The organism is Ruegeria sp. HKCCA4633 (genome assembly GCF_013034605.1).
GTDB lineage: Bacteria > Pseudomonadota > Alphaproteobacteria > Rhodobacterales > Rhodobacteraceae > Ruegeria.
The window spans coordinates 1,020,490-1,078,160 of the sequence record NZ_WQGJ01000001.1 but is presented as its reverse complement, the minus strand read 5'-3'; the positions used below and the strand labels follow the sequence as shown (position 1 = coordinate 1,078,160).

49 protein-coding genes and 1 tRNA gene (2 of these 50 only partly in view) are annotated in these 57,671 nt (G+C 51.1%); 32 read left to right on the top strand and 18 right to left on the bottom strand.

Features of this window, described 5'->3' with window-relative positions:
• The 3 genes in view from GOV85_RS05320 to GOV85_RS05310 are tightly spaced (each overlapping or abutting the next) and all read right to left on the bottom strand, a layout consistent with a single transcriptional unit that may run on beyond the window.
• On the bottom strand, positions 1-131 hold the beginning of the coding sequence (locus tag GOV85_RS05320) for an aspartate aminotransferase family protein (protein WP_171175722.1). The gene continues 1,183 nt to the left of window position 1, outside the view; the window shows 131 of its 1,314 coding nt (coding positions 1-131); it begins with the start codon at positions 129-131; its stop codon lies beyond the left edge, outside the window.
• Positions 128-2,506, bottom strand: coding sequence for an FAD-dependent oxidoreductase (locus GOV85_RS05315; protein WP_216601862.1), 2,379 nt, complete (start codon positions 2,504-2,506; stop codon positions 128-130). Before GOV85_RS05315 ends, GOV85_RS05320 begins: the two co-directional genes overlap by 4 nt.
• Complete coding sequence (locus tag GOV85_RS05310; protein WP_171175721.1) at positions 2,503-4,881, bottom strand: FAD-dependent oxidoreductase; 2,379 nt, start codon at positions 4,879-4,881, stop codon at positions 2,503-2,505. The genes GOV85_RS05315 and GOV85_RS05310 overlap by 4 nt, the downstream gene beginning before the upstream one ends.
• 50 nt (positions 4,882-4,931) lie before the next feature.
• Between GOV85_RS05310 and GOV85_RS05305 the strand changes: the two genes are divergently transcribed.
• The gene (locus GOV85_RS05305) at positions 4,932-5,675 is read left to right on the top strand and encodes a hypothetical protein (protein WP_171175718.1); all 744 of its coding nucleotides are present in this window, start codon (positions 4,932-4,934) and stop codon (positions 5,673-5,675) included.
• On the opposite strand, the gene GOV85_RS05300 is transcribed toward GOV85_RS05305, so the two are convergent.
• Positions 5,666-7,195 (bottom strand): trimethylamine methyltransferase family protein, encoded by a 1,530-nt coding sequence (locus GOV85_RS05300; protein ID WP_171175716.1) that lies wholly within the window; start codon positions 7,193-7,195, stop codon positions 5,666-5,668. The genes GOV85_RS05305 and GOV85_RS05300 overlap by 10 nt on opposite strands.
• 79 nt (positions 7,196-7,274) lie before the next feature.
• Here GOV85_RS05300 and GOV85_RS05295 point away from each other — a divergent pair, with 79 nt between their 5' ends.
• The 7 genes from GOV85_RS05295 (at position 7,275) to GOV85_RS05265 (ending at position 14,220) form a co-directional block, all read left to right on the top strand.
• The gene (locus GOV85_RS05295) at positions 7,275-8,261 is read left to right on the top strand and encodes a LysR family transcriptional regulator (protein WP_171175715.1); all 987 of its coding nucleotides are present in this window, start codon (positions 7,275-7,277) and stop codon (positions 8,259-8,261) included.
• Positions 8,262-8,520: 259 nt separating this feature from the next.
• A complete protein-coding gene (locus tag GOV85_RS05290) occupies positions 8,521-9,210 on the top strand; it encodes an ankyrin repeat domain-containing protein (RefSeq protein ID WP_245223340.1) in 690 nt (229 codons plus the stop codon).
• A 161-nt stretch (positions 9,211-9,371) separates the two neighbouring features.
• Positions 9,372-9,785, top strand: coding sequence for a hypothetical protein (locus GOV85_RS05285; RefSeq protein ID WP_171175713.1), 414 nt, complete (start codon positions 9,372-9,374; stop codon positions 9,783-9,785).
• Positions 9,786-9,814: 29 nt separating this feature from the next.
• Positions 9,815-9,964, top strand: a complete 150-nt coding sequence (locus tag GOV85_RS05280) for an amidohydrolase family protein (protein ID WP_171176255.1) — start codon at positions 9,815-9,817, stop codon at positions 9,962-9,964.
• 350 nt (positions 9,965-10,314) lie between these two features.
• Entirely contained in the window at positions 10,315-11,262 is a 948-nt protein-coding gene (locus tag GOV85_RS05275; RefSeq protein WP_171175710.1) for an autotransporter domain-containing protein, read from the top strand.
• A 378-nt stretch (positions 11,263-11,640) separates the two neighbouring features.
• The gene (locus GOV85_RS05270) at positions 11,641-13,188 is read left to right on the top strand and encodes a hypothetical protein (RefSeq protein WP_171175701.1); all 1,548 of its coding nucleotides are present in this window, start codon (positions 11,641-11,643) and stop codon (positions 13,186-13,188) included.
• 84 nt (positions 13,189-13,272) lie between these two features.
• Positions 13,273-14,220 carry a cation transporter gene (locus tag GOV85_RS05265; protein WP_171175699.1) on the top strand — a complete coding sequence of 316 codons (948 nt, stop codon included), beginning with the start codon at positions 13,273-13,275 and terminating at the stop codon, positions 14,218-14,220.
• Positions 14,221-14,245: 25 nt separating this feature from the next.
• On the opposite strand, the gene GOV85_RS05260 is transcribed toward GOV85_RS05265, so the two are convergent.
• Positions 14,246-15,628 carry a phospholipase D family protein gene (locus GOV85_RS05260; RefSeq protein ID WP_171175697.1) on the bottom strand — a complete coding sequence of 461 codons (1,383 nt, stop codon included), beginning with the start codon at positions 15,626-15,628 and terminating at the stop codon, positions 14,246-14,248.
• Positions 15,629-16,269: 641 nt separating this feature from the next.
• Here GOV85_RS05260 and GOV85_RS05255 point away from each other — a divergent pair.
• The 3 genes from GOV85_RS05255 to GOV85_RS21755 all read left to right on the top strand — a co-directional run bounded on the left by GOV85_RS05255 (position 16,270) and on the right by GOV85_RS21755 (position 19,550).
• Complete coding sequence (locus GOV85_RS05255; protein ID WP_217358269.1) at positions 16,270-17,148, top strand: hypothetical protein; 879 nt, start codon at positions 16,270-16,272, stop codon at positions 17,146-17,148.
• On the top strand, positions 17,145-17,909 hold the full coding sequence (locus tag GOV85_RS05250; RefSeq protein WP_171126987.1) for a hypothetical protein: 765 nt from the start codon (positions 17,145-17,147) through the stop codon (positions 17,907-17,909). Before GOV85_RS05255 ends, GOV85_RS05250 begins: the two co-directional genes overlap by 4 nt.
• A gap of 288 nt (positions 17,910-18,197) precedes the next feature.
• Positions 18,198-19,550: a mechanosensitive ion channel family protein gene (locus GOV85_RS21755; RefSeq protein WP_171175694.1), complete on the top strand. Its 1,353-nt coding sequence runs from the start codon at positions 18,198-18,200 to the stop codon at positions 19,548-19,550.
• Between the two features lie 33 nt (positions 19,551-19,583).
• Here GOV85_RS21755 and GOV85_RS05240 read toward each other — a convergent pair whose 3' ends face one another.
• Positions 19,584-20,282, bottom strand: coding sequence for a hypothetical protein (locus tag GOV85_RS05240; RefSeq protein WP_171175692.1), 699 nt, complete (start codon positions 20,280-20,282; stop codon positions 19,584-19,586).
• A gap of 97 nt (positions 20,283-20,379) precedes the next feature.
• Positions 20,380-20,877, bottom strand: coding sequence for a hypothetical protein (locus tag GOV85_RS05235; RefSeq protein WP_171175690.1), 498 nt, complete (start codon positions 20,875-20,877; stop codon positions 20,380-20,382).
• Between the two features lie 327 nt (positions 20,878-21,204).
• On the opposite strand from GOV85_RS05235, the gene GOV85_RS05230 reads away from it, so the two are divergent.
• From GOV85_RS05230 to GOV85_RS05220, 3 genes are all read left to right on the top strand, one after another.
• Positions 21,205-22,176, top strand: a complete 972-nt coding sequence (locus tag GOV85_RS05230; RefSeq protein ID WP_171175688.1) for a transporter — start codon at positions 21,205-21,207, stop codon at positions 22,174-22,176.
• Positions 22,177-22,481: 305 nt separating this feature from the next.
• Complete coding sequence (locus GOV85_RS05225; RefSeq protein WP_348540164.1) at positions 22,482-23,153, top strand: hypothetical protein; 672 nt, start codon at positions 22,482-22,484, stop codon at positions 23,151-23,153.
• 227 nt (positions 23,154-23,380) lie between these two features.
• Positions 23,381-23,893 carry a hypothetical protein gene (locus tag GOV85_RS05220; protein WP_171126981.1) on the top strand — a complete coding sequence of 171 codons (513 nt, stop codon included), beginning with the start codon at positions 23,381-23,383 and terminating at the stop codon, positions 23,891-23,893.
• Positions 23,894-23,955: 62 nt separating this feature from the next.
• Here the strand turns inward: GOV85_RS05220 and GOV85_RS05215 are convergent, their stop codons facing one another.
• The 4 genes from GOV85_RS05215 to GOV85_RS05200 all read right to left on the bottom strand — a co-directional run bounded on the left by GOV85_RS05215 (position 23,956) and on the right by GOV85_RS05200 (position 27,194).
• The gene (locus GOV85_RS05215) at positions 23,956-24,960 is read right to left on the bottom strand and encodes an AraC family transcriptional regulator (protein ID WP_171175676.1); all 1,005 of its coding nucleotides are present in this window, start codon (positions 24,958-24,960) and stop codon (positions 23,956-23,958) included.
• Between the two features lie 160 nt (positions 24,961-25,120).
• On the bottom strand, positions 25,121-25,651 hold the full coding sequence (locus GOV85_RS05210) for an outer membrane protein (RefSeq protein ID WP_171126979.1): 531 nt from the start codon (positions 25,649-25,651) through the stop codon (positions 25,121-25,123).
• A 9-nt stretch (positions 25,652-25,660) separates the two neighbouring features.
• Entirely contained in the window at positions 25,661-26,143 is a 483-nt protein-coding gene (locus GOV85_RS05205) for a hypothetical protein (protein WP_171126978.1), read from the bottom strand.
• Between the two features lie 136 nt (positions 26,144-26,279).
• Complete coding sequence (locus tag GOV85_RS05200; RefSeq protein WP_171175674.1) at positions 26,280-27,194, bottom strand: helix-turn-helix domain-containing protein; 915 nt, start codon at positions 27,192-27,194, stop codon at positions 26,280-26,282.
• A gap of 146 nt (positions 27,195-27,340) precedes the next feature.
• Between GOV85_RS05200 and GOV85_RS05195 the strand changes: the two genes are divergently transcribed.
• From GOV85_RS05195 to GOV85_RS05165, 7 genes are all read left to right on the top strand, one after another.
• Positions 27,341-29,083 (top strand): amidohydrolase, encoded by a 1,743-nt coding sequence (locus GOV85_RS05195; RefSeq protein WP_171175672.1) that lies wholly within the window; start codon positions 27,341-27,343, stop codon positions 29,081-29,083.
• 150 nt (positions 29,084-29,233) lie between these two features.
• Positions 29,234-29,677, top strand: a complete 444-nt coding sequence (locus tag GOV85_RS05190; RefSeq protein WP_171175670.1) for a putative quinol monooxygenase — start codon at positions 29,234-29,236, stop codon at positions 29,675-29,677.
• Between the two features lie 52 nt (positions 29,678-29,729).
• Complete coding sequence (locus GOV85_RS05185; protein ID WP_171175668.1) at positions 29,730-30,557, top strand: hypothetical protein; 828 nt, start codon at positions 29,730-29,732, stop codon at positions 30,555-30,557.
• A gap of 152 nt (positions 30,558-30,709) precedes the next feature.
• Complete coding sequence (locus GOV85_RS05180) at positions 30,710-31,501, top strand: DUF3299 domain-containing protein (protein ID WP_171175666.1); 792 nt, start codon at positions 30,710-30,712, stop codon at positions 31,499-31,501.
• Positions 31,502-31,881: 380 nt separating this feature from the next.
• Positions 31,882-32,136: a DUF3489 domain-containing protein gene (locus GOV85_RS21750; protein ID WP_171175664.1), complete on the top strand. Its 255-nt coding sequence runs from the start codon at positions 31,882-31,884 to the stop codon at positions 32,134-32,136.
• 5 nt (positions 32,137-32,141) lie between these two features.
• Entirely contained in the window at positions 32,142-32,558 is a 417-nt protein-coding gene (locus GOV85_RS05170; protein WP_171175662.1) for a DUF2924 domain-containing protein, read from the top strand.
• The gene (locus GOV85_RS05165) at positions 32,558-34,186 is read left to right on the top strand and encodes a recombinase family protein (protein WP_171175660.1); all 1,629 of its coding nucleotides are present in this window, start codon (positions 32,558-32,560) and stop codon (positions 34,184-34,186) included. The genes GOV85_RS05170 and GOV85_RS05165 overlap by 1 nt, the downstream gene beginning before the upstream one ends.
• A 720-nt stretch (positions 34,187-34,906) precedes the next feature.
• On the opposite strand, the gene GOV85_RS05160 is transcribed toward GOV85_RS05165, so the two are convergent.
• Positions 34,907-36,784 (bottom strand): triacylglycerol lipase, encoded by a 1,878-nt coding sequence (locus tag GOV85_RS05160; protein WP_171175658.1) that lies wholly within the window; start codon positions 36,782-36,784, stop codon positions 34,907-34,909.
• A gap of 213 nt (positions 36,785-36,997) precedes the next feature.
• On the opposite strand from GOV85_RS05160, the gene GOV85_RS05155 reads away from it, so the two are divergent.
• Both GOV85_RS05155 and GOV85_RS05150 read left to right on the top strand, forming a co-directional pair.
• Positions 36,998-39,055: an AarF/UbiB family protein gene (locus GOV85_RS05155; protein WP_171175656.1), complete on the top strand. Its 2,058-nt coding sequence runs from the start codon at positions 36,998-37,000 to the stop codon at positions 39,053-39,055.
• 15 nt (positions 39,056-39,070) lie between these two features.
• Positions 39,071-40,015, top strand: a complete 945-nt coding sequence (locus tag GOV85_RS05150; RefSeq protein ID WP_171175653.1) for a patatin-like phospholipase family protein — start codon at positions 39,071-39,073, stop codon at positions 40,013-40,015.
• Positions 40,016-40,095: 80 nt separating this feature from the next.
• On the opposite strand, the gene GOV85_RS05145 is transcribed toward GOV85_RS05150, so the two are convergent.
• The 5 genes from GOV85_RS05145 to GOV85_RS05125 all read right to left on the bottom strand — a co-directional run bounded on the left by GOV85_RS05145 (position 40,096) and on the right by GOV85_RS05125 (position 46,441).
• The gene (locus tag GOV85_RS05145; protein ID WP_171175651.1) at positions 40,096-41,463 is read right to left on the bottom strand and encodes a type IV secretory system conjugative DNA transfer family protein; all 1,368 of its coding nucleotides are present in this window, start codon (positions 41,461-41,463) and stop codon (positions 40,096-40,098) included.
• A 63-nt stretch (positions 41,464-41,526) separates the two neighbouring features.
• Positions 41,527-42,000 (bottom strand): phage regulatory CII family protein, encoded by a 474-nt coding sequence (locus GOV85_RS05140; RefSeq protein WP_171175649.1) that lies wholly within the window; start codon positions 41,998-42,000, stop codon positions 41,527-41,529.
• Positions 42,001-42,453: 453 nt separating this feature from the next.
• On the bottom strand, positions 42,454-43,395 hold the full coding sequence (locus GOV85_RS05135) for a TniB family NTP-binding protein (protein WP_171175647.1): 942 nt from the start codon (positions 43,393-43,395) through the stop codon (positions 42,454-42,456).
• The gene (locus GOV85_RS05130; protein ID WP_171175646.1) at positions 43,392-45,596 is read right to left on the bottom strand and encodes a DDE-type integrase/transposase/recombinase; all 2,205 of its coding nucleotides are present in this window, start codon (positions 45,594-45,596) and stop codon (positions 43,392-43,394) included. The genes GOV85_RS05135 and GOV85_RS05130 overlap by 4 nt, the downstream gene beginning before the upstream one ends.
• A gap of 98 nt (positions 45,597-45,694) precedes the next feature.
• The gene (locus GOV85_RS05125; protein WP_171175644.1) at positions 45,695-46,441 is read right to left on the bottom strand and encodes a TnsA endonuclease N-terminal domain-containing protein; all 747 of its coding nucleotides are present in this window, start codon (positions 46,439-46,441) and stop codon (positions 45,695-45,697) included.
• Positions 46,442-47,914: 1,473 nt separating this feature from the next.
• Here GOV85_RS05125 and GOV85_RS05120 point away from each other — a divergent pair.
• Positions 47,915-50,824 carry a UvrD-helicase domain-containing protein gene (locus GOV85_RS05120; protein ID WP_254442952.1) on the top strand — a complete coding sequence of 970 codons (2,910 nt, stop codon included), beginning with the start codon at positions 47,915-47,917 and terminating at the stop codon, positions 50,822-50,824.
• 844 nt (positions 50,825-51,668) lie between these two features.
• Positions 51,669-52,970 carry a hypothetical protein gene (locus GOV85_RS05115; RefSeq protein WP_171175641.1) on the top strand — a complete coding sequence of 434 codons (1,302 nt, stop codon included), beginning with the start codon at positions 51,669-51,671 and terminating at the stop codon, positions 52,968-52,970.
• Here the strand turns inward: GOV85_RS05115 and GOV85_RS05110 are convergent.
• Complete coding sequence (locus GOV85_RS05110; RefSeq protein ID WP_171175639.1) at positions 52,967-54,019, bottom strand: hypothetical protein; 1,053 nt, start codon at positions 54,017-54,019, stop codon at positions 52,967-52,969. The two genes, GOV85_RS05115 and GOV85_RS05110, sit on opposite strands and share 4 nt — an antisense overlap.
• Before the next feature lie 345 nt (positions 54,020-54,364).
• On the opposite strand from GOV85_RS05110, the gene GOV85_RS05105 reads away from it, so the two are divergent.
• The 7 genes from GOV85_RS05105 to GOV85_RS05075 all read left to right on the top strand — a co-directional run.
• Positions 54,365-54,458: transfer RNA gene (locus GOV85_RS05105), tRNA-OTHER, on the top strand.
• A gap of 19 nt (positions 54,459-54,477) precedes the next feature.
• Entirely contained in the window at positions 54,478-54,984 is a 507-nt protein-coding gene (locus tag GOV85_RS05100) for a hypothetical protein (RefSeq protein WP_171175637.1), read from the top strand.
• 3 nt (positions 54,985-54,987) lie between these two features.
• Positions 54,988-55,722 (top strand): hypothetical protein, encoded by a 735-nt coding sequence (locus GOV85_RS05095; RefSeq protein WP_171175635.1) that lies wholly within the window; start codon positions 54,988-54,990, stop codon positions 55,720-55,722.
• Positions 55,706-55,912, top strand: coding sequence for a hypothetical protein (locus GOV85_RS05090; RefSeq protein ID WP_171175633.1), 207 nt, complete (start codon positions 55,706-55,708; stop codon positions 55,910-55,912). The genes GOV85_RS05095 and GOV85_RS05090 overlap by 17 nt, the downstream gene beginning before the upstream one ends.
• Positions 55,912-56,652 carry a hypothetical protein gene (locus GOV85_RS05085; protein WP_171175631.1) on the top strand — a complete coding sequence of 247 codons (741 nt, stop codon included), beginning with the start codon at positions 55,912-55,914 and terminating at the stop codon, positions 56,650-56,652. Before GOV85_RS05090 ends, GOV85_RS05085 begins: the two co-directional genes overlap by 1 nt.
• Positions 56,645-57,289, top strand: a complete 645-nt coding sequence (locus tag GOV85_RS05080) for a hypothetical protein (protein ID WP_171175629.1) — start codon at positions 56,645-56,647, stop codon at positions 57,287-57,289. The genes GOV85_RS05085 and GOV85_RS05080 overlap by 8 nt, the downstream gene beginning before the upstream one ends.
• Before the next feature lie 6 nt (positions 57,290-57,295).
• Positions 57,296-57,671, top strand: the start of a protein-coding gene (locus GOV85_RS05075) for a TniQ family protein (protein ID WP_217358268.1). Its footprint extends 1,715 nt past the window's final position; 376 of the gene's 2,091 nt are visible here — the first part of the coding sequence; it begins with the start codon at positions 57,296-57,298; its stop codon lies beyond the right edge, outside the window.

Genomic DNA, 57,671 nt, shown 5'->3' with positions numbered 1-57,671 from the left:
CCACGTCCCTTTTGGAAAACGATGGGTTCGCGGAAAGGTGTGAAACGGGTCAACGATGCGGCGTAGTACTGGTCGCGCCGCGCGGCGGTGCTGTCAAAGTTCCAATCAGTGTGAAGGGGATGTTCGGTCATTTGGCGACTCCGGCTTTCATACGGGTGTTGTCAGGGTCATACGGTGGGCGAGGCAGAATGGTGGCCTGCCTGCGTTGGCCAAGGATAGAAACGGTCAAGTTCTCGCGCGCATTTGAGTCACGCAAATACGCCAGAGCGAGCACCTTACCGGTGCGGTGGCCGTGGGCGCCGGATGTGACAATCCCGACCGGGGTCGCTTCCTGCCAAAGAGTGTGGGCATAGAACGGATCGACTTCGCCCGCCTCAATCTCCAGCAGAACCATGTCCCATTCCTCAGGCAGGGCGTCGCGCAGATCTTTGCGGACGAAGGGCGCAAGACCTACCTCCAGCGGGCTGCGTTCCGTCGTCAGGTCGCTGCCCCAGCTGCGATAGCCCTTTTCCAGTCGCATTGCGTTTGCGGCATAGGCGCCATAGAACCCGAGCCCATAAGGTTTGGCGCGTTCCTCCATGGTCGCAAACAAACGGACCGCTTGATCGCGCGGGACGTGCAATTCCCACCCGCATTCACCGATATAGGACACGCGAAGAGCGCGCAGCGGGGTGCCTTGGATCTCGGTCTGAGCCACAGACAGCCAAGGCAAATCCGCAAGCTCTGGCAAAGCGTCCGGCGATCTTGGCCCCATGAGGCCAATAACGGCAATTTCTTCGGTGCAATTCTGAATGGTGACGTCAAAGCCGGACGCCACCTGCCTGAGCAGGTCGAAATCAATCTCTTCTGCAGCGGCGGCGGAAGTGAGATAGGCATGGGTTTCGCTTAGCCGCGAGACTGTGAATTCCGAAAGTACCCCACCCGACGGGGTCAGCGCATGAGTCAGTCCAATGCGACCAGTTTTGGGGGTACGATTGCCACCGAGTTTCTCCAGAAATTCCGTTACGTTTTGGCCAGTTACGTCGAACTTCGAAAAGACCGATAAATCAGCCAAGGCGATCCGCGTTGAGGCTGCATCGACCTCGCGCGCAACGGGTTCGAACCAATTGGCACGACGGAACGTCTCGCCGGCTTCAGCGCCGGGCGTATCAGCAAACCAGTTCGGACGCTCCCAGCCATGTGCTGCGCCCATCACAGCGCCGCGATCTACCATCAGGTTATGCAAAGGCGACAGGCGCAGGCCGCGCCCCGCAGGGCGCTCCTCGTGCGGGTAATGCACCCCAAATTGCAGGCCGAAGCATTCGATGGCTTTGGCAACGCGGTAATCGCGATCTGCCCAGGACCCGAAGCGACGGCTGTCTACCGCCAGCGCATCCATGGGTGGGGCACCATGTGTCATCCAATGGGCCAGGAACCAGCCTGCGCCACCGCCCTCCATCACGCCCATGGACGAGCCGGTCAGCAACCAGGCATTCTGCAGCCCATGAGCAGGGCCAATCAGAGGATTGGCATCCGGCGTAAAAGTGATCGGTCCGTTGATCACGGATTTGACGCCGCCCGTTTCCAACGCCGGGATACGCGCCATAGCGGCCTCGATGATATGCTCTACCCGGTCAATATCAGGCGGCATCAGGTCCGCGCCAAACTCGGGCGGGACGCCGTCCACGGACCAGACCTGCGCCTCTTTCTCGTAGGGGCCAAGGATCAGCCCATCGCGTTCTTGCCGGACATACCAGCTTTCCTCTGGGTCGCGGATGATTGGCAATTCGGGAAGGCCTGCTGCCATGCGCTCCGCCACGGCGCCCACGGTGTCGGTGACCAGGTATTGATGCAAAACGGGAACCGACGGAATGTTAAGCCCCATCATCGCCCCGATCTCCCAGCCCCATGTGCCAGCCGCATTAACGACATGCACCGCCTCAACCGTGCCTTTGGGCGTGTCGATCAACCATACGCCTTCGTGCCGGATCGACAGGACAGGGCAGTTGCGCCATATCTGCGCGCCACCTCTGCGGGCGACCTCGGCCATGGCCTGGGTCGCCAGCGACGGGTCCACGTGGCCATCATCTGGCTCGTAGATCCCGCCGATCAAACCATCGAGCCGCGCAAGCGGGTGAAGCTCGGCGATGCGCTCCGGCGTCAGAACCTCAAGAGGGTAGCCAGTGAAATCCGACAGGCCCGCGACGTGACGGAACTCGTCCATCCGATCTGGGTTCCGAGTGATCCGCATTGCGCCGGAGGTATGAAACCCACAATCTCGGCCCGTTTCTTGTGGCAGAATTTCGCGATAGAGCCGCACGGACGTGGCGCGCAGTTCCTGAATTGTCGGATTGTGGGCGAAATGGGTGCAAAGCCCCGCCGCGTGCCAAGTCGAGCCATGGGTCAGGTCGTTTTTCTCTAAGAGCAGCACATCTGACCAACCCTCCTTGACCAGATGATACATCAGCGAGACGCCCATCGCGCCGCCGCCGATAATGACAACCTGGGCCTTGGTCACAGCGCTCATTTTCCACGCATCCTTTCGTTTTTTGGGTCAAAGGGCGGACGCTGCAACGGCGTGGCAGCGTAGTCTTTGCCTGCGACCTTCACCGCAAAGCATCGTGCGCAGCTCTGAGCTTTCGTCTCACCCGGGTCTGTGGACACCAATGCAAAGCACAGGTTCAGCCCGGTGCGCGGTCCACGCGCGCCGGAGGTTGTGAACCCGACATGATGACCACCTTCAAAGACGGGCTCGTCATGCAGCATCAACGCGTCGCCTTCGACCTGCATCAGGATCAGACGTTTGCGGACGCCCTGTTCTTTCTGCTCGAGCAAAGCGTCTTTGCCCACGAAGTCCTTGCTCCAGTCAATGGTAAAGCCGAGTCCTGCTTCCAAGGGTGTGACCGTCGGACCAATGTCATGGCCCCAGTGTTTGAAGCCCTTTTCGATCCGGCACCCATCGAGCGCATAATGACCCAGAGGCGCTGCGCCTGCGGCGATGAGCGCGTCGAAAACCGGTGAAGTCACGCCGTTGGGAAGCGTTAATTCCCAGCCATATTCGCCGACAAAGCTGACGCGTGTGGCGCGCGCGCGCTGGCCTTCGATCATCAATTCGCGCACCTGTCCAATCGGCGCGTTTGCCCATGGGAAACCGGCGTCCAGCTGCTGAAGCACCGCGACACTGCCCGCGCCCATGACACCAAGTGTGCAAAAATCCTCGGTCACATCCGTTAATATCACCTCATCGGGTAAACTGCGGCGCAGGAAGGCGAGGTCGCGCGCGCGGGTCGCGGCACCAGAGGTGATGTGAAAATGGGTGTCTCTGAGACGCGAGACCGTCACGTCCATCTCGATCCCGCCACGGTCGTTCAAGATTTGGGTGTAAACAGCCCGGCCAGCCTCGACGTCCATATCCGCCGTACAAAGCTGGTTCAAAGCCTCAAGAGCACCGGTCCCGTTGATGTCGATCTCGGTAAAGGGGCTGAGGTCGATCAGGGCCGTGCCATTGGCCATAACCGCGGCTTCGTCCTGGGCAATTGGCCACCACCCCTGCGTTCCAACCGAGTAGGGTTGCGCCTCACCATACCAAAACCCACGCTCCCAACCAGCGGTTTGCCCAAACTGAGCTCCAAGTGCGGCCCATCGGTTGTGTAGCGCCGACTGGCGCATCCCGCGCCCCGCCTTTGGTTGTTTGTAGGGCCAGTGCAGTGCGAAAAGGTCCGCAACCGCCTCCTCCATCCTTAACTCCATGTGGTCGGGCGCAGCCGTAAGTGGATCAACCCGAGCGACATCGACCTCCCACATGTTCATCGGTGGGTGGCCATCGACCATCCAATCGGCCAAGGCACGGCCAATCCCAGCGGACGACATGACCCCCACTGAGTTCATTCCAGCGGCGACGAACAGCCCATCGACAACTGTTTTCCCGACAAGCGGTTTCGTATCGGCGGTAAAGCTCTCAGGGCCGTTCATGAAATGCTGAATGCCCACGTGCTCCAGCGCCGGACACAGATCCAACGCGGCCTCCATGAAAGGGGCAAACTGATCCCAGTCTTCAGCCATTTCAAGGAAAGGCCGGTTGCCTTCCGGACCGTAAGGGTTCCAGCATTTGGCGTGCGGTTCGAAACCGCCAATCACGAGTTTTCCCGCATCGCCCTTGATGTAGATGCCACGATCCAGATCGCGGATTACGGGGAATGGGTCTGGTAGATCGGGGATGGGTTCTGTCACGACATACATGTGCTCAACCGCTTGAAGCGGCAGGGCAACCCCGGCTGTTGCAGCCAGCTCTCGCGACCAGGCTCCAGTGGCGATTACCACCTTTTCGGCATTCAGGGTGGTGCCGTCTGCAAGCGCCACGCCCTTTGCTGTCCCGTTTTTTGTCATCAGACTTTTCACCTCTGCGCCTTCGCGGATGGTCACGCCGAAGGCCTTTGCGGCACGGGCATAGGCCATACAGAGGTCCACGGGGTTCACATTGGCGTCTTCGGGCACGTGCAAAGCTCCGACATGCTCTGAAAGATCGAGCAGGGGCATGGGTATGTCGCCTGCAGCAATTACTGCTGGCGTCAGCCCTTGCGTCGCGCCGAGGTCAGCAATCCGGTGAAGTTCGTCCATGCGCGCCGCTTCGCGCGCCAGCCAATATCCCCCGGTGCGTCGATATCCGGTGGACATGCCGGTTTCAGCTTCCAGCGCGGGAAAGACCTCCAGCGCCGCCGAGGCGAGCGTGGTCATATTGGGCGTTGCGCGCAGGGGCCCTACAATCCCGGCCGCATGCCAAGAGGTGCCCGACGTAAGCTGGTTGCGTTCCAGCAGAGTCACGTCCTGAGCGCCGCGTTTTGCAAGATGATAAGCCACGCTGAGACCGATCGCTCCGCCGCCGATGATCAGAATGCGGCTCATACAAGCCTCCGTTGACGCAAGCTTACAGTCGTCATTAGGCTAAACGGGTGATGATACATGCTTTGCGGTGCCACCCGCGCTCGGTTTCGACGGCGTTTGAACGGATCATGCGCGAGCGTGGCGATCTGTCGGTCCTGCACGAACCGTTCATGTATCACCATTACCTGACCACAACAGATAGGCTTTTTCCGGGCTTTTCGCCGGAGCCGGGACATCCTGTTACCTATGATGATATCCGGGCGATGATCCGCGAGGCGGCAGAGAGCGCCCCGGTTTTTTTTAAGGATATGGCTTATTACGTAGCGGACCGGTTGCCGCGCGACGCAGGGTTTGCGGGCGAAATGACCCATGCTTTTCTGGTACGTGACCCTATCGAAGCAGCGCTGTCTTATGCCAAACGCGACCCGAAATTTACGCGATTGGAGTTGGGGCATGAGGCGCAATACCGACTTTACAACGCATTGACCGAGTTGGGACAAAACCCGTTGGTGATCACTGCAGATCAGTTGCGGACGAAACCGCAGACAACGTTGCGCCGCTACTGGGCGTATGCCGGGCTTGCGTTCCTGGACCACGCGTTCACCTGGAACGACGTTGTGCCTGATGGATGGGGCTCGGTTCAAAGCTGGCACACCGAAGTGCTCCAAAGCGGTGCGATCAAAGCGCCTGAAGCCATCGACTTCCAAGGGGAACTTGACCGGCTGGGTGAGCCTTATACCGACGCTGCTGCGCATCACGTGCCGTTCTATGAGCGGATGCGCGATATTGCAGAAAGTCAGGCACATCAGAAATAGTCCTGGTCTAGTTTCTCGGCCTTACGGGCTGCGATGTAGTCTTTCAGGGCCGCGTCTATATCGGGTTCAAGACCGGGGTCTTCATACCCCGCTAATCGTTCTTTCCAGATAACGTTGGCCCGCGCGGCGGCATCCTGTTCACCAGCTGCGTGCCATTGTTCGAACGAATTGTCATCAGGTGTCCACGGCCGAAAAAGCGCGGTCATGAAATTGGCTTGCGTATGTTTCGACCCAAGGAAGTGCTGCCCTGGTCCAGTGCTTGCTATCGCCTCCATCGCCTGAGCATTCTCGCTCATGTCGATCCCATCAAAAAAGCGCCCGATCTTGCCGCAAAGATCATGATCAATCACGGTTTTCTCAAACGAAGTTACCAATCCCCCTTCGAGCCAGCCAGTTGCATGGTTGATCAGATTGGCACCGGCAAACATCGACATCATCAGGCCCCAGGCAGCCTCTTGCTGGCTTTGTGCGTCGGGAAGTTTGGACGAGCTGAGAGTGCCCACCGTGTGCAGGGGCACCCCCAACCTGCGTGCAAGTTGTCCGGCGGCCAAAACCATCAACCCTGCCTCTGGCGTTCCAAAGGTCGGCGCGCCGGACTTCATCGACATGGTCGATGCAAAGCTGCCCATCAGACAGGGCGCCCCAGGGTTCACTAATTGGGTCAGCGTCATCGTCGCCATGGTTTCGGCCAGCACTTGCGCGAGTGTCCCGGCGACCGTCGCGGGCGACATCGCCCCTGTCAGCACCCAGGGTGTGCAGGCAACGGGCTGGCCTGCGCGCGCATAGGTTTTCAGGGCGCCGGACATATGGCTGTCCATCACCAAAGGCGCGTTTGTGTTAGAAACGCAATAGAGCACCGGGTTCTCGGCCACGAATTCGTCGCCAAAAACGATCCGCGCCATGTCGATGGCGTGGCCCGCACGCTCGGCCCCGATAAAGGCGCCCATGAACGCGCGGTCAGAGTTCCTGATGTGGGCGTAGAGCATATCCAGATGACGCTTGTTCGCGGGCAGATCGACGGGTTCACAAACTACGCCGCCCGAATGATGCAGCCATGGCAGAGTGTGGTGCAACTTAACCAAATCGGTGAAGTCTTTGTAATTCGCATAGCGCCGACCGCGATCCAGATCATGTACGAAAGGCGGCCCCCAGGACGGGCACAGAACCGTTGCATCCCCGCCAAGCTGCACATTGTTCTTGGGGTTGCGGGCGTGCTGCGTGAACCGGCCCGGCGCGGTGGCGGTAATCGTCCTGCGGCAGAAACCCGAAGGAAACCGAATTCGGGTGCCATCCACATCACAACCTGCATTCGCGAAAATCTGGAGGATTTCGGGGTCGTCCTGAAACTCCATCCCGGTTTCGGCAAGGATGGTATCCGCATTTGACTCGATCTGTTCCAGCCCGGCGTCGCTGAGTACATTGAAAGTCGAAAGCTTGCGAAGAATGAAAGGCGCACGAACCGCATCTTGCGTGCGTTTGGCAGCAGCTTTGCGGCGACGAGATGTACGAGGGTGTGACATATACCCAGGGTGCCGCAGCGATTGACGGAACCCAAGAAAAACCAAATAGTATCAGAAATTCTTATACTAAGGATGAGTCATGCTCGATCGCCACAAGATTTCGCCGAGCCTCATGCGCTCGTTAGAGGTTTTCGTTGCCGTGGCAGAAACAGGTCAAATGCGAGCCGGTGCGAAACTGCTCGGTCTCTCACAGCCCGCAGCATCCCAACACATTACCGCGTTGGAGCGAGCGTTTGGCACGGCTCTGCTCGATCGCAGTACGCGACCTGCTCAGCTAACATATGCTGGTGCGCGACTGCATGGCAAAGCGCAGAAGATACTGGATGCACTGTCCGATATGGAGACCGAATTGCGGCATGTTGGCGAACAATCACTGACGCTGCTGAGGGTGGGTATCCAAGCCTCCATTGCGACAACCCTGACGCCATCATTGATCGAACTTGCACAACGGGTGTTCAACGTCGAAGACATCACTCTGCATGCCGGGCAAAGCGGTAATCATGAGCATCTGCTGCGCACCAAACAGGCGGATTTGGCGATTACGTCGAACCCATTTTTAGACATGGACGGATTGGAGCGTCATCATCTTCTGACTGAGAGATACCTTTTGGTCCTCCCTGAAAAATACGACGGCCCGACCGAAAGCCTGGAAGCTATCCAGACAAGGCTTCCGTTGGTCCGTTTTGGGGATACGACAAATGCGGGACGGCAGATTGCCCAGCATCTGCGTCGACTGCGGTTTGAGCCCGACACAGTCATACAAGCAGATCGCTCCAGTATGGTGACCTCCTGTGTTTCGACAGGACAGGGATTTAGCCTTTTGACACCGACACTATTGATCGATGGTCTCGTGGAAAACATGAGCCTGCAACTGCAAGAACTGCCAGTTTCAGGGTTGTCACGAACATTGACGGTTGTTGCTAGGAAAGAGGAGTTGCGGGGCCTGCCAGCGGCCGTTGCGGAACTGAGCAAACAGATACTGGCTCAGAAAATTGCGCGTCATATGGGGAAAATCGGGATCCGTAGTGTGGAGCTGGAGCAATCCAAAGATCTGACCTCTGGCTAAAGAGTGTCCGCTCATATTCTTTGGTTATCTTTACTATCGAAAACAAAAAGCAGACGTCTCCGCATTGCTGTTCGTAGTTTGGTTTGTGGAGTTGTTGCGCAGCGCTTAAGCCGGCACTTCTGATCTGCAAAGGTGAAGCTGAATCGCCTCCGCATTGCTTTTTCGGTATCTTCCTGACGTACCGAGCAACATTCGGCTGGCCGTTTTATCGGTCGCTCGAGCCAAGACCAGACGTTGCTTTGATCCAGGAGGAGGCGAGATGAAGATCCAAAGTATGCACCACCTCGTCGCCATCGCTTGTCTGATTGGACTCGTCCAGTCGGCAATAGCACAAACGCCCCCGGACGCTCGTGAAGTCTCCGGATACGATGGGCTCTTCAGAGCAGCGCATGACGGCGATGTCGCTGAGATCCGGCGGCTGGCGTCGAGCGGGGCTGACGTCAACGCTCGCGACCCAAAGGGGCGAACACCGGTGCACGTGGCAGCTTTTGCGTCTGAAGATGAAGCTCTGATCGCCTTGGCTGAAGCAGGCGCAGACATGAATGCACTGGAGGGACGCGCCTATGACGTGGTTACCATCGCGGCAGTCGCTAATGATCCTGAGCTTTTGTTGCTCGCGATTAAATTGGGAAATGATCCAGGACTGGTAACCAGCCCTTATGACGGTACAGCGCTTATTGCGGCAGCGCACCTCGGTCATGTGGAAATTGTTCGCCGACTGATAGCGGCAGGGGCACCGCTCGATCACATAAATAATCTGCACTGGACGGCTGTAATGGAAAGCGTGGTTCTGGGCGATGGAGGAGCAAACCATCAAGATGTGCTCGATGCACTACTCCAGGCCGGGGCCGATCGGACACTTGCCGATCGCGATGGCGTGACACCGCTGCAACACGCGGAGAGGCGGGGCTTCTCGGAAATGGCAGCCCGGCTAAGGCAAATGGATTGACGGACCCCAAGGTTTTACTAGCCTGATTATTCGCTTGTCAGCGAGGTGCAACAAGGCTTGGGCACAGTGCATCTTATTCGACTCCTACGACGCGCTTGGACTAGTTGTCGCTTACCGCCATAGTAGGACCGAGTTTATCAGTTCTTCGGAAAGGCGGATTTATGCGGGCACTGGTTGTCACTCTATTCCCGATCCTTCTGGGCGTATTCCCAGCATACGCAGTGTCTCCAGACTCTCAGAGACTTATCGATCGGGCGGCTGCCGACTGCCAGTCACTCGAAAATGGAGAATTTGACGCGGGCGATGCTGTAACTAAAATAGAGCTCCGTTCGCAGTTCGACACCGTCCAGGCCGAGCTTGTCGACGAATCTGATTACGCGTGTTCGTCGGCAGCTTCACTCTACTGCGGCACCGGTGGCTGCATGCTTTATCTGATCGTGGAAGGTACCGTTCACGCATGGCAAGCGACCGGGTGGCGGCTGATCGAATGGGGTCCTGACCGCATGTTGCTTATCGGTCGGGATGGTGGCTGGTGTGGCGGTGCCGGTGCTGATGGCAGACAGCTTACACACTAGATTCAGCGGCCGGAATCGGCATCGACGATATGGTCGGATCTCTCGAGGAAGGAAAGTTGGCCGATCTGATCGTACTGGACCAGAATCCATTCGATGTTGCTCCCGAGGATATTAGTAAGATCAATGTGCTCTACACAGTGATGAACGGGCGTCTCGTCTATGAGGCTGGAGGCGAGTAGATCGACTTACTGACTGGTTATGAAGCTCACTAGCTGATCGCCAGCCTTGGGGTTTGTGTTTATCTTTCATAGTAGCCGTTTCCTGAAAAATGGGGTGAGCCAGTCCCCTAGGCGAAGCTCAGTGCGTCCGACCGACGCTAGGGTTCAAGGTCTGGACTTTGCTCGTTTTCGCTAATTCGCGGAATTGACCGCTTGATATTTAAGCATGGCGTGAATTATTCGGCCGAGGGGAACTTTCGCAACACCTCTAACCAAAGGAGCCTCCGGAGACTTTCAGCGCATTATTAATGTCGCGATTATTAAATAGTGCATATAGCGTCTGGGTTGCTAAGTGTTGGGGGCAAGATTGCATGGCAAAAGCTAGGTTATCGGAACTAATTTTTGTTTGCAGCATCGCAGCCAGCTCTTCGACTGCTCAATCACTCGATGACGGAAGCGGATATGATGTGCGCGACAACATCAAGGGAGCTCTTGCAATTCTGGGAATATCGGCTGCACCAAATGAGTCAGCCAGGGTCCTTTTATTGGATAAAAATGTTCAAAACGGCGATGACTATGACCTTCGAGGCGGCCAATTCGGGGGCGGTTTCAGGGTTTCAGAAGACATTCCGGTTTACCTGGAAGGATATATTGGGTTCACCAATTACGACCCGGAGTTTTTGTTGTCCGGGGTCAGCACCAGCACAAGCATATTGTCCCATTGGACAAGTGTAGCCGCAACCGGTGGGATCGGTTGGCAATTTGACATTAACGAGAACTGGAAAATTCGTCCGATGGTCAATTTTTCAATTGGCCGGGTTCAGAGTGACAGTTCCATTGCAGCCCAGGTTATCAGCAGTCTCCTGGATGACGATTTGGATTTTCTTAGTGACGGGGGCATTACCGCGCTGGGATACGGGGGATCGTTAGTTGCTGAATTTAATCGTCGTTGGGCGAATGACTATGAACTCGATCTGCGATTTAGACATACGCACATCATTCTGGAACCGCTGGACACCGATCTTGTTGGTCAGGCCGAAGCGATATCAACTGTTGCCTGGTCCCGTGTCAGAGTGCCAACGGGTGTTCGGGTGTTCTCGCAGCCTACGCGTTGGGTTGGCGAAGTTTCGGCCTCTTATATCCCGGGTGATCAGGGAATCGTTTTGGACAGTGAGTGGCTTGCCCAGTTGGGCGCCGGGATTGAGCTGGACCTGTCCAAAAACGACTCCGCCTGGGTCGAAGAGCTGCGCCTTATGGCTCGTATTGCGAAAGGCGACAATATTGAAGGTTACTCAGTCGGTGTAGCCATAAAATTCTGAAATCAGGCACCTGGCACTCGGACGTTTTCTGAAAATCCGCTGAATGAAGTCTGGACTTCACTGAAGTAGTGCCACTTGCGGGTGGGGAATGATTGGTGCGCTCGGATTGGATTGGTCTTCCATAGTGTGTTTGAACCGGATTGTCTTGCCACATGTCTGTGGAGTGTGCGCTTGAAACAGCCGTTACCAACACCGCAAGGGTGACTATCCCCGGAATTGTCCATCTGTGCGTCATCAAAAGCCTCCTTCGGTCTTACCCGTTTTCCAAAGATGGCTTTCAGTTAGGAATGTGATGGGATTAGCGGGAGGAAATTACATGTTGCTATACAGTAATTTACATTGGCAAACTTGATGACGTGACGATGCAGGAGAAATGCCGTGCCAGAAAAATTTGACAAAGCGGATATCCTGAAACAGCTGGATCGCATTGTAACATCCAAAGATTTTGAAGGCAGCGCGAGGACAAAATCGTTTCTTGAGCACCTTGTTCACCGTGAACTTGAAGGGCGCGGCGATGAATTAAGGGGAACCGCGCTAGCTATGGATGTTTTTGGACGAGGTGCTGACTTTGATCCCAATGTGGATCCGATTGTCCGTATCGAGGCTGTCAAACTACGCAAAGCTCTGGACTATTATTATCTGACCTCGGGGGCTAATGACCCGGTGTCTATAGCTATCCCCAAGGGGCAATATCGCCCACAGTTTGAAGCAAGTTCCGTTAAAGAAGAGCCGCAAGAGCACTCGTTGGTACCCAGTGCTGGGTGGCCAGTTTTGAGCATCTGTGCCTTTTCCGGATCAGATACGATACGTGCCCAGTTTTTTCGCGAGGGATTTCCCGAGGAACTGGGGCTTGAGCTTGCACGATTTGCCCATATCCGTGTTCTAACGGAGTACGATGACACGCATTCGAACGAAACCTCAGCGCAATTCATACCACGTTGTGATTATGTTCTGGATGGTACAGTGAGGGACGCCCAATCCAGCCTGCGTCTGATTGTGCAACTCAAAAGGGCTAAGGACGGCTCTATTTTGTGGTCCGAACGGCGCGATTTCGATCCGGACAACGCCGACAGCTTCAAATTCCAGGAACAGGTAGCAAAGAAATGCGCGGTAAAAATTGCCGACGCTTACGGAGTTGTCGCCACGGACGCGGCAGATCGTTTCACAAGTCGCGCAACATCCGGACAAAGTGCGTATCAGGCTTTGCTAGCCTTTCATGCTCACCTGCGCACATCCAGATCAGGCAGTTTACAGCAAATGATGAATCTTGCTCGGAATGCCACCGAAAACAATGACTCCGGAGGATTGGCCCACGCCTTGATTGCACTAGGGCATGTAGAAGAAGTTGCGCTCGGCCAAAAACGCCTGAGTGCGGTATTGGAACAAGGGCAGGCCCATGCAGAAAAGGCTGTTGCGCTTGAACCACAATGTCAGGAAGCGTTGTTTGCTGCGGCTATTTACGCGCAGATGGCTGGGGACAGTCCACGGTTTGAGCGCTTGATCGACGCCGCGATACAGGCCAATCCCAACGGTGCCTTGTTGATCGCATTAGCAGGAGCATGGTTGGCACTTGTGAGCGACACAAAGTTGGGCGGCCAAATGGTACGGCAGGCTTTGGACATTAATCCACTGTTGCCAATCTGGACGAATATCACCTTGTGCCTCGAGGATGTCGAAAATGGAGATTACGCATCGGCCTCAGAAAAAGTGCGCCTGATTGATGCCCGTGAACATGCAGGTGATTGGCTGTTGATTGCTGCTATTCACGGACTGGCAGGCGAGGCTGAGTTGGCAGACGATGCGCTGTCGAACTTTCCAACCGATCAATTTACGCTCGACGAATATCTCAGCGATCTCCCTTATGCGTCCGGCGTTGTCGATTTGTTACGAAGAGGCACAAAGCACTTGGCTTTGGATGAGCGGTGATACTGGCGGAATCGGCACAAGAAGCGGACATTCAACGTTCGAACGTCGTTCGTTGTCAAGGGTTTGGGAATGTAGGAACGGGTTATGAATTCTTCGACTGTTGAAGGCCGGCACGGATTGGAAAGCCGCGCCATGAATGTGGGAATGGCCGGAAATTTGTTCATGGCTGCGGCCGGGATTGTAGCCGCGTACTATTCCCATTCTCAGGCCATTCTGGTGGACGGCCTGTTTTCACTTATCGGCTTTACTTCTGCTGTGTTTGGAAAACGGGTGGCACGTAATGCGCAAAAGAAACCGGACAAATTTCGCCCCTATGGTTATGCTGGCGATGAAGCGCTGTTTACCACCTTCAGATCGCTGTCTTTGTTAGGATTGGTGGTCTTCGCGATTTCCAACGCCGCCCTGAGCATTGCGGGATACCTGAACGGAGAAGCCCAAACGGAGTTGGTGTTTGCTCCGATGGTTGGGTACTTTGTTGTTGTCGGTCTCACCTGCCTGCTGCTTTGGGGGTTTCACACCCGTTCGTGGCTGAAGACCGGAAAGCAAAGTGACGTTCTGCGGCTGGAAAAGAAAGCGGCCGCATTTGACGGCATCATCACCTTTGCTGCTGCAGTTGGACTTTTGGGCATTCATTTCTTCAAAGATGGTTTTCTGGCACCAATTGTGCCTGTCGGGGACTCAATCATAGTGCTTGTTCTATGTGCGACCGTCATCGTGCAATATTTCAGGGACTTTATGTCAGGCGTGCAAGAATTGGCAGGGGCAACTGCGGCACCTCAGCACATTGCTGCGGCACGCAGGGCCGTGCGTGACACATTGCGCTCAGACGGGGGCACACTAATTGATCTGTCCGTATCGAAGCTGGGGCGTGGTTATACTATTATGGTTTACTATGATCCGCAGCTTCCTTGCCTGGCCGCGCGGATTGACCAGCTTACGTTGCAACTCCAAACGGAACTTTCGGCTATTTTCGAATCGCTGGATGTTATCGTGGTCGTGTCTCAGCAGGGAAGGGTTTTGGAACCTGCTTGAGCTGGAAGTTTACTGAAAACCGGCATCAAAGCTGGCTTTCAATCGGAAGCCAGCCGGAAACTTTCGCAATCAATTTGCGCCAGATCCCTGCTGATGGTTCTTGGGGCAATAGCTTGTTGCTCTTTGACGCAGTTTCTTCCCACTGTAGTTTTCCGGCTTCACTTATCGACACCTTGTAGGTGTAGACCGGTAGAGCCGCATCCAGCTGTTTCTGGATTTCTTCGGCAAGGCCAGGGCTGCGGATCAACATTCCGATTTCCGAGTTCTGCCGAACGGACCTTGGATCAACATTTGCAGATCCCACGAAAACATAAGCCCTATCTATCAAAGCAATTTTTGTATGAAGGGTCAACGGTATCTCCACACCCTCTTTCGAACGCGAAGTACTGGCACGAACCTCAAAGAAGTTTACTCCGGCCAATAACAGGCGTTTACGATACCTTGCATAATGGCCATGGGTGTAGGGATGATTGGTTGAGGCAAGAGAATTTGTCACTATCGTAACATCAATGCCGTTTCTGACCAGTTTCTCCAGATACTCCGTGCCGTACTCCTCGGGTATAAAGTAAGGGGTCACTACCGTGATACCACTTTTCGCACGTCCCAGGCTGTTATAAAAGGCATCCCCTACCGCAAAAGGCCCGATGCCAGAAGGCGTGCGAAGTTTCTTAGGATCATCGGCCACGATACGCGCGCGACCAAAGTGGACAGGCACCTGACCATTCTCGAGCTTTCTAATATACTCAGAACCCAGAGCCCGTTCATAAATAGAAACTTCTTGGTCCAGAGCGCGTGCTTGAAACTGTTCATATGCTTCGCTCAGAGGCGCAACGTCACCATCGTGTACGATGGCAAATGGCAAGGACCAGGCGTCGTTCCAATATGTGTCAAAAGTCTCGGACAATTTTTGAACAGGATAGCCAGCGACAAAGAGATCGAAATCCGCAAAGTCGTATCGCGTTCCTATGCTGAAATATTCGTCTGCAATGTTTCTGCCGCCGATGATCGCAAAACTGCCGTCCGTGATCGTCACCTTGTTGTGCATTCGGCGGTTTACTCGGGCGAAATCCAACAGGAAATTAACAGCCGCGGTACTGTTCCGGGACAGTGGATTGAAAACGCGAATTTCCACATTTGGATGTGCGTTCAAGGATGCGATCTGATCATCACGTGCTGTCGTGAAAACATCGTCGAACAGCAGCCTGATTTTCACTCCACGTTCTGCCGCGGAATACAGGGCAAGCCACATCAGCGAACCGGCCAAATCGGGCTTGATCAGAAAAGTTTGCAAGTCAATTGAGCTTTCCGCCGTTTCGATCATTCGCAATCGCGCTCCGAGCGCATCATTGCCATCGAACAAAGGTGCCATTGCCATCGACTGTCTGTCGGGACCAGTCAGATCAGACACGATTTGCTGAGCGCGGGTTCCGTCTGCTGGGATGGCACGGGAACTCAACTTCGGTGTATCGAACGGAACATAGGTACAGCTGCCAAAAATTAGCAGCAGACAACATCCAAGGAGAAGTTTTAGTGTAACCCTCATACGTAATACCTGCTAGGCAGTAGCAGCTGCGGCATGAACTTGACGGTGCTTAACCAACTTTTTTGACCCGGAGAAATCAGGCCCGAATGGTTGGAGGAATGCAAGTCTGGTCGCAAACTCAAGGTGTTTTCCGCGATCATCAAACAGCACCCCAAATTAATGTTCAGCACCCACCAGTTTGACCCTTTGAATTGGGTCGGGTCGCGAGGATAGGCTAGGACATCACCATGTCAATTGTTGCGGTTTCGGTTGTGGTTTGGGTTACGGCAGAATGTGAGAAAATGTGGACGGTGGACACAGATGCCTCCGCAACACGGTAGTACCTGAACCAACAGATCATCTTTTCACGTGTGGATTCGGGTTTTGGGAATTGTTTTGATTTGAGGGCAGTTACTTTGTTGAAGCAAACTCAAGGTCAGGCGGATCGCCGATTTTTCTCGACTAGCCAATTGGTCTCAACTATTTCATGTAGAATGGTTTTCACCTTCAGGACAGGATTACGACGTTTGTCTAACTTGGTCATATTCGACAAAGTGAAACGGGCAGCACCAGTCATGATTTTAGTCTTTGTTCTATTCACCATACTTGGAGCTTGTGAACGTGAAAGACCTAAACCGTCAGGCGATCTGAATCCTCAGAGATTGTTGGCCGCCGTAAAAAATGGGGAGGGAATTGACCCGTCGAAATACAAAGGCGACATCGAATTTCTACTGCCCAGTGAAGTCCCTGTCGGCAATGAGGTGTTTAATGTTGCATTTTTCATAGGGTTGAGCCCTGCGACCGAAACCCGCCTACGTGTGACTGCCATGGCTGACCTGAGGGCAATTCAGGCACGGTTCCCGGAACTGGCATCAGGGGTCTATGACGATAGTTGCTCGCGAGAAGTGTCGGTTAAGATCCATGAGACGGAGGCGATCGAAGATCACTTCGAATTGCGCGGATCGATGTTTGTTCGATTTTTTTCCTGTAGCCAGAATGCTTCGGGCGAAGAACGTGGAGGTCTTTGGCTGACGCAAGAAATCGACACCAAAGCCAAGGTCGAGGCTTTCGTCGAAGCACAATGTGTACGCTTTTCTGTCGTTGAGCTTGAATTGGATCCTAGGGGATTTACAGGCTTTATCGCAAAAATGTTTGGAGTAATTGAAGAGGCACGTACAGAAATTCTCGAACAAGCCGAGAACTATTTTGATGCCAACCCAATTTGCCTGACGGTTCCCAAGGAACTGAAGCCGGTGTCACCGAAAGCCACACTCGTCCGAGCGCTTGAAATTGGTGAAGGTGGCATTGGTGCTGAAATTCAGGGGTCGATCGACACGGACGCAACCACACTTGTCAACCTGCTCAGCGTAATGGAGCTGAGCGATATTATTGAGGGACAGCAATGAGGTACACACATTTTGCGGTGTTTCTCTTTGGCAGCATCGGCCTTGTTTCCCATTCCGCCGCACAGCAAGCAGAATTTGACATAGAGGACACTCTGGTCGTCGGCGCAACAGAGATTGATTACGGTCTCAACCTGATTATGACGGCGGTTTCACCAACTCGTGTTGGTGTCGAAGCCGTGCTTGACTTTAGCGATCTGCAGACCCGATTGCCTGACCTGCTAGCTGAAGAGCCGATCCTGGACTCTTGCGGCAGCCGAACCGACCTCAGTGAGTTTGTGGTTGAGGCACAAGGCGAAATTGTCTCTCTCAGTGGGAAACTTGATACTCAGTTCTTTGAATGCACCAAAACAAGGGAGAACGTCTTTGCGCGTGGCGATCCGACAGATAGGTGGATTTTTGGTTTCTCGGCTTCAGCTACAGCTCGGTTTAGCGACAAGTGTGTCACATACGAGCTTGTAGACGCAGTTGTTCAACCCCTTGAGCAATTGCGGGATATTGAGGGGTTCGTCGAAGATGTCGAGGCACTGCGAGCTATTTTGTTGGAAGTCGCCGGGCGCTTTTTAAGCGAACGACCTTTTTGCCCGGCTTTTCCCGAGGAGTTCGAGCCTTTGGATCCGGTGTATGAATCCGGCGGTCCACGTGAAATAGGAGATGGCGGTTTAGGAGCCTATCTTAAGGGATCCATTGATACCAGCACTGCTACAATCATAGGAATACTGCACGTGCTACAAGAGGAAGGCGTTATTCCAGGCCCTCCGTAACTCATATCGTGTTCGCTAAGAATATGTATTGTCTTCAAACCACTAACGATAACCGCAGTTAGCCACTATCGCTCATTCAGCCCTATCCAACGGGGATACATCACGAACACTCAATCAAAGAAAATCGCTGGTTCGAGCTATCTCTCTACAACAGAATTGTGGAAAAATTCTTTCATAGTAAGGTATTGATAAGTTGATGCACTTCGCCCCTAATCTGAAGGACCAGTCAACGCGATAGGAATTCCTGCAGTAGGCGTGCCATTGATTGCGAAGATGGACTGAACCCGTGTGAGCGAATACATGACGCAATTCAATCTCTGGAATGTGGCCAGAACAACGGCTTCAATAGTAGCTTCCGTTTTGTCTTTTGCGTTGCTTTCGTCTTTGTTTATTGAGGAGGCACGAGCACAACAATTGGATCATTTGGATCCGTATCAGCACTCAATTTCTATTTCGAGTGATCCAAGTGTACACGAAAAAGTACTCGCTCGGCATTTGGTTGCGTTGGGCGTAGAAGATCTTACAGAAATTGCCGACATTTGGCAGCGCCGCGTCCAAACTAATCTGGCTAGAATAGCCCAGGGTGTAACACGATTGGAAACCGTGGCAGATGATCAAGTCCCTGAACTTGTTGCAGAAATCAAAGCGGTAAACCAAGAGAATATAGGTTACTTTCAAAATTACATGATCGTGGTTTACGCTTTGGCCCGTAAAGGTGGGCCGGAAGAGGAAGTGAAAAAGCACGAGGACTTCATCAGAGGCTTCATAGGCGAGCTTATGCTGTCGTACCAATGGGCCACAATCGCACATCTATCGTGGGACTGGGTGCGATCTGGTAAGGGGGGGCTCAGGGCGCTAAGCGGTCTATTTCAAGCGATTGCAGTTCTTATCGCAGCTTTCATTCTCGGGAGCATTCTAAAAAGAGTGTCTGGCAGATGGCTCCGAAATCGAGATGAAGAAAATGAAATTGCGGCAGTCGTCGTGCCGAATGTTGTGCGCTGGGGCATTCTACTACTTGGATTTCTCTTAGCCCTGTGGGGGCTCGGCGTAAATATCGGTGTCACAACTGCCGTTATCGGTGGATTTGGATTTCTGATAGCCTTCATGATGCAGAATCTTTTTCAAAGTGTGATTGGTGGTTTTCTGCTTCAAGCGACTAATCCCTATTCAAAAGGCGACGTTATTTCGATCAATCAGATCGTGGGAACAGTTATCGACGTGAATGTGATTTCGACAAAGCTCAGAACTTTTGACAATCGCCTTGTTCAGATCCCAAATCAGTCCATCTGGCAGGGGTCTATGGAAAACCTTACCAAGTACCGTGTGCGGCGCGTCGATCTTGTATTTGGGATTGGATACAAAGATGACATCGAAAGCGCGAAGGCGACCCTTTACGAAATGGTGGAAGAAGACAAGCGTTGTCTGAAAAGCCCAGAAACGCGGGTGTTTGTCGGTGAACTGGGGCCTTCATCCGTGAACGTTTTTTGCAGACCGTGGGTGCGAACTGATGATTACTGGGATGTTCTTTGGGATCTGACAGAGATTGGAAAAACACGCTTACAAAACAAAGGAATCTTTATCGCTTATCCGCAGATGGACGTGCATGTACACACCGGAGATGAGACTTCGTCTGCTGATTGAGCGAAACCAATTATGAGTTTCTCGTGCCCGATTTTACACCAGCCCGGAACCGGTCAAAAAATACTTAATTGCATCAACGATATAAGCACAACCTAAAACTCCAAACAAAAGGGGTATAAGCCAAGACGCGGTAGTGCTGATGAATCGGTTGAATGACTTTAGACTATCAACGATTGAGACCCCCATTAGTTTGTAAGCCAGCGGAACCAACAGAAATGGTATGGCGAAGGCGATATTGTAGATCAGCAATCCTACTATCTTGGACTGAACGTTAAAACGATACATTTCATTGATGAAACCAAAGTAAGTAACCGCGAACGGTATCCCAACCAAGCAGATGCTTGCGCCCATGACGAATGACGGCAGAACTCCATCTTTCTGCCGGATGGCTTCAGACTTGCCCGATTGCTTCTTCATTGAAGCATTTATGCTTAACGTAAATGCAAGTGTAAGAAAGACTATTCCCAGTAGAAACCCAATTACAAAGTAAATTGGTATCGGATTCACGAATGTATCAATGACAAAGTCTACCACCGGAGCAATGAACTCTGCCAACCCGTAAACTATCAAAACTCCAACTAAAAAATATGCAGCCGTATGCCCTAGTATCAGTGCAAGACTGCTTGCAATCGGCTTCGCGCCGGTTAACGCGATAGCAGTCGCTGCCAAAAGGACTGGGCTGACCACGTCAACAAGCAGTATAGGTATTGCAATGATCCATATATCATTCATCTAATAGCGCCTTTTGGTTTTATCGTAGCAGCGCCGCAATCGTCATTTATTGGTTATGGTCCTGACCTTAGTGTTGAGCTTTCAGGGCCAACAAGCATCATTGGTACACCGTGTTCTTTCTGCGCTCGAAGAGGGAAAGAACATGTGCCGCAATCACCATTACCAGCCAAATCAAAGACGAGCTGATATTTTCGGCAGCGGCAAGTGGCAAAACCGCAAACCCAAATAATTTTGAAACGAGGTCACTTGCCTGCCAGCCATCGGAAAGGAGGTCAGGCAACAATCCAAAAAAGCTGCCGAACGCGCCTGCAATGAATGTTGACAAAAGTCCGCCAACCAATGCTGTGACCCATCCTCCAACGCCTGAACGACCAAACATTGGAGCGAGCAGAAACCCCATGAAGGCCCCACCTATGGTCATTGCGATAACATAGCGTATCACAAGCCCGAAGTTCTGTTTTGCCCAATCGTCACCCAACCCGCCGGGAAGGTCGCGAGAAAGGAAGAGCAGGAATAAACTGGCCCCAATCACGGCCATTACCAATGTTGCTGCTCGTCGTGGTGCTTTTTTGGGGATTTTGCGACTGTCATTCAATCGGTCCAATTCGAGTGGGATTTTGAAGGGCGCGAAGGGAAGCGGCTCTGTAGTACGGTATTTTCGCAGATACTGGTCAAGCGTATCAATGTACTTGTTAGATCATACGATAAAACGTGAGCGCGAGGCTATTGGACGGGCAGGGGAAATGTATCCTTGCATAACAACCTGGAACTGTAGCGCACATATGTCGCTGTGAAATGCTCAGGCGCTGCTCAATCGTTTCAAACGGAAACAGTTGACGACCGTGGCGAGCAAGTCACCGCCTATTAACAAATAAACAAATTTGACTATGATCGCCTTACATAGGCGGCGGGGTGCTCAATTATGAAGTGGTTTTGGAATGTTCTCACATCTACAAAATCAGCATGTGCATTTTTTCGTGTTTCGACACATGTTTCGGCAGTCCTCGGCACTCTGACATTCATTGCAGTTTCGATTATCGGCGGCACGGCAGCGGCTCAATTTCCAGTTGCAGGAAATTACGGGCTGGGTGCCGGACTGGGACAAACCTCTGCTGTTTTGCCACCCCAGGGAACCAGGGTGATCGAAAACGGGTGGATCAACTACGACATCCAACGATATGTCGATGATGACGGAAATGACATCGGTGCATCGACGCCAACAGTCAACGCGGCCCGGTTGACTTTCAGATATGTTTTTCGGGAAGTCAGGATACTGGGTGCCGATTATGGGGCAGGCGTCGTCCTGACATACAGGGATCAGGTATTACGGCCTGAACCTGGATCAGGGACAGATTATCACCTGGGAGACACAGTTATCACACCGATCGCGCTGGGGTGGCATCACAATAACTGGCACTTTCAAACGTCCTACACCTTTTGGGCCCCAACCGGAGAATTTGAAGCGGGTGGAAGCACCAACACCGGCAAGGGTCTGTGGAGCCACATGCTGTTCGTAGGATCAACATGGAAGCAGGATGCAAGCCTGCCTTGGGCGGCAACGTTTCAGGCACGTTACGAAACGTTCGGACGCCAGAAAACTACCGATATTCGCCCAGGTGACGTACTGTCATTGGAGTTTGCTTTCGGAAAAGAAGTCGCCCGGGGCTTCAATCTGGGGCTTTTAGCAGCAAGGTCATTCCAGGTTTCAAGGCAAAGCGGGACGCCCGGAGGTAATCCCTCAAAATATGAGATCAATCTGGTCGGAGCCGAAGGTGTCTGGAAACCCAAAGCCTTCCCAGGTGCTCAATTCGCTTTGCGTATAGGGAAGGAATTTGACAACCGAAACACGACGGAAGGCTTCGCGACCCTGCTGTCGCTTGCCTACGCATTTTAACCGGTGTGATGGGGTCATTTGGTAATACGTTTACCTTCATGGGCAAAATGAGATTAGATCGTGCCTGCGCGGTGACTTTGGCTATGGGTGTAGGCTCTGCAGCGACAACGCAAAGCACTGATCCAGATGCCTCAGAAGCCGCGGCACGCGCAGCATTGTCAGTTTTGAGTATTGCTGCCACGCCAAACGAAACAATGTCCTCTTTTTCTTTTCTGAGGGCGACTGGCGATACAAAAAGCCTTAGATCAACCCAGCTCCGAGGCGGGTATCACCCACTCGAAAATGGCCTATATCTTGAAGGGCTTGTGGCTTATCAGAAATACAACCCGGTGCTTTTCTTTCCAGAAATTGCACCTGGTGTCGATGTAGATGTAACCTGGGCAAGCGTGGCGGCAACCTTCGGTGTAGGCTGGGAATTTCCGTTAAAAAATGACTGGCGCATTCGTCCGGTCGGGCATGTATCACTCGGCCACGTTACGGCTGATGCTTCAATTATCGACTTCCCGTTGCTTCCAGTCAATTCGGGGTCTGCGGATTCAGTTGACGGAAACCTGAATGCACTGGGACTAGGGGCATCTGTCGCCGTATTCAAGGAAGCACAAATTGGCCTTTGGCAGGCAGAATACCGATTGCGCCAAACGTTTCTAGAGTTTCACCCAATTGACGAACCACAGGCCGGTGGGGCCAAGGCCAGCTCCAACCAAACGACGCTATTTTCTCGCCATCGCTATCCTTTGAAGGATGTCAGGTTCTTCAACTTGGCCACTCTCCTCGTTCTGGACGCTGGGCTGGTATATTATCATGGGGATGCCGCAAAGGTTCTGGACACTGATTGGTTGGCAACTGCCGGCGTCGGCATCGAGATTGACACAAGCCGAGTTGGTATTCCATCGGTGCAAGCCGGGCGGATCATGCTGAATGGTGTAATCGCCGAGGATTTTGACGGATTTTCCATAGGCTTGGGCCTCAGGTTTTAGCGTCGCGCTCAACTTCGAGCTAAAGATAATGTTCGGACGTAAGATTCCCTGATGGAATCCAAATCTATAAATCTTGTAAATTTTTTGCGATTTACCTCAGCTTGGCAGATAAAACGAAAATTTTGGCTCATTTTCGAATGAGGAACCGGATCGCCACCTCCAATATTGGATCACAGTACCTTTTAAGGTGCGTTGCCAATTGCAGATACAAAGTCGGAGCGTCAGTCATGAAGACCGAAGCGATCAGTGCCGTTGAAGTAATCAGCATGCATTTGAACAGACATTATGAAGCCGACCAACGCGCAGATGCCGTGGTCGAAATGCTTCTTGAAAATGAAATCTCCAACTGGGACTTTTGGCCCTTGTTGCAAATCTTGTGGGGTGGGTTTGAAAAAATCGACCACACTATGTTTGTTCACGCTATGGGAGCAGAAAAACGTAAGTCAAGTTGGACACCTACCGCTGAGTGGCGCCTGCTTCCCATGGAAATTTCGATATTTCGCGGGCAAAGTCTTGGTAAAGAAGTTGGACTATCTTGGACAACCAGCTTTGACGCTGCATTGGATTATGCGACCAGGTTTGGTTGTCTTACAAACAAAACTCCGGTCATTCTCGAAACCAAAATTTCAAAACATGCAGTGGCTCTGGTCATCGATGATTGCGACCAGAACGAATTTGTTTTGTGGAAAGCGCCGCAGATTTCAGACTGCGCGATCACCCCGGTTCCGTCGATTCACTAACCTGTAAGGGGTGCGCCCCAATCGTGCCCCGAAAACTAATGTAGACGGCAATACAGGGCCTTTCAGGTTTTTTGCAGTTGAAACTGCCGCGGTGTTAAACCTGTCCAGCGCTTGAAGGCAGTTGAGAATGCCGCCTGTCCCGCAAAGTCCAGATAAAACGCAATCTCACCTATTGTGAAGCCGTCTTTCAGATATGTTTGGGCAAGATCGCACCGGATGTCATCGACAATTTGGCGAAATTTCAAACCTTGCTCGCTTAGACGCCGCGATAGTGATCGCGAGCTGAGCCCCAGATCGGTTGCTACCTGTTGTAGATTTGGAATCCGCCCCGGCAGTTCGTTCAGCAATAGGGCTTCGACCCTATTGCGGATGCCCGACTTTCGGCCCACCCTCTCTTTCAACAGGTTGTCCCCGTAATCAGTTAGATGCTTTTTAAGAGCCGGGTCGTAGCTTGGAATTGGCAGATCAAGAGATGAAAGCGGTAAGATAACTTCTGTTCTTTCGGAGCCAAAGGAAATGGCGCAGCCAGCGGCTTTTTGTATTTCGGGCCCTGCGGATTTGACTACATGCTGAATCCGAACCTCTAATGGGTAGAGTTGGGTTTTTGTGATAATGCGCACCAGAGAGATCGCCGAGAAGATAAGAAACTCGGTCCTCCTGTGAAATTTAGTGAGACCTCCGTCAACGATTTGCAGCTGAAGGGAGGCATGATTTCCCGATACAACAAGGGAATAGCCAATTGTGTCATCAATCAAAGCGCCATAATATGATGCATTTTCAATCGCTTCTCTTAGATTTTGTGAATACTTTAAGATGTACCAAACGATGTCTCGCGGTGAATTGAAATCCAATCCGGCGATCGTAGCAAAGGCTGGCATCTTTAGGTGATCGCAAGCCAGGCGGACAAACTGACCTTCTTTGTAAGGGTCAATGAGTTTCGAAGGCTCACTCAGATCGCTGCGCGTCAAACCGGAGTCCTGTAAAGCGTTTTTAAAGGCACGGGCATCTGACAGCCGTTCCTCGAACATCCTGGCAAAATGCCGTAGCCATGCGTTATCGACGCCCATGAGCATTTCCCTTTAAGTGCGCAGCGGTCCTGATGCGGGATAATACTCGATTGTTTGTGGGCGGCAATTCGTGTGCCACTTGACGACGCTCTTACATTGCTAAACCCCGGCTAATACATTTCTTGCGATTTGCCGGGGTCAGGTTGTGCTGGGCTGAGCGTCAGAAGCGGTAGTTGACCCCAAACGTAGCAGTTGTCGATTCCAGGTCGAACTCACCATCGGAATTGTCAAACCTTTCTTGTGTGATCTCACCAAATATCGAAACGCCGTCAGATAATCGGTGTTCCAGTCCGGCACCAATTGAAGAACCCCAACGGTCATTAACGTCTCCGCCCCAGACGTATGCGGGCCCGGCGGTCACGTAGGCCAAGGTGTTGCCAAAGGCATATCCTCCACGCAGCCTGATACGCGTGAGTGTGTCTGGATCGCCGCAATCACAGGCGAAGTTTAGATGGTTGGCGTCGATTGCGATGCCCCCCACCCAGTTTGAGGCTTCCCAATCTCGCCCGAGTTGAAATCCGATAAGACCATTGTCATGGCTTAAGCCATTTTCAAGCTCTCCATAGCCGAACTTGATGCCGATGTAGCTGTTGTTCCAATCGGCGGCCATGGCCGGCGCGGTGAATGCTGCAAGAATAATTGTCAGAATTGCAGCTGGTATGCGGTGTTTATGATTGTATTTTGCGGACATCGGTTTGCCTCACTGAACAGCATGGTTGAAAGGGGAAGAAGGCGAGTTTGCGTACAAAGGAAAGACAAGATGCTGATCCTTCGATGCTTCCAACTTCCGCTTTTTCGACGAATGTTCTCTTTTTACCTGCTCCACCGCGTCATCAAGTTTCGAGGATTCTGAACTGGTGAGGTCCAGTAGATAATCCGATATTTCCGGGAGCACCTTGTACCAGCTGGGGTATTCCAACGAGAATTGTGCGAAAATACTCATCGTGAACTTGAACAGTCGCTCAGAGCTGAGTTCGCGGGATTCACGCGCAGCCCAAAGCAGGGTTTCCTTCATTGCGTTTTCGAAGGCGACTTGCGCAGTAAAAGTACCGTTAAGTTCGATACGGATTTGATATTCGCGCGCCCGCTTCAATTCTGCGGCCCGCATAACCAGATTTTGAGCTGCTGCGGTTGTTGAGGGATAGAGAGCCCGCAGCGTAACAAGTTTCTTGTAGTTGGACATCTGATTGCTCCACTCTTCGTTTCTGCAATTCAGATATCGGTACAGAGTGGAGCAATTAGCAGGTAATTTACGGTATTATAACAGTTTGAAGAGGCGCTAATAGTTTGATAACTAAGATCTTTCTTTTTTCTGCGAGTCAGGATCGCTTAACTGTGTCAATCGGCGACTCTCCAAAGAACCGACGATAGGCAACAGATGTTCGACCAAAGTGATTGAAGCCTGCTTCCCCAACAAGTTTAGACACGACACCTTTCTCATATGGCGTATTTAGAAGCAGCGATCTGAGGCGATGCAATCGAATAAGTGTCTGAAATTTACCCGGACCAAGCCCTATCTGTTTTTCGAACGCAGCGTATAGCGACCGCCTGGGCACCCCAAGCAAGCGACAAAGTTCCTGAATAGTTATTCCGGCATTGTTATCGTCCATCAGAAGCGCTTCCGCGGCAGTGACGATTTTCCAATGGCCATGATCCGATTTGCTGAAAACCTCTTCACGACCCGAACAGAAAAGGGCATCGCCCATCAGGCGTTCAAGCTCTTGGGCAAGTGCATTGAACACAGGATTTGGATTGGTTGCGGATTTCGACTGACCCAGGATCAAGCAAGTTTCCAAAGAGCGTATATAGCTGTTCAGGGCGTCAGATTTTGTCAGCCGAATGGGCGCACCAAATTCTGTCCACCCTCGGTGTTCGGCAACTGCCCGAGGTACCTCCAACACATAGATTTGCGTCCCAGCCTCGACCACGTAATCAAATTCTGTTGGCCTCAGTCCCTGCCAGCAAACAATAAATGGGGTTTGGTACAAAAGCCCCTGAAAACGGACTGGATCACCGTGCGGGAGAACAAGACCATAGTAGATTGTGCCGCGGTACTGAATTTCTTGGTACCGCATGCGTGTGAAAATAGTCTCAATATGTATGCCCACTTCTGCAAACATTGCGCTTTGCCAGGTCATTCGTGGTCCCGCGGGGCAAAGCGCGGTCGCGTTGAACTCCACGTCATTATAGTCAGGCAACTCTTCAATCGAGCGGATCTCGGCGCTTTGGTACATGACACCTCTGACTGTTCACCCCATTCCTGCGAGAGGAATTCTAATATTCATAATAGTTTGCACAAATCGGATAGCCAACTTTAAACTCTGACTGCACTGTTGATCGCAAATATCTGAATACCCGTTTCAATTTTTCGGAGTTACTCATGAATAAGCTATCGTGTTCGATTGCCGCGCTACTGGTTTCAACAACAGCTCTCTATGCGCAGGCCGCCGATCTGGTCTTTACCAATGCCTCTGTTCTTACCATGAACGACGATGCGCCGACCGCGCAGGCCGTTGCGGTCACGGGGAACCAGATAAGCTACGTTGGCGATGCCGCAGGGGCGGAGGCGCTGATTGGTGATAACACCGAAGTTCTCGACTTGGGCGGGGATACCCTGTTGCCGGGGTTTGTGTCGGGACACGATCACATCGTTGCGTCAGGATGGACATCGCGCGGTGTCAGTCTGTTTGGAATTGAAACGCTTGAAGAGGCCTTGGCGGCCATCAAGGAGTATGCCGATGCAAACCCCGACGAAGAGTTGATCCTTGGCTATGGGTTCAATCAAGTGGCTTATGGCGGGTGGCCCACGAAAGAAGATCTGGATTCGGTGGTTTCTGACCGTCCGGCCTTTATCCTCGACTTCACAATCCACGACGTTTGGATGAACTCCAAAGCTTTCGAAGCGGGTCAGGTCAGCCCCGACGAAGAGGATCAGGTGCCGGGCGTAATGTTCTGGCAGCGCAACGCCGAAGGCAACCAGACGGGAATCGGCATTGAGTTCCAGTGGGCTGCGGCATTTAGAAATGCAGGCGCTTGGGACCCGGCAGGTGAAATTCCTGACATCCAGAAAAACCTCTACGATCAGGCCGTCAAAACCGGGATTACAGCCGTTCACGTGCCTCTGATGGCTATGCCGACAGTTACCGATCTGTCTCTTGTGAAAGATGACGAGAAACTCGCGCTGGCCCACCTACACGAACTGGAAAAGAACGGTGAGCTTACGATCCGCACCTTTGTTGCGACGGGGTTCAAGGACCCAACCGCCACTGCTGACGAAATCGTAGAACACACTCTCGAGTTACGAGAGCAATACGACAGCGACATGCTGCGCATTTGGGGAATTAAGATCCATCCAGAAGGGAACTGGAGTTCAAAGACGGCCTGGATGCTGGACGATTACGCCGATGGGTCTGCAACGCGTGGAGCGGCTGCCATTGAAGGCCCAATGATAACTTCGGTCTACCTGCAGGCCAATCAGAACGGACTTCCGGTGGGCACTCACGTCGATGGATCACAAACAGTGCGCAACACGGTGGACGCGATCATGACCGCGCGCGGCGCAGGTTATGACGTTCCGAACAACCTTTTGCACCATTATTTCTGGGTATCTGATCAGGACCACGAGACTGTTATTGAAAACGAAATCATGGTGAACACGACCCCACTTTTCCACGTTGACTGGGAAGCGCAGGATGTAAACGCGTTGGACTTGTTGGGGCGTGCTAAGGTCGAGGCGATTTTTGCGCGCTATTCGTCGCTGATGGCATTGGGGCACAACGTGTCGATTTCTTCGGATGTGCCATCCGCGCCGATTGATCTGATCGGTCCGCTCCTGAACGTTGAAATTGCGATGACACTGCAAGACCCGCTGAACCCGGACAGCAAGCCGTTCCCATTGTCTCGTAAACCGGCCTCACTGGAAGAGTCGTTGAAGGCAGTCACAATCTATCCTGCCGCTCAGCAGGCGATGCAAGATAAGATCGGTTCAATCGAAGTGGGCAAGTATGCTGACCTCGTCGTTCTCGATCAGGATATTACCGCCGTCGAACCGCGTGAAATCTCGAACATCAAGGTGCTGGGCACGCTGATGGACGGTCGGTTCACTCATCGCGATGGGATCTGACAATGTGATGGCGGTCAGCGTGTCATTGTAGCGCTGTCCGCTCCTACGGGCTTTCTGAATTGGGCTCACTTGGTGGAATACCGGACGTTCCTGAGCCTTTGGGGTGTATCAATCGGAATTCAGATCATCAGAAAAAACCCGTACTAATGAATGGAGGCTGAATTGAACTTTCGACCCCACATCACGGTCTTGGGGCTGATCGCAACTCTGGCGACAGCAACTGCTGCGTTCGCGGAAGAAGTGGCTTTTATTGCAATCCTGAAAGTGCCTGATGAAAACGCACAGGCCTTCGATACCCTTGCCAAGGAAATGGTCGTGGCGTCTGCCACGGATGACGGGCTTTTGGTTTATGAGTTCGCCCGGGTTGGTGAAACGGTATATGGCTATGAACGCTACGTTGATGCCGCGGCCCACGCACGACATGAGACACTTATCGAACCGTTTCTACCAAAATTGGTGGAACTTGCGCAGTTTGAACGGATTGTCACCCTTTCACCTCTCTCAGATGGCCATCAAGAGCTCTTTGAAAGCATTGGCGCAGAGATTGGTCGACCAATTGCAGGCGTAGCACAGGACCGTCCCCAACAGCCCTAAGCCTTAGGACGTAGATCAGGGGAACACTAAGATAGATCAAAGGGGATTGTTCATGACAAATCGGGTTTTCATCGTCGCCGCGCTCCTGACCGGAGTTCTGCTTGCGCATCCGGATCATGTATTCGCCTGTGACGCAGCGTGTCAGGCCGCGCGAAAGGCGGCAAACCCGCTCGCGGACACGAAGGCTTTGATAACGGACAATACAATCGCATTCAGGACCGGAACCAATGACGACGACAGTTATAACTTTCAGCTACAGCCGGTTTACTCGATTCCATTGGAGAACGCCTCGCTTGTGCTGCGGGGGATCATTCCCATTCAGGGTGTTCAACCAGGTGCGGTGCTGCCGCCCGGTATCGTCGATCCTTCTCCTGACGATGATCTGACCTGGGGCATTGGCGATTCAACGGTGCAGGCATTTTATGCGCCGACGCCCGGAGCAAGCGGGATTGCATTGGGATATGGGTTGCAGGTTTCCATGCCGACACACACGGATGACGCACTGGCAGGTGCAGGCTGGGGTGCCGGACCCGCGTTCGTGGTATTCGGGCAGGCAGGCGAACTTTCATGGGGTGCAGTTGTAGCCCACATGTGGGGCGAAGACGATTTCAGCGTAAGTATCCTTCAGCCCATTCTGAACTATGGGCTGGGCGAGGGTTGGTATATTGGGTACAATAACGTCATCTCCTACAACTGGAATGCCCCGGGAAATGACGAAGCGTGGGCCGTTCCGCTGGGTTTGACCGCAGGCAAGACGTCAATCATCAACGAGGCCAAAGGAACGGCCGTGGATGTGAGCCTGGGGTACTATTTTCTAGAGCGTAGTCCTGAAGGCGGTCCTGACAGACAAGTTAAAATTGGCCTCTCATTCTTTTTCTGATTGGCAACAAAATACTGGAATTGAAAACGGATCAGATTCTAAAGCGATAGAGGTCAAAGCTGCAATGTGTAGTGTGCTTGAAGATATGCAGGGCCAGCTCGCAGTAAAAGCATGGTGAAGCAACGATGACTGGATGTAACCGGAACGCTAATATGACACGCAACGTACTTGCCCTTTTTGCATGCCTTTCGATCATAACATGCCTTCATACCAGCTTTGCGGAAACTGTTCAGAATACGCCTGAATCTTCAGTTGGACGCGCCCCTTCAGGGGCACCAAGGATCAATCTTGACGCACGCGCAATTGATGCCTCGGCATTTTTGGGTGTTTCTGGCTTAAGCGGAACTATTCGGAAACACTTGGCCGTAAGTTGGAAAGAACTTTTGCCTCCGCTTACATCGCTCGAAACTCCGTTTGCATCACTGTCTGCACCACAACTGGAAGCTATGCGAACACATGTGCGCTGGCAGACGTCCAGTGCACATGAGCGCTCAGATGAGAGCTTTATTGCGGAACACGATACAGCAACCGCCCTTCTCGCAAAACACAAGATTGATGTGGAAAACCTCATGCGAGAACGCCGAAAGATCATTGCCCAAAACAATACAAGTGGTCGTGGCCCAAACCTTCATATTCTGGGCAAGACGATACTGATCCCAGGTTACATTGTCCCACTCACGCTCGAAGGCGGGATGGTTACCGAGTTTCTTCTTGTGCCGGTTGCCGGATCTTGCGTTCACACGCCGTCACCGCCCCCAAATCAGGTAATTCATGTTGCTTATTCGAAGGGTGTCGAGTTCAGATCAATTTTTGACGCGTTTTGGATCGAAGGTGAGCTATACGCAGAAGAACGGCTTAGCGATGTTTCTTTTTTTGATGGTGCAGCGATAGTGGTTTCCAACTACAGCCTCGATGCACGCGCCGTTCTTAAGTTCGATGGCTAATTATTGGATATCTACGAAGGGTTTGTATCGCAAACTTTCGGGTCTAATTGATGGGCATGCGTAATCTGAAGTTTATTCCTGTTGAATAGTTTTCGAACAGGTTTCAGAATGAACTTGTGAGCGATTTAGAGCCGCAAGGTAAACTATGTTGAATCTACTCATATTGTCTGATCCTCCCGTTTGTTGGCAGAATTGAATCGGCGACTTACAACTCGATCAAGCCAGAGTTTTTCAACAAAATATGTCCATTTTACCGTAAACAACTGGACTTTGGGCTGTTCGGAAGCGGTACTGACGATAATCAGGATTCGCCCGGAATAGCCGGGCTCCACTCAGTACAGGGCGCAGGAACAGTCTGTGTCTGCAAAGTGGAGAGTACGATGACAATTGCATCTGGAACAATAACCAAAACGTCACCTGCCAAATTGGCCCGGAGCGGCCCCACGCGTCAGCAACAGCTACAGAAACTACTGTCCCGTAAGGCAGGTGCCACGATAGCGCAGATTCAGAGTGTGTTTGGCTGGCAACCACATTCTGCGCGCGCGGCAATTTCGATGATGCGGAAGGCGGGGCATACTGTTGAACGATCTGGATCTGACAAAGGCACGGTCTATCGGATTGTGAAGGAGGCGTGAGCACTATGAATGCAAGCCTCACCATTAGCGACCTTACGCAAATACTCGCTGACATCGAAAACCTGGACCGCCCCGGCTGCCTTGATCAGTGGCGGGAAGTGTTTGGTCGACCCCCGCCAAAATACCTGTCCCCACAATTTATGAAACGGGTACTGATCTGGGAGCATCAGAAACGGGAACTGGGTGGGTTGTCTGTGAAGACAGAACGTCGACTGCAGAACATCGCGTTGGGAAAAGCACCACCAACTGCTCTGAAACCGGGATCACATCTGGTGCGGGAATGGAACGGTCGCACCTATCAGGTTGAAGTGGTTGATCGCGGGTACGTCATGGATGGCAAAACGTGGCGTTCCCTGTCAGCCATCGCAAAGTACATTACCGGAGCGCATTGGTCAGGCCCGCGCTTCTTCGGGGTTCAATGATGCGACGTATCCGCTGCGCCATTTACACGAGGAAAAGCTCGGAGGAGGGGCTGGAGCAGGATTTCAACTCACTGGATGCCCAGCGGGAAGCCTGCGAAGCTTACATCGCCAGCCAGAAACATGAGGGTTGGGAGCTTCTGCTGGATTGTTATGACGATGGCGGTATCTCGGGCGGTCATCTTGACCGCCCGGCGCTACGGCGGCTGATGCAGGCTGTAGATGATAATCGTGTTGATCAGATTGTTGTCTACAAGATCGATCGGCTGACTCGTTCGCTGGCGGACTTCGCGAAACTGGTCGAACGTCTCGACGCAGCCGACGCATCGTTTGTGTCCGTTACTCAGTCCTTCAATACGTCTACCAGCATGGGCCGCCTGACACTCAACGTTTTGCTCAGCTTCGCCCAGTTCGAACGGGAAATCACCGCTGAACGCATCCGGGACAAGATCGCAGCCTCGAAACGCAAGGGTCTGTGGATGGGCGGGAATGTTCCACTCGGGTATCAGGCGGATGGCCGAACGTTGAAAATCGATGAAAAAGAAGCTGAGATCATCAGGGCGCTCTACGATCTCTATCTGGAGCATCGGAGCATTCTTGATGTGAAAGAGCAGGCTGAGGCACTGGGTCTCCGTTCGCGCCGTCGGGAGCGCCCGGGCGGACGCGTGGCAGGCGGTAAGTGCTTTGACCGCGGACACATCCATCATTTGCTCAGCAATCCTATCTATTCTGGCCGCATCCGACATAAGGGTCAGGTTTATGAGGGGCAGCACCCTGCCATTGTCGACCCGAATGTCTGGACCCAAGTGCAACAGTTGTTGACGGATGGAGCAGCAAGGGAGCGTGGAGTAAAGCAGAAGGCAAAGCGATCACTGCTGGCCGGAAAGCTTTTTGATGAGACCGGAGATCGGCTGACGCCCAGCCATAGTCGCAAAAATGGAAAGCGCTTGCGCTACTATATCTCCGGGCGCCTGGTGACTGATCGCAGTCAGAAGCATCCGGATGCGTGGCGGCTGCCGGCAGAACAGCTCGAGAGCCTCCTGGTCGAAGTGATCAGGCAATATCTGAAGCGACCGAACGCCGTGACATCAATGGCGCGGGATATGTCAGCGGCCGAGATTGCTTCAGCAACGGAGCTTCTCAGAGATTGCCAGTCCGTCAGGAAATACCTCGGTCTGATTTTGCGGGCAGATTTGCAACAGGGCTCTCTGAGGGTGCAACTGGATCTCCAGGCAGTGGCACAGATGATTGAGTGCAGGGTAGATCAGGTCGATGCCAGGGAGCTAACGATCGAAGCTCCATTCCGGATGCGCCGCAGAGGTGTGGAGCTGAAACTGCATCTTGGCGATTCACCGCCTGAGATCGATCAAACACTTGTCCGCAACGTCGTTAAGGCGCGCCGGTGGTTGGCGATGATTATTGAAGGCAGAACGTTCTCAGAAATTGCGGAGACAGAGGGCACTTCCAAACGACGAGTTCAGGATGTGGTCGATCTGGCCACGCTGGCGCCTGACGTCCTGGAGGCCATCGCTGCAGGCGAACAACCTGACGGCCTGACCACGGATTACCTGATCAAGTCCGGCTTCCCTGCTATCTGGTCAGATCAGCACAAACAGTTCGCTGCGCTCTGATCTGCAGACTCTCCCAAAGTTACCAAACTCGTACCGCCGGAATCGCGAACGGAGACTGCGGCCCGAAATCGACCATTGTTGCTCATAAACTCGGGTCTCAGCTGGAATAGCCGGATGATAACCTGCTGAAAACAAGCGGTAATAGGTGGCCAAATATTCAGTGTGTGATTTTAGTGCAAATTGAGCATAAGCGTGCACGAATCAGTGGTTTCTTGCATAGGTTGTTCTAAAATATCTTTTTAAAACAATATCTTAAAGATCAGAAAGTTTGATGAAACACCATAACTGTGCAACGCATGAAGCATAAGCGTGCAAGACCAAAATTAGGAGGCATAAGCGTGCAAAAGTAGATCAAAGACCAAGACCACTAGAAGTGCCGGCCCATGCCGTAAATTTTGAAACAACACTAGTCCATCGCAGATTTGACGGGCTTCGGCGAGCATCGCACCTCGAAGACTTTTTCGAGAGCTACCCACTACACCGAAATCGGATGTTGAGATGGCTCGGGTCAACTTCCGCTTTATCGGGCACAGCTTCAATTCTCTGCCGCGCAGCATCCTGACTGTACGACGTCAGCGATGCGCAGAAACCGGACTTTGTGAACTCGCTTTGTATCGCTTTGACGCCAGCTGGACAGATTGAGCAGAGAGTCTTTGGCTGGGCTGCCCAAAGGCATGTTGGAGTTGCTACACCAGTGATTGCGTGATCGGGCCCCAAGGTTCAGTCGGGAGTAATTTTGGGACCTCTCAAAAAGACTACAACTTGCGAAATGCAGTCTGGATCTCGATAAATTTCCGAGTGATTGAATTTGAACCGCCCCGGAATAAACCTTACTTGGGTGTCCCCAAATGGAACCGAGGAAACCACGTATGATCCCATGAACGCTTCGATCAGGCCTCTCTCGGTCGATATCTGATCGGAGACACCAACGATCCAGAAAACAACAAACCGCATGAAGCCAAAGAAAAGGACTACACAAAAGCAAGTAATGATACTCAATCCAACGAGCAACAAGGCGGCCAGCATCAAATAAATCAGCCAGTTGATTGGTAGAACGTTCGGATCGAAACCAATGGAAGATAGTTGAATTGACCATGCCTTAAAAAAATCGGCTGGGAAAATCATCCTGGCAAGCGTGACGATTGAGAAAAGGAAGAAAGAAAGAACAACAACGAACCAAATAAGTAGCCAAGACCATCCGAAAAAGACGTCAAAAACTCGCGTTTTTCGGAAAAAGAAGACCACTCCGTCGATCATCTTGAAGACTCCGAACTGCACAAGAGCCATCAAGTTTGAGATTACGGACAGCGCCATATATGCTTCGTCGTGGCTATAGGCGCAAACCAGTGTATTGTTTGAGGTCGAAATTTCCGGCTCTTGATTTGCTCCATTATTCAAGACGGATGTAGCTATACGTTCAATGAGTTTAATTGTGAGCCACGGAACCAGAAGAATCCAAGCTATTGCTGGAATGAAACTGTTGTTGCCGCTTCTCTCCGCACCAATCGCCACGTGAAAACTCTCTGGCAAAAGTGGGTCCTGCAAAGCAAGGTAAAGCAAACAACTAATAGCCATGACGGAGGCAACAATCGCCAAATGGATATTGTCACGAATGATCTCAGGTAACCGTTCGAAGAAGTCCCACGCGTCAAATCGGTGACTGGATCCTAGAAACGGGGTCGCTAAGCAGCAGAATCTCAAGCATTTTCTTTGCTTTTGGTTCAAATGAGTGGCCGCCTGAAGAGCCACGTTGCCTCCATGGCTGTGCCCAATCAAGACAACTTCTTGAGCGCCAGTGTCCAAAACTGGTGCAATAGCTTCAGCCAGCTCTTTCGCTGCTTCTTGTCGATCTTTGGAACTATTTCTTCCTGTCCATTGGAACCTCTTGAACTCCGCATTGACATCTGCCTCTCTGATGCCTGCCACGAGGTCCGAACTCTCTTCGTATGTCCACGGCGCATTTGGTGCCCGGGTTCCATGTATAAGGTAAATTAGTGGAACGTCCGTAGGATCGCATGGGCATTCGCAATCGTCACGATCCACTGTGCTTTCTTGCAATTTTTCCCTTTGTCGGCATGCTACTTTCCTCATTTGCTCCAATGCGTGATCTGGAGAGGTAAACAGCGATGTGAATTCGACAAAAATCGCTTCGGCTACTCTCCTGTCTCGATCTTTTCTTGGTCGACCCAAGGGTTGCCCATCGCAAAACAGCACTGCTTCCCAAAGATCTCCAGTTCTTTGGGACTTTATTTCGAACTCCGGCCACGAGCAGACCGTTCCTGACTCTACTACTGTGCGGAAAGTATACCCTCTGCTTTGGAGGTTGAAACTAACCCAAGCTCCGCGAAGGGAGTACCGAAGCCACAGCGCCAAAGCAGACAACCCGCAAACTGGTTGTATCCAATTTCCTAGGCCTTCAAGAATTGAGGTAGCAAAACTTGCCCCAACTACAAAGAACACAAGAGAAAACATAGACAAAATGGCCTTACCAGCCCAGTGCATCTCGCAACGTACTTTGAGGACCTTACCTGGTTCGTAGGCTAAAACTCGAATTTGCGCAGCTTCACAAGTCAGCTGAATCCTGTCCGGCTCGTTCATGGAGCGATTTTACCTGTCATAGAGTCTCTGCCAACCCCGACTAACGACTACCAAGCCGACGTTCGGACAGCGGTGCACCGCGAAGCCTCTAATTTGCTTGAGATTTCTCATTCTTTAAGACTTGAAAAACATAAGAGCGTTTGACAGGCTCAGTGGTGTTGAACAAAAAGCCGCCTTGACAAAAATCAGCTTGATGAAGTTGTGAATTTATACATGAACAAGCAAAGCGACCACTCTCTAACCCTTTCTGAACTAGTTAACCGGTTTACTGACGCATTGGAAAGTGCTTTAGATTGCAGCGGTCTTGATAAAGTTCAGAACATTAACGTCGACAAATTTGTAGATGAGCAGAACTTACCGACATTCATACATCTGACCTGTAACCAGGTTTTACTCAGTCAATCCAGGCACATAGATCGTGACTACGAAGAACTATTGGAAGGCAGCCTTCAGCAGGGGTTAGAGAAGACAAACTGGTTTATTCCTGCATCACTTGCACTTATCGAACTGCGTTTCGCGAACGAAACCTTGAACAACCTTACAAAAATAGAAAAAAAAGCCATAAGACAGCACTATGGCCTTGGGCGTCTGCCAGATCAAGGACACCTTGAGTACCATCAATCTGGAACAACATCGATAATTTTTGTTTCGAACAATCAAGCGATAAAGATTGTTCGCCCAGTGTATTTGCTGGACAAGGAAGTCGCTTCACTTGACAAGTATCGTGACTCCTATGCTGGTGCACCCTTGTCGCCCAAAGTGTATTGGGCAGAATCTACCGTACTATGTATGGAGTGGATTCGCGGCGATACGCTGGAGCAGTACCTAGAAAAGGCCAAAGACAACGGCGACATAAAAAGTAAGTTGTCGATAATCAAATCGCTTGGACAAATGATTAGAGAAATCCATGAAAAGGGATTTCCTCATGGAGACCTCAACCCCAGGAACATAATCGTTGAGGCAATAGCCGGGCATGACCAAAACCTTCGTCTAATCGACTATGGCTACAACTACTCGCTTACAAAGCCGGTTCTATCTGCCCAGTCTTACAGAGACTCTGTACGGTATATCGCTCCAGCCAAAAACGATATGAGCAGAGACGCGTATTCCGACGATCTTTATTCAACGGCAGTGATTATACTTGATGTTTGGTTTCGTGATTTGACACGGGCAGCTGAAGACCTTTTGCACGAGCTTGCAATTGTCCAACCTCTTCTTGCCTTCACGTTAGAAGATGTCTTGGTCAACGACCCCGACCTTCGGTTAAGGAAAATTGCGCCTCAAGAGGTTGATCCTGCATGCCGAGCGGAGCAGTTTTCAAAGGCTATCCAAATGGCCTGCTCGCAACGTGCGCAATTTACTCGTGCTGCGGAAAAAAAAATAACGCTAGTTAGGTTGGCAGTTTCAGGTTTCTGGACTCTTCTGCTTCGTGGAAAAGAAAATATTGAAGACGGATTTGTGCTGGATGAAGACACTAATAAGAAGCTGCGCAGGTGGTTGTGGATTTGCGGTTTATGTTTCGGTGGAATATTGGCGGCTATTTCAACAATCCTCGTATATAGCTTTTCAGAAAAAGACACATTCTGGTCCGGTTTGGCACTGCGGGACTGGTGGTTCGAAAACTCCATTGGATTGACAAAAAGTGGAGCGGGTTTTTGGGACATTCTTCCAGGGCTGGCGATTTGCTTGTCGTTCGCCTGCTTGGCGACAACATACTATGTCGCGATTTTCCAGAGCACCGCCCCACAAAAATCTGCTGGATTTGGAAGTGGCGCAGCAAACTTTACGATGAGACTAAACTCATGCTGCTTTGCGTTTCCAATAGCCTACTGTTTTATTTTAGACCCGAAGGCGTGGCCGTTTTGTGCAGCACTGGGTTTAATGCTCGTTGCACTGAACAATTTTTTTACCTTCCGCATGTTGGAAAAGATAAAAATGGCCCCTGACTTTGGCAAGCTTGCAATATCGCGATCCTCAGATGCGGAAACATCCTATATTGTGTTTTCTGGATGGGCTTCACTGGTGTTCTGGTATGCGCTCGGAATAATTTTGGTTGGGATTGTGCTTATAACATCAAGTGATGCAACCAACTCTATAATCGACAAGCATACCGGTGATGCTGTTAGCTATAACATCTACGAGTACCTTCTCGCATTTTGTGTCATTGGTATCAACTACTTCAAGATGCAAAGGGAGAACTGCGGCAGGCTCGCGCCTAAGATGGAAGCTCTAATTCAAAGGTACATTGAAGCCTCAAAAGCACTGAAGTGAAGGTCACTACCAAAAATGAAAGTAAGTGAACTAGTCAATGAAAGACTGTCTACAGCCTCGATACCTGGGCAAAGATCAGATGAGTACAAGCTAGGTTTGGTAGTGGAAGGAGGCGGGATGCGCGGCGTTGTATCTGGAGCGATGAGCGCCGCACTAGAAAACCTCAACCTAACGAATTGCTTCGACGCTGTTTATGGAGCCTCTGCCGGCGCTATGGCCGGCGCGTTTTTTGTTGCCGGTTCGGCCAGAGCTGGTGCTACCATTTATTACGAGGAGATCAATAATAGGCAGTTTGTGAACCCATGGCGCCTTGCCCTCTTAAGGCCAATAATGGATCTGGATTTTCTGGTGTACGATGTTTTCCAGAAAAAAATACCGCTAGATTGCGAGAAAATCATTCAATCTCCCATACCGCTAAACATAGTTATGACTGACGTTAGCACCGGTTCCAAAAGGGTTGTTAACAATTTTGGAACGGGCCAAGAAGTATTGGAGTACCTAAAAGCGTCTGCTTCTAATCCGCTGTTTGCCCCTAGCCCTGTTGTGATAGGTGAAGTTGGATATTGGGATGCAATTCTTTCTGAATCCATACCGGTTAGAACAGCTCTCGACGATGGTTGTACTCACGTGGTTGTGCTTCGATCACGGCCGAAACTCAAAACTCGCTCAAAAATGGGAGCGATAGAGCGCTTTCTAGCAAAGCAGATCATTCTTCCCAGAAGTTCTGCTGCTTTCGAAGCGTATTGCCGCAAAACCGAAGCATACAGTTCGGAGTTGGAACTGATTGATAGCTTGAAGGACAACTGCCTAACGATTGCGCCAAGCGAAGGAACCAAACTATCACAAGCTTCAAAAATTCGGGCTGATCTTTTGGGTGCTGCTAAGGACGGCTATTCAAATGCTCTGGCAGCTTTCGGTGCAGCTGATCAAACTGTATCCTCTATGATTGGGCACTACTGATCGCGAAACGACGGGGCATGCTATTCTCTTTTTCCAAGCAGGCAGATCTTTGCGGTTTCATCTATCGGTTCACATTGCCTTCAGAAAGGAATGTCATGCTTACTATCCGAAGATCCTGATCCAATCTGATCATTGCGGTCAGATTGATAAATTTTGTGCTGGTTCATTCGTCTAGGCGTTCCTAGCTCTCCGTTTGAACGGTGGAACTCCGGTTGAAGCATCACGCGTTCTACCACATCTTGTACTTTGGGGCGCAAAAAATAACGTGGTTCTTCGCCAAGCTCTGCAAAGAAGCCGTCTTGAAGCATCACTTTGTCCATACGACCATAAAGTGACGCAAACCCTTCTTCGGCTAAAAATGACTGTCGCCCGAATACCGTATGATAACGGCTGTTGTTAAAAAGCGTCCTCCAATTCTGTGGATAACAGGCTTGGAGTTGCTGGGGGTCTTGCCAGAACGTCCAGCACTGCACTCCATAACTTCGCAATAGGGTTACCACGGTCAGCATAAACTGCATCGGCCCAAGTTGTGCGGCCTCATCAATCATAAAAAGCGTATGACTATGGTTTTTTGTGCTGCGTTCCAGAATTTTCGAGATGATGGACTCCATCCAAACTCGAATCAAACTGCTGTGACTGCTGAGGTAAATTGGAGGAAGGATCATATAGAGCGTGAAAGGCTTCTCACCGTCAAATACTTGCAGTGGAAAGCTTGTGTATCGAGTCACTGCGTCGATTCTTTTTCCGCGAAAAACTTCTGTAAATCGCCTTGCTGAAGACAGGATACTCGCAATCGTGCGCTCTGCTTCCATTGGAAAAGCGTGCGAGCCAGATGACACAATAGGATTTCGGGATCGGGCCATATCTTTGAGCGTTAGAGTGAAATCCTTTAAGCTCTGGTTCAGTAAGTAAGCGATCTCGTGCAAATTACACAGTGCTTTGGGACATTCGTGGTAAACGAATAGGATTAGTTGCGCCAAAAGGTTCCGTGCGCTGGAATCCCAAAATGGGTCAACTTTACTTGTTTCGTTGGCGATTGAGCCAGCCAAACTTTGAGCGGCTTCAAGAATGTCACTATTGCCCCTCAATCGCAAATCGAATGGGTTTAGACTGGAGCTTTCGAAGCCAGATATGCCGAAAGGGTCAAGAACGATAATGTGTTGCCCCATGGCCTGACGTGCTCCCGCCGTGGACTGTGCAAGTTCTCCCTTGGGATCAAAAGCGACCACCGACCCTTGATATTCAAGCAGAGTTGGGATGGCCAGTGTCCAGGTTTTTCCTGAACCTGTGGGTGCAAAACTGATCAGATGCCCTTCGGGGTCAGTTCTAATTACTCTGCTTTTTGCGAAAGACGCTTCATTTTTTAAGAATCCAGTTTTTGTGGCCTCATTAACTGTATGACCGAGTTTGATGCTAAATTGACTCGTCCGGTTCGAGTCTTCTTCCATTGCAAGCTCCTTTTGTGGTGGAGCTAGGTGTATGGGGCAATCTAGTTCGCTGTTCCATCAATTTTAGATGGACAATTTTGATTTGGCTGACCTTTTGGTGGCATCCGCTATATGCACCCGGAGCGCAACGAGGGCGCGCTCGGCCTCTCTTATATCAGCCTGGATTTGAACGGCTTCCTTGTGGTCCACATGTTTGTCTTCCAGTGCTTGGTGCATAGCACGCATGACTTCGGCCGCCTCCAAAACAATTCTGTTGGTGGCACGATAGAGGTTTTCCTCGTCATCAATTTCTGAGTCCTCAAGTCGATCAGCGGCAACAAAACAGGACTTTTCCAACAAATACCCCACAATTCTAGGGTCTGGCATAACTCGGATTAGAGACTTGATCTCATCCGCAGAAAAAACTGTCCTGTTTCGTAGACGCGAATACAATGCATCGTACTTTAGCCCCATGCCCTCAGCCACGTCCTTAGACTTGTAAAGAGTTTCCGTCGTCAAAATTCGATGGACTAATGAAGCGAAATCACTACCGCGCATGTATCACCCAAAATCACTCAAACACTTATAATTACGCTGCAATGTTCTCGCGACAATGTCCATAGACGTCGTTTACGGTCCCTGTCGTCGACGAGAGAACGCGCTTGCGTCAAGCAGCTCTAGTGCGGCCCTTAGCGGCCAAGATATCTAAAGGCCACTCAGGGACACTCCGAAACCTGAACTCAGTTTGGCAAAAAAGTGCGAGCGTTTGGAAACACCCGCGCTTATCAAAAATTACAGCATTGGCTGGGGATCGGATGCCCGTTTTTTCACCTGCTCTGGCGAACCGCTTAGAACTGGCTTTGCAAGTTGATTCAAAACAACAGTCTCGTGAGTTGTCCGCTTCTTGGGATTTACGAGGCTCAGCGACCAATGACCGCTTCGGGCTGCGACCTGCCGAATGCAAGTGCAGCATGCCTTCGAATTTGCAGACTAGTTTTCATCAGACACAGACTATTCGCTCAATTTGAGCATTCTCTGGGCATCGAATGCCTCGACATAATCTGGTTCCGTGAACGGAGAATACTGCTTTGTCGTGCCTGTACGCAGTGCAAACTGTTCAGCGAAGTCTTCCAGCTTGAGTTCGCTTTTACCCTCTAGTTTTGCTTTGGTGAGGGTGTCAATCAACAGTTCGATTACAAGGCCCCATCGATGAGCACAAGCAAAGTCCAGTCGACTTAGAAATTCCATCGTTACCAGTTGGAAGATGTCAATTTCCGCCTCGTCCGCGTAGGCGAACAAAAGCTCGAGAAGTTCATCTTTATCACGCTTAAGTCTGATTTCATCGAAGTGAACGGGGTCCACAAGCGCGTCGAGCTGTTCGTAGGAGCGTACGTATTCGAACAATGTGGGCACCCCGGAAAGGATCAACATCAAGGGCCAGCGGGGCTCTTTCATCATGGATTTGAAGCTGTCCAGAAATACCGCGTTCGATTTCGCACCCGCAGCAAACACGTGCTGGCATTCATCGTAGTGGATGCCAACTACGCCCTGGCCCTGAGCTTGATCCAAAACTCGCTCCCAGATGTATTCTTGTGTGCGAGCCCTTTGGACCTCATATCCCAGCGCTGAGAGCGTTTTGACGCCAAGGTCTTTGAAGCTCACACGACCGGAAAGAACACAACTGACGATTTTAGCCGGTCTACCGTCGGGCATCTGTGTCTTGCTCGCATTGAAGTCGCCAATCAGCTTCTTTAGCTCTCGGGATTTCCCGACTCTCGAGCTGCCGGTGACCACCAGGCCACGCGCCTCCACACAATCATTCGTTTGGCTGATGAATTGGTGTTCTAGGCACTTGCTGAACGCGGTCTTCAGCTTTTCCGCGCGAGGGAAAACAAGGTGATTTCTTTTCAATTGATCTACAATTTTGAACCTGTCTGGGTTGATAAAGCTCACGTGAATTTTCCTTTCTTCTTGGGCCGACCCATAGGACGGTTCTTGTCGTTCTTTGATGTCAGTTTTGTTTTCTCGGTGGCCGCAGCGTCTTGAGGCGTGTCGGCCGCTTTATGAGTGATCCGACCTGGCGCTGAGGCATCCAATCCGGGGGCATCACCGGTCACTTTCGCCTTCAGGCCGCTACCCAAGGAAAACTCCTTCGGATTGTCGGTTCCTGCACTGATTTCGTCGGATTGGAGTGTTGGAGCCTTTCTTGGTGAGGGAACTACGCGAGCACCACTAAACACCCGTTCGGCCATCGCTTTTGACTCTTCGAATGTCGAGTAACTCCTGGAAAGACCGTGCTCGACACCGATCCTATTAAGTTCGGCATAGAACTTCTTTCTGGTCGCAATAATGCGATCCTCATAAATCTCAGAAACGTCCGGATTCTCCCTGCGGTGGGCTTGAAGCAACTCTAACACTTCAGGCAGCGTCAGATCTGCGAACGCTGTAATTTGGAGACGAAGCCGAAACACTTGCTCTTCATTGGGGATAACGGCAGTGGCATGCGTAAGGTTATCCGGGTCAATGAACACCGAGACCTTTGTTTTGGGATGGCGGTCAACAGCGCGCTGAAACTCATCCGAGTTGTACCAGATGCCGGAAAATGCCCTTACCCCCTCATCGGTGGGCGTGAGGGACTCCTTCAATCCCAGATGAATACGACGCCTGTCTTCATCGACTGGACGAAACAAACCGCGAGTCTCGTTGAGTTCCTTGAGGACTTCAGCAGGCCTGCGACCACCCATGCCAATCCCCATGTGGCGCCGCGAAGGGTACTCATCGATAAAATAGCGGGTCAAGATGCCGTGCAACTCTTCGGTGACCAACACCCCATTTGCGTTTGCATCGTATGAGGGCAGCTCGCCTGGCCTTCTGCCGGTATAGCCGTGGATCAGTTTAATGACTTGGGACTCAAGCGTGCCGAAGCTTCGCTCCACATTGGTCCTGTCCGTCGAGGCATAGGTTCTACCTACGACGTATCTAGATCCCAATCCCAAGGCCGTGCCAATCACGACCTTATTTCGCAGACCGGAACCATTGTCCGACATGATGCTCCCAATGCCCATGGCCGGAGCAGGGTCTCCTTGGCAACCGTACTTGATCTTTTCGCGTGTCTTGTCACGTGTTGCCATTCTCAGAAGAGCAAGTGTGGCCTCCGCTTTTGGTTTGTCGCTCAACACCCAAGCCAGCGGCATACTCGAAGCAACGTCGATCATGAGCAACAGGTGCAAGCGTTGTTGAACGAACTCGTCAATTTTCTCCAGCGCCATCCTGTCTTCGTCAGACAAGCGCTCCCAGAAACCTCGTTCTTTTGCTGTGGTGATCAGCGAAAGCTTGCACTCATCAATGTACGCCATTTCGCCAACCAGAAGTGCGCGGATGTCCGTACTTCCGCGGCCGCGTTTGTTGCGGGTGTAGTTTTCACCTTTCATCGCAACCATCACTTCAGTCGGCAAAAGGAGATAGTCTCGATGTGCTTTGAGGGTTTTTTGAGAAGGGAGAGCGAGTTCTTTGAGCTTATTGCTTCTGCGTAGCTTGTTTTCGTCATGAATAAGCGTGGCGAGATAGTCCCATACGTTGGCTACACTGAGGCCCTTTGAGTCGAGCCCAAAAGTGTCCCATGCTTGGGTCATGAGTTGTTTGACGGGTTCGTCAATTCTCGGACTGCGATTCCCTTTCTGGTGTTCGCGTGTAGCGAGGAGCGCGATGAGATCGTCCTCAGATCCTGCTGAGTCAAAAATCTTTAGATATTTCCGCAGTGTGCGACCGTCGTAAAGAACCCAATCAGTGTTTTGGCCACCTCGAGACTTTGTGGTCCGAACAGTATTCTGGAAGTGCTTGCTGGCTACTTTGGCGATATACTCACGGTTCTCCGGCTCGTCCAAATCTCGAATTTTAAGCTGGTAGTTAAAGTTTCCCGTATTTTTTCTGATCTCCCGACGCAGCTCGGCCGAGGCAACGCTAATTGCGTAGTGAAACTCACCGTTCTTTTTTGACCTTGCCGAAAACTGCTCCGCGACTTGGCGGCCACCCTGCCGAAGCGAGACAACGTTTGTTGCGAAACCGCCATCAGAGATGTCGATTTCCGATTTTTTCAAAAGCTCTGTGAAGGTTGAAAACGGGATAATACCAACTTCCCCGGTCTCACTGTCCATCAACTCGTATCCTTCTTGTGTCTTCCCAAGAAGTTCCGAGGTTCCGGTCCCGAGCGACACACGAGTACCGGGAGCGTAATTGTACCGAGCGTGGAGAGTCATTGCGCCACTTCCACCCGGGATGTTTCCAAGAAGACGTTGTTAAGATCGGCAAGCATCTGACGGCGGGCTACAAGGCGATAGCAGGCACGAAAGATCCGCTTTTGGGGCAAGTCCACATGAGGGAAAAGGTCTTTCATTTGCCAGAGTTCGCTCAAGCTGCGCGCTGTGGCGAGCACAAGATCATCTGCCTCAGGGTCGGGATCCTGGAGGAATGCATGCATTCTGAAGAGGTTTTCTCGTTTTTGCCTTGGGAAATCCAACGCGTTGACGACTTTGAGATCGTTGGCTGCATTTCGAGGTGTCATCTCTTCAATAGCCCGGATTTCACGTTGTGTTTTTGGTTTTTTCAGACTTGCATCATTTCGGACGAACAAGAGACGACGATAGCCATTGTTAAAAGTAATCAGGAGATCGTGTGTGTACTGCCTCCGCTTTCCATCGAGCTGATAATGGACTGTGAGCGGCTGAAAGCTCACGTCGTGCACGTTTGGTGTGATCAACGCGTCGAGGGCGACGGCCGCTTCGGCTGCGCTCTCACAGATTGCAACTTTTGGTTTCAAATCGTTTGCTGGCGTCTGGTAGAGGAACCAAAATTTGTGTGAGGTTGCACTACGCGCGCCCGGGTTCCTTACGCCGTCAAAGGGCAAGACACCGTGAATATCCCCGAGTTTAATGTTTGGAGCTTTAGATGTTTTAGGTGGCGAGTAGTTCCACGTATCGTGGTCGGTTACGTCGTGAGTCATGGGATCTTCAGTATCCTCATAGCGTCCGAGGGAACCAAAGAGACAATCGCTCTTTGGACTCGGAAATTAAATAAATGCCTGAAACCAAACGGCTTTCCCGCTGGGATCAGGCGCCTATTCGAGTGAGGAACCGGGAGCTTAAGTATGCTGTCAGAGCGCAGGCCAAGTCGAAGATAATGGCGCTGCTGCTCCGGAGCAGTTGTGAGTAGTTTCGGAAAGACATCTATTCGCCCACCATAAATCAAACGTTTCCATCGGATTGCTTGTCTGACAGCGTGGCTCTAAACGTTGAACTCTTGCACAAGCATCCCGATGTACCGGAAGTTACGAGACCGGTATTTGAACGCGTTTGTTATGTTGGAACGTGTTTGCCATGGGGAGGCATACAAAACCGAAGCCGATGCTGAAATCAACCCCGTAATTGAAGAAAAGTATTCAACCTTTAGCCGACATGACGCGCCTGTTGCGGATACGGCACAGCCTTCCAAGTTGGGTTTAACGCCAATAGTCATTTTGAATATTTGAAAATGTTGAAACTCGCTCGCCGCCACCATCTCTTGTGGAAGCGGGAGCCCAATGCGTCTCCCTGTAAATGCGTCCTAGCAACATCCATGTCTTCGCGAATCACCGACCTGAATTGGTGGCGTTAACGGTCAGATTTGATGCCAAAGCACCATCCGATTGCGCCAGCTCTGACTGAGGCTTTTTGAGCGAGGAAGGATTAAATTCTTGGATTTATCCTTGGCAGGTAAGCCCATCTATTCTTGCGACCTGACCGTTGTTGAATTAGGCGAAGCCTAACTCAACAAAACGCCAGGCCTTTTTTGTTTTCGGTGTTTTCAAAAATCTATTCTTAACAGCAGTTTGTTGAAAAATTTTGCCTAATTTGATAAGCTCAATTGAAGAAGCTCGGTTTGCTTGAACTGGGCAAACCATTGGATTGTCTGGCGCGAGGAGGGCTTGACTATGCATCGAAGTAGAGGCGCTTTCTCGGGTGCCAAATGTAAGCGGCCTGCTTTCTTGCAGGAGCTCTCAAAATGGGTTGGTAAGACATGCTTTCCGCGGGGTGTCAAACCAACGTCATCTGGTCGCGTGACAGGCGGAGTTCGAGTTCCGTTTTTTACAAAAGTCCGTGATGACCTTCCGTGCGAGAATTGGACTATTCAGTACGTTTTCTTGAGGAAGACACTTCAATACATATTTAATAAAATGAAATCTAATGATGAACCTTGGCCTAGATCGACCTGGCAAATTGCCTTTCTAGGGCGAGGAAACGACTCACGTTAAAGTTGTCAAAAACTTGCCCTGCTTGATCGCCTCGGGTAAAGGTTCTCTAGCTCACCTTGGCTCAGGTTTAGAACTAAATCCATCTTTACTGTAAATCTGTCTTCGTATCTGCCAATATTTGGCTGAACAATTCCACATTTTAAGGCTAGCGTGTTTCTAAGCGTTAGTTGAAGAAAAACTGATATTTTGGACCGCCTTAAATCCAAGCCATTGGTTGGCTTAATTCTGAACCCGCTTGGGGCACATGCAAGTCAACTGTCATTCCACGATGAAGAATTGACAGTTGGTGCGAAGCGCCTTCGACAACTCCATCTCTCAGATCTCGCTGACGCTCCTTCCGTTGAGAAGGGGCTACTGGGATGTCAGCTTACAGTTCGAGCCAGTGATGGCAGCGAGTATTTTCTCAAAGGGGCCAAGCACCACCACGCCGTGGCATTTGCCGATGCCGTACGGGCACAATGGTTGAATTACAACATGGAGCGTTTCGAAGCCGAGGCGCAGACTATTTCTGATTTGTTGCGAACTATTGCTAAACTCTCGGAACCCACAATTTATCCATCTGCATGCCTTTTATCACCAAAGCTCCAGTTAGCGAAAAACCTTGATCTAAGGTTGTTGTCGAGATTGCCTGACGGCTCAATCGATGAAGTCTCGAGGACAGAAGTTGAGACCATTCAGGCTTTCATCCGTGACGCCAGACAGAGAAGAGTTGCGGCTATTTCTAATTTTGAGGAAAAGCAACTTGTTGAGTGGTCAGAGTTCTTTGATACCTTCGAGAGCAACCCTCTTACACCAGAACAACGTAAATCTATAGTCGCTGATGAGGATGCTACGCTGGTGCTTGCGGGGGCAGGGTCGGGAAAGACGAGTGTCATCACGGCCAAGGCTGGTTACTTGCTGAAATCTGGAACTCGAAAACCTGAAGAAATCCTTTTGCTCGCCTTCGCGAGAGACGCGGCGAAAGAAATGTCGGAACGCATCGAAGAAAAATGCGGAGAGCAATTGGAGGCCAGGACTTTTCATTCCTTGGCCTACGACATCATCGGCGTTGTAGAAGGCAGCAAGCCGGCTCTTGCGGCCCACGCGACGGACGACAAAGCGTACCTGGCTCTAATCAGAGATATCCTGCGCGCACTTGTTCAAACGGCGACAGAGGTCTCAAAGGCCATTGTAGGCTGGTTTTCTTACACCCGTCTCGAAGATAAGAGTGAATGGGACTTTAAGAAGAAGCACGATTATTACACGTATATCGAGAAAGCTGATCTTCGAACTCTACAAGGCGAACAGGTTAAGAGCTTTGAAGAGTTGATGATCGCCAATTGGCTCTTTGAGAATGGTATCGAGTACGAATATGAGCCCAACTACGAGCACAAGGTGTCCGAAGGCGGGTTTCGGGATTATTGCCCTGACTTCAAGCTCACCAAGAGTGGAGTATACATCGAACACTTTGGTGTCCGCCGAAAGCAGGCTGCTGATGGCACTTATCAGTTCACAACTGCTCCGTTTGTCGACCAAGAAGAATACCTGGAAAGTATGGAGTGGAAACGGGGTGTCCACGAAGAGCACGAAACCACACTAATCGAAACACACTCTTATGAGCGCCAAGATGGTCGTCTGCTGGAAGCTTTGGCTGAGAAAGTCGCCGAATATGAAGAGCTGGCGCCGAGGTCGCCAGAGATACTTTTTGACAGGGTTGTGGAGCTAAAGCAGGCCGACAGTTTCGTTCAGTTGGTTGGGACCTTTCTGCGCCACTATAAGGGTGGTGGATACCATGTTCGCAAGTGCTCTGAAAAAGCTGAAAGGCTGAAACTCGGAAGACGCTCGAAGGCATTTCTAACGATCTTTGAACCGGTTTATCAGGAGTATCAAAGACGACTAGATGGGCGGATCGACTTCGAAGACATGATACTGCGTGCTTCCGAATACGCGGAGAGCGGAAAATATGTGAGCCCATTCAGACATATTCTTGTAGACGAGTTTCAGGATATCTCACGCAGCAGAGGAAGATTGGTCAAAGCTCTCAAAGCTCAGCATACAGACGCACGGATTTTCGCAGTTGGTGACGATTGGCAGTCTATCTACAGATTTGCAGGATCTGACATCAATCTCATGCGGCGCTTCGGGGAAGAGTTTGGTGGTGTCTTTGATGGAGAAACAGGTGTGCACCGAACAGTTGACCTCGGGAGGACATTCAGGTCTGTCGATCAAATTGCGCACGCTGCAAAAAGGTTTGTCCTGAAAAACCCAGCTCAGTTAACAAAAACCGTAATCCCGGCTGGAGTTGCTGATGCACCGGCCCTTAGGGTCGTATCGACTTTCCGCCATGATGCGGATCTCAAGCTGACCCAAGTCTTAGGCTCAATACCGCAAAACTTAGACAGCGAGAAAAAGACAACGGTACTGCTGTTGGGCCGTTATAGACACCTTGCTCCGACAGGATTAGCCGGCTTGCAACGCGATTTTCCCCGGCTGGATATCACATTCAAAACAATTCACTCGTCGAAGGGACTGGAGGCTGACCATGTCATTGTCCTCAATCTGTTCAGAGGGCGTACTGGGTTTCCCTCTGAGATTGTTGATGACCCACTTCTAAACATGGTCTCACCTGATGCTGAGCCATTCGAAAACGCGGAAGAGCGACGCGTCATGTATGTCGCCTTGACCAGAGCAAGACAAACCGTGACATTGATGAGCTCCGCATCGATGCAATCCGCTTTTGTTACCGAGCTGCTTGAAGATCCTGAGTACGGCATATTTGGTGAGCGCGAGTTTCAGCAGGAAAACCACATTTGCGGCGAATGCGGTGGACATCTTCTGGCGTTCCCAACCAAAGACGGTCGTTTCTGGTACAGGTGCGAACACGCTGAGCTGTGCGGCTTTACGATCTCTGCTTGCTCAAGTTGCGGCACCGGGCTTCCGACTAGAGTCGAAGGTTCCAAACTAATGAAATGTACCTGCGGTGCGGAGTACCCAAGTTGTCCGGCCTGCGAAAACGGATGGTTGGTTGAACGAAAAGGCAGATATGGCAGTTTCTTGGGGTGCGTTAGCTTTCCCCGTTGCAAAGGAAAGGCGAAGTCAAAAGTGCTTCGGTCCTAAGGGCAGCTTGCGAAAGAAAACAGCCCCAACAACTTCAGCACAAGTGCTGTCACGCTTTCCAATTGCGGGAAGCTGTTAGCATACACCTTTCTGTATGGTCGATGCTTGAACGCAGATTGTAATCCGCATTGCTGGAACTCGGCGCCGACGAAAAAAAGCCCGGCGAAGAAATCTTTCTCAAAAACTGGTTCTTTGGAAGCAGTTTCACATCGTCAGAACGCTGGAGCCCGATTTTCATCAAAAGTTTGTAACCGAAATCCATTCCATACGACCAAGCTCGTTTGATACTAGAAACCGTCCCGGAAATGGCATCACTATTTGGTTGGCTCTTGTTCCCAGTCGATCTTAGTAAGCCGCCACTCCAGACGGGCTTAGCAACAAAGAATTTGCTATCGAGTTTGGAGAACTCCAGATGACTACTGAGCAAACTGGTACAAAGGCGTCTAACACGCCCTGATTGACATCTTTTGCACTTGAGGTCCACAAATGTCGGAAAAGTGATCTCCAATCTGAATTCGATAGATGCTCTACAGGAAACGTAGTAAGGTAATCTGGGCAACTTATGCAAGAAACACGGATTCCGAACCTAATACCGAGGCCAAGATCTCAAGAGTTCGACCAACTAATCATTATCCCAAATAGTGCCGATCTAGGACCGGAAACAAGTTACTTTCATAACAACAAATTCTCTTACGTTCTGAGCTTCGACAATCTAACATTCGCTTACCTGCAATCGCTCCGCAAGGATGGAACTCTTACGTGTTCAATGCCAGGAAATTAAGTTCAATCATCGACCTCAAAACGCTTCGATACGAACTTCAACGCGACTAATGACGAGGTTTTCATGAGCACCCCAATCAACGTTGAGCGCCAGGCTGTAGTCATTGTTCATGGTATCGGCGAGCAGCGACCGATGGACACAGTGAAATCGTTTGTCGAAGCAATAAAAAAGATTGACACCACCGACAGTCCTCTTCAACCGGTATGGCTGAAACCAGACAAGATATCAGAGGGTTTTGAACATCGCAGGTTTACCATACCGGGCCATCGAAATCGCCCAGTGACGGATGTTTATGAGCTCTATTGGGCACACCTTTTTGAACAGGAAAGTCACAGAACCTTTTTTAGTTGGTTTGCGCATTTAGTGTTTAGGAGAAGCAAAGCTCTTCCATTGCGATTTCGCAGGCTGCAATTTTTGGTAAGAGTTGTTCTTGCGATGGCAGCGACCGTTTTGACTTATTCATTTTGGGGTACACCGAATAACTTCCTCGAATCCACGCCTATAATACTTGTATTTGTATCCGGGTTTATATTCTATTGGATTAGCTATTGGATGCTCAACCATCTTGCTGATGCCGCGAGATATTTGGACGCATCTCCTAGGAATATAGTTTCTCGGAACGAGGTCCGAAAACTAGGTGTAGATTTTTTAAGGAACCTTCACCAAAGTGATAGAGGATATAACCGGATAGTTCTTTGTGGCCACAGTCTCGGTAGTATTATTGGTTTGGATATTCTAAATCATTTTTGGTATGAAAGACATTCATTTTTTGAGAAGAAATCACGCTACAACCAAGAAGTACTGCAAAAATTCCACGAAGCTATTGAGAGCGGAAACTTCCAAAATTTTCGGAATAAACAGAGGGAGCTTTTTCGAGAATTGGCGGCCGTTGGTCTAAATTGGTCCATAACAGATTTTGTTACCATGGGTAGCCCACTCGCCCACTCTGACGCCATATTGGCGAAAAGTGCTGACCAATTTATTTTGGAAAAGGAACAAGGAATCACCTCCACCTGCCCGCCAACACCCGATAGAAAAGACAAAAAGATTTGGCACAAACATCACTTTAATTTGGACAGTTCTAAAGTAAGAACAATAAAAATACTCAATTCGAATTCGGTATTCGCTCCAGTACGATGGACCAATATCTATTTACAGCGGAACGGAATTGCACTTGGCGATCCTGTGTCCGGGCCTTTGAAGCCGCTTTATGGGTGGGGTGTTCGGGACCTGCCAGTGAAACTGCCGGTTTCTTCTGGATGGTTCCAACACAGCCTATACTGGTCGGTCGACAAAAAAGGTAATGACAATCCAGCTCTTGAGGCTTTGCGAAAAGCGTTAATGCTGGATCATCGTCAATACTAGCTGGAGCGAACGTAGCCAATTTCTTTGAGGAAACTCAACCGCCCATCTTCCAAAAGCCTTTGTTTTTCAAGTGGCAGGTGAGGTTTTATGTGGGAGAATGCGCTTTGGAACAATTGATTTCTAACGAATCGATCTTCAGGATTTGAAGGATCGTATTCAACTTCTGGCCGAGACTCTGGAAAAGAAACTTTGGTAATGGACTTTATTGAAATCGGGTCCGTCTCGCTGCGGTAGCTCGGACGTTCCTTTAAGAACAGATTGATAGTCGCCATCTCGGCAAGCACTTCCCGACAATCTATGCTTCTTATCGGTTCTTTTAAACCGCCAGGGGGAACAATAAAATTATCATCGAAGATTCCGCCACATGCTCCACCGTCGTTGAAAACTGCAATTAATCCGATGCGACGGAACCTAAGAAAAACCGCGGATGCTTCAAAAAAGGTGACGAAGTCAAATCCCTCTGGCGAGAATTCATCGTTCTCGTCTGGGAAAAAAAAGATGCGTACTGTACCGAATGCGTTTGTATCAATATCCGTTTCGGTGAAAAAAATCCTACAGAGGACATTAAGGTGGTGCATGTTAGACCAGTTGTGTAATTCCCCTAAATTATTTATTTCGAATTTCGGGTTATCGACTTTCGTGTACAGGTCACTGTGAACGCTTTTGTATGCGATGTTTGCGAGCCAGCAGTATAGCAACTCGAAATTACTTTTTTCATTAATAAGGCGACTGAAGTCTTCGGGTGTTTTCCGGAGTAGCTCAGAAATGGGTTTCTCTACTTTCTCACCTAGTAGCGAATTGCATCTCTCACAACAAGGAATTTTATGAGTAGAATAATACTTTAGCCGTTCATCTGATTTAGAAATACTTCTATGATGTATTTTTAGATCACGCAAGATCCAATCAGGGATCACGTGCTCATTGTTAAAATCGAAATCTTCATTAGATCGCCCGCAGATAAAGCAGCCTTTACGCTCAACCACCAGATCTAAATAGTCTTCTTTAGTTAGGTAAAGTGGACGACCGTCTGAGAGAAAAAAACTACTCATTTTGCGGTTCCCTCCGGTTTTCTGAGACTGAAAAAAGTCTTCGGTCGAGTACTAGTCTTAAGGTTTTCTAAATAGTTCGTCGACCCAGCAAGTAAGCTAGTCTCCAGTTTCCAAAGTTTGCTCCGAGCCTTTCCGTTACTCCGGATTGTGTGTTCGCAGCGCTCGAGTGGATCGAGGCAACACAACCTATCGAAGGAGAAACCCACTACTAAGCGATGAGAATAGAGGTGCCGCGCTCCGTCTTGACACGGTGGCCCGAACTGGTTCAGTTTCGAGTCATGACTTACTCACGCATCCACTGCCATCGAATATCGGCCTGAGGTCGATAGCCCACGCGAAATCCGTGGGAGGCAGCATTGGTATGCGGGCGAGGCTTATATCCTTGTAATTGCTCCAGATTAGAGTGCACGAGTCGGTTCGATTCCGACGCCTCCTACCATCAACTGGAGGAGTCCGACATGGCGGAAGCCGCTACTAACGCAATTGATTTCAACGACATCAAGCAATCGGTCGAGGAGAGCCTCGGCCGCACACCCGAAGGCTGGTCCGGCTTGGCCACAAAGCTCTTCACAGAGGTTAAGGAATACTGCGATCTTAAAGATGCCACCTACCCCTTTGTTGTCCAGATAAAAGAAAAACTCGGCGAGCTCCGCATCTACCACAGGTGTGATGATCGACACATCCAGTCGATGATCACCGCCACGATTGCACGAGCAAATCGTACCTGTGAGCGATGCTCAAACGCTGCCGAGACCCAGCTGTTGGACGGTTGGTACACGACCCTGTGTTGTTGGTGCGCGCACGATGTCGCGAGCAAGCGCCATCCAGAACGGAACCGGCTGTTTGGCGTTCGAAAGAAGCCCATTCGAGATCAATTGACGTGCTCGGTCTGTGGATATTTCGGTCAGATCGACCGATCTGATGACCGCGGACGCTGTCCTGTATGTGTGACGAAAGGGTGGTGAGGGATGCTCAAAATTATTGTCTACGCAAACGAAAAAGAGATCGCCCGAGCCCATGCCGGGAACGTCAGCGATGATATTAGTGGGCTCTGCGACTACGAAGTGCGCGTGAGCGAACGAGAATCCGAGCAGCACGGTATCGAAGAGAAAGCAGTCCGCTTTGAGATCTCGCAGCATGATCGTAAGCAAACCGTGTGGTCACTGGTTGAGAAGATCGCCGCCATGTGGCTAGAGATGACCGGTGCGCGAGAGCCCCGCACTAAGGCTGATGACGTGACGCGCGCATTCCTGAAGCTGAAGAAGGCCAAGTTTCTCGCCGGACAAGCATCGCTGTCTGATCCGATTGGCGGAGATGAGTTCGACGCGCTCACTGCTGACGTCGAGATTGATCCACTGACCAGGGCGCTTTTGGCACTGCAAGAGGCAAGGATCGCACTTGGCCTGGCAAACTTATCTGATCCGATTTCCGCAGATGAGATCAGAGCGCGCAAGGTACATGAAGCAAGTGACAACGAATTGCTGTCGCAGATTCGGACGAGCATTCGCGAATTGGATGAGCGCATCGATAGTGAAGTGAATGGCGAGGACCAGGGCGAGGACGAGCATAAAGATCCAGCCATAGAAGCTTTCCTTGAGCTTTTGGAAAAGGACATTGCAGCAGGCAATCTTGCTGGAGACCTAGCCGAGCACATTGCAGCGCACAAACGTCGATTGGGTGACGATGATGACCAGGACACTTGAGCCAAATTTCACCGAGACCGAAGATCTTCGATTCCTGAATATGACATTTGCGGTTCACGACAGTGAAAATAGTGTTGTGGCCCCAATCTCAACCGCCGATTTCGAACGGATCGAAGATCTGACGGACGAAGAAATCATGTGTGTTGTTCATGAGAAAGCTGACGTGCTGGCGCAGCTGAAGGATGAGTGATGAACCAGGTTGTTGATTGGAATGACATCCAAGCTAGCGTTCTAAAGGCACTTGGAGAGCATCGTGTAGTAAAGCGCAGTGTTTCACAACATCCCGATGTCTTTGGGGGTGAGTTGCCGGTGATCGTACAGATCAAGCAAAAACTTGGCGGATTGCGCGTCTACACACGAAAATGCAATCGAAATATCCTCGATGAGCTGGATACGCGTGTCGAAGAGATCGAGAAGAGGTGTGAGAGATGCGGAAATTCTGCCGAAATCCAAAACATCAGGGGACATTTAGTCACCCTTTGTTGCTGGTGCTATAACCGCTACCTCGAAGATCGATTTGAAGGCGCTGAGGCGATGTGGCCAACGGATCTTGAGCTCAACATAGCAGATCGCTTTCCAGACCTGGTAAGCTCTGATGCGGCATCATTATGGCCAAGCATTGGGCCGGGTCGGCTCGTCCTGCTGGGAAGGTTTCTTGCGGAGGCGGAGCATCTGGTTCGAGAGAACTGTGAGACACCGATTCAAGTGCAGGTCTCGGATGTGACGACGGGTTCAGACGGTTCAATCCAGATAAACTTCCGTCGGTACGATCAATGCCTGGATTTCCCGCTCAAGCGTCTCGTACTGGACAGCAAGCGCACATGTGCAAGATGCGGCCATGTGGGGGATATTGTACGGAAGAAGAACAAGGCAACTGCCCTGTGCGCACACTGCCAGGAGCAAGGCGATTGGAACCCCTTCGATGAGTGATGAAGAGAATAAAGTGGAGATCACCAGTGGCTCTGGCAGCGTCAACAAGGATCTTGGCCCGCCAGAACCCATTATCAGCCTGGTGTTCTGCGATATGAGGATCGTCGCCCTCAGAGGACAATTCTACCCAGTTGAGATCGCGGTTTTGAGGGTGGTGGATGACGAAGCCCGAATTTGGTCGTCTCGCATATACCCTGCACTGTCGTGGTCCACGCAGGTCTTGGACGCATCCCCTATTGACCTGTCGACGGCTCCAGCTGCCGTAGATGTAGCCAATCAAACACTGGATCTTATTGAGAGCTGTGCATCTGGTTGGATCTACTCGGATTCTTCGGCAACAGGAGCCCTAATCGAACGCCTACTCGCGGAGGCGGACGCCAGCTACCTGCAAAAAGTGGACATTCTCCCGGCCAATCAGCTGTCTGATGAGATGCGTGATCAGCTGAAAGCGAACGAGCGGATCTCAGATGATCCAAGTGATGAGGTAGAGCGGTTGTGGAATTGCTACCAAGCAGCGAAGGAGATGAGCGATGAGCTTTCTGAAGAAGAAGTGCTTCGTCGTCCGTTGGAATCCGTTTCCACAGATGACTTGTTTGCCGAGATTCGAGCACGTTTGAAAACGCAGGAAGAGTTCTGACCGGCATTGTTAGCTGTTGTTCAAGCGCACGTAGTGAAGGTCGTTCCAAGGCCCAACGAAGTGGCAGAGTGGACGGATGAATGGATTACAGAGAACAAGTGGCCAAAGGATTGGCAAAAAAATCACGAAAGGATCTCCTTCGCGAATATCAGAACAGCGGTGGACTTAGTAGAGGAGCTTGATCATACAGGCGATACTGATCCAAGCCGCAGAAAACGATTGCACATGGTGTCTAAGCCTCTTCCCCTTCGCGTCGAACCAAAATTCAGAGAAACGATCCCATCGTTTCTGTCACGTATGGCAGCAGTAAATGGTGTGAGCGCATCTAACTTCGCCTTGGACATGGGTTTTTCACTCAAGAAGATAGTTCAGCTGGATGAAG

Coding starts and splice junctions, on each gene's coding strand:
- GOV85_RS05315 (WP_216601862.1), bottom strand. CDS start 2,506: ATGAGCGCTGTGACCAAGGCCCAGGTTGTCATTATCGGCGGCGGCGCG.
- GOV85_RS05310 (WP_171175721.1), bottom strand. CDS start 4,881: ATGAGCCGCATTCTGATCATCGGCGGCGGAGCGATCGGTCTCAGCGTG.
- GOV85_RS05305 (WP_171175718.1), top strand. CDS start 4,932: ATGATACATGCTTTGCGGTGCCACCCGCGCTCGGTTTCGACGGCGTTT.
- GOV85_RS05300 (WP_171175716.1), bottom strand. CDS start 7,195: ATGTCACACCCTCGTACATCTCGTCGCCGCAAAGCTGCTGCCAAACGC.
- GOV85_RS05295 (WP_171175715.1), top strand. CDS start 7,275: ATGCTCGATCGCCACAAGATTTCGCCGAGCCTCATGCGCTCGTTAGAG.
- GOV85_RS05290 (WP_245223340.1), top strand. CDS start 8,521: ATGAAGATCCAAAGTATGCACCACCTCGTCGCCATCGCTTGTCTGATT.
- GOV85_RS05285 (WP_171175713.1), top strand. CDS start 9,372: ATGCGGGCACTGGTTGTCACTCTATTCCCGATCCTTCTGGGCGTATTC.
- GOV85_RS05280 (WP_171176255.1), top strand. CDS start 9,815: ATGGTCGGATCTCTCGAGGAAGGAAAGTTGGCCGATCTGATCGTACTG.
- GOV85_RS05275 (WP_171175710.1), top strand. CDS start 10,315: ATGGCAAAAGCTAGGTTATCGGAACTAATTTTTGTTTGCAGCATCGCA.
- GOV85_RS05265 (WP_171175699.1), top strand. CDS start 13,273: ATGAATTCTTCGACTGTTGAAGGCCGGCACGGATTGGAAAGCCGCGCC.
- GOV85_RS05250 (WP_171126987.1), top strand. CDS start 17,145: ATGAGGTACACACATTTTGCGGTGTTTCTCTTTGGCAGCATCGGCCTT.
- GOV85_RS05240 (WP_171175692.1), bottom strand. CDS start 20,282: ATGAATGATATATGGATCATTGCAATACCTATACTGCTTGTTGACGTG.
- GOV85_RS05230 (WP_171175688.1), top strand. CDS start 21,205: ATGAAGTGGTTTTGGAATGTTCTCACATCTACAAAATCAGCATGTGCA.
- GOV85_RS05220 (WP_171126981.1), top strand. CDS start 23,381: ATGAAGACCGAAGCGATCAGTGCCGTTGAAGTAATCAGCATGCATTTG.
- GOV85_RS05215 (WP_171175676.1), bottom strand. CDS start 24,960: ATGGGCGTCGATAACGCATGGCTACGGCATTTTGCCAGGATGTTCGAG.
- GOV85_RS05210 (WP_171126979.1), bottom strand. CDS start 25,651: ATGTCCGCAAAATACAATCATAAACACCGCATACCAGCTGCAATTCTG.
- GOV85_RS05205 (WP_171126978.1), bottom strand. CDS start 26,143: ATGTCCAACTACAAGAAACTTGTTACGCTGCGGGCTCTCTATCCCTCA.
- GOV85_RS05200 (WP_171175674.1), bottom strand. CDS start 27,194: ATGTACCAAAGCGCCGAGATCCGCTCGATTGAAGAGTTGCCTGACTAT.
- GOV85_RS05195 (WP_171175672.1), top strand. CDS start 27,341: ATGAATAAGCTATCGTGTTCGATTGCCGCGCTACTGGTTTCAACAACA.
- GOV85_RS05190 (WP_171175670.1), top strand. CDS start 29,234: ATGGAGGCTGAATTGAACTTTCGACCCCACATCACGGTCTTGGGGCTG.
- GOV85_RS05185 (WP_171175668.1), top strand. CDS start 29,730: ATGACAAATCGGGTTTTCATCGTCGCCGCGCTCCTGACCGGAGTTCTG.
- GOV85_RS05180 (WP_171175666.1), top strand. CDS start 30,710: ATGACACGCAACGTACTTGCCCTTTTTGCATGCCTTTCGATCATAACA.
- GOV85_RS21750 (WP_171175664.1), top strand. CDS start 31,882: ATGACAATTGCATCTGGAACAATAACCAAAACGTCACCTGCCAAATTG.
- GOV85_RS05170 (WP_171175662.1), top strand. CDS start 32,142: ATGAATGCAAGCCTCACCATTAGCGACCTTACGCAAATACTCGCTGAC.
- GOV85_RS05165 (WP_171175660.1), top strand. CDS start 32,558: ATGCGACGTATCCGCTGCGCCATTTACACGAGGAAAAGCTCGGAGGAG.
- GOV85_RS05160 (WP_171175658.1), bottom strand. CDS start 36,784: ATGAACGAGCCGGACAGGATTCAGCTGACTTGTGAAGCTGCGCAAATT.
- GOV85_RS05155 (WP_171175656.1), top strand. CDS start 36,998: ATGAACAAGCAAAGCGACCACTCTCTAACCCTTTCTGAACTAGTTAAC.
- GOV85_RS05150 (WP_171175653.1), top strand. CDS start 39,071: ATGAAAGTAAGTGAACTAGTCAATGAAAGACTGTCTACAGCCTCGATA.
- GOV85_RS05145 (WP_171175651.1), bottom strand. CDS start 41,463: ATGGAAGAAGACTCGAACCGGACGAGTCAATTTAGCATCAAACTCGGT.
- GOV85_RS05140 (WP_171175649.1), bottom strand. CDS start 42,000: ATGCGCGGTAGTGATTTCGCTTCATTAGTCCATCGAATTTTGACGACG.
- GOV85_RS05130 (WP_171175646.1), bottom strand. CDS start 45,596: ATGGACAGTGAGACCGGGGAAGTTGGTATTATCCCGTTTTCAACCTTC.
- GOV85_RS05125 (WP_171175644.1), bottom strand. CDS start 46,441: ATGACTCACGACGTAACCGACCACGATACGTGGAACTACTCGCCACCT.
- GOV85_RS05115 (WP_171175641.1), top strand. CDS start 51,669: ATGAGCACCCCAATCAACGTTGAGCGCCAGGCTGTAGTCATTGTTCAT.
- GOV85_RS05110 (WP_171175639.1), bottom strand. CDS start 54,019: ATGAGTAGTTTTTTTCTCTCAGACGGTCGTCCACTTTACCTAACTAAA.
- GOV85_RS05100 (WP_171175637.1), top strand. CDS start 54,478: ATGGCGGAAGCCGCTACTAACGCAATTGATTTCAACGACATCAAGCAA.
- GOV85_RS05095 (WP_171175635.1), top strand. CDS start 54,988: ATGCTCAAAATTATTGTCTACGCAAACGAAAAAGAGATCGCCCGAGCC.
- GOV85_RS05090 (WP_171175633.1), top strand. CDS start 55,706: ATGACCAGGACACTTGAGCCAAATTTCACCGAGACCGAAGATCTTCGA.
- GOV85_RS05085 (WP_171175631.1), top strand. CDS start 55,912: ATGAACCAGGTTGTTGATTGGAATGACATCCAAGCTAGCGTTCTAAAG.
- GOV85_RS05080 (WP_171175629.1), top strand. CDS start 56,645: ATGAGTGATGAAGAGAATAAAGTGGAGATCACCAGTGGCTCTGGCAGC.